The 57,671-nt window shown below is 62.3% G+C and carries 35 protein-coding genes (2 of these 35 running past the window's edge); 8 read left to right on the top strand and 27 right to left on the bottom strand.

The window, feature by feature from the left end:
• Together ACEN9K_RS06605 and ACEN9K_RS06600 are read left to right on the top strand one after the other, a co-directional pair.
• Positions 1–871: the 3' portion of an ArgE/DapE family deacylase gene (locus tag ACEN9K_RS06605; RefSeq protein ID WP_018770460.1), read on the top strand. 422 nt of this gene lie to the left of the window's left edge; the window shows 871 of its 1,293 coding nt (coding positions 423–1,293); its start codon lies off the left edge, out of view; the stop codon is at positions 869–871.
• Between the two features lie 68 nt (positions 872–939).
• Complete coding sequence (locus ACEN9K_RS06600) at positions 940–1,242, top strand: YciI-like protein (RefSeq protein ID WP_018770461.1); 303 nt, start codon at positions 940–942, stop codon at positions 1,240–1,242.
• Here the strand turns inward: ACEN9K_RS06600 and ACEN9K_RS06595 are convergent.
• Positions 1,207–1,713 carry an SRPBCC family protein gene (locus ACEN9K_RS06595; RefSeq protein ID WP_051081402.1) on the bottom strand — a complete coding sequence of 169 codons (507 nt, stop codon included), beginning with the start codon at positions 1,711–1,713 and terminating at the stop codon, positions 1,207–1,209. The two genes, ACEN9K_RS06600 and ACEN9K_RS06595, sit on opposite strands and share 36 nt — an antisense overlap.
• A 66-nt stretch (positions 1,714–1,779) precedes the next feature.
• Between ACEN9K_RS06595 and ACEN9K_RS06590 the strand changes: the two genes are divergently transcribed.
• Positions 1,780–2,010 carry an HNH endonuclease gene (locus ACEN9K_RS06590; RefSeq protein WP_231377438.1) on the top strand — a complete coding sequence of 77 codons (231 nt, stop codon included), beginning with the start codon at positions 1,780–1,782 and terminating at the stop codon, positions 2,008–2,010.
• A gap of 17 nt (positions 2,011–2,027) precedes the next feature.
• On the opposite strand, the gene ACEN9K_RS06585 is transcribed toward ACEN9K_RS06590, so the two are convergent.
• The 11 genes from ACEN9K_RS06585 to ACEN9K_RS06535 form a co-directional block, all read right to left on the bottom strand.
• On the bottom strand, positions 2,028–2,876 hold the full coding sequence (locus ACEN9K_RS06585; protein WP_488314938.1) for a class I SAM-dependent methyltransferase: 849 nt from the start codon (positions 2,874–2,876) through the stop codon (positions 2,028–2,030).
• A 38-nt stretch (positions 2,877–2,914) separates the two neighbouring features.
• Positions 2,915–4,168 carry a S8 family serine peptidase gene (locus ACEN9K_RS06580; RefSeq protein WP_495635416.1) on the bottom strand — a complete coding sequence of 418 codons (1,254 nt, stop codon included), beginning with the start codon at positions 4,166–4,168 and terminating at the stop codon, positions 2,915–2,917.
• Between the two features lie 195 nt (positions 4,169–4,363).
• Positions 4,364–5,602, bottom strand: a complete 1,239-nt coding sequence (locus ACEN9K_RS06575) for a beta-propeller fold lactonase family protein (RefSeq protein WP_495635415.1) — start codon at positions 5,600–5,602, stop codon at positions 4,364–4,366.
• A 250-nt stretch (positions 5,603–5,852) separates the two neighbouring features.
• The gene (locus ACEN9K_RS06570; protein ID WP_495635414.1) at positions 5,853–6,173 is read right to left on the bottom strand and encodes a putative quinol monooxygenase; all 321 of its coding nucleotides are present in this window, start codon (positions 6,171–6,173) and stop codon (positions 5,853–5,855) included.
• A gap of 67 nt (positions 6,174–6,240) precedes the next feature.
• Positions 6,241–7,413: a levoglucosan dehydrogenase gene (locus ACEN9K_RS06565; protein WP_495635413.1), complete on the bottom strand. Its 1,173-nt coding sequence runs from the start codon at positions 7,411–7,413 to the stop codon at positions 6,241–6,243.
• A 65-nt stretch (positions 7,414–7,478) separates the two neighbouring features.
• Positions 7,479–8,300, bottom strand: a complete 822-nt coding sequence (locus tag ACEN9K_RS06560) for a sugar phosphate isomerase/epimerase family protein (protein WP_495635412.1) — start codon at positions 8,298–8,300, stop codon at positions 7,479–7,481.
• Positions 8,297–9,451 carry a Gfo/Idh/MocA family protein gene (locus ACEN9K_RS06555; protein WP_495635411.1) on the bottom strand — a complete coding sequence of 385 codons (1,155 nt, stop codon included), beginning with the start codon at positions 9,449–9,451 and terminating at the stop codon, positions 8,297–8,299. The genes ACEN9K_RS06560 and ACEN9K_RS06555 overlap by 4 nt, the downstream gene beginning before the upstream one ends.
• Positions 9,452–9,456: 5 nt before the next feature.
• Positions 9,457–10,443, bottom strand: coding sequence for an ABC transporter permease (locus ACEN9K_RS06550; RefSeq protein WP_495635410.1), 987 nt, complete (start codon positions 10,441–10,443; stop codon positions 9,457–9,459).
• A 3-nt stretch (positions 10,444–10,446) separates the two neighbouring features.
• On the bottom strand, positions 10,447–11,955 hold the full coding sequence (locus ACEN9K_RS06545) for a sugar ABC transporter ATP-binding protein (protein ID WP_018770471.1): 1,509 nt from the start codon (positions 11,953–11,955) through the stop codon (positions 10,447–10,449).
• Positions 11,956–12,011: 56 nt separating this feature from the next.
• Positions 12,012–13,172, bottom strand: a complete 1,161-nt coding sequence (locus ACEN9K_RS06540) for a substrate-binding domain-containing protein (protein ID WP_018770472.1) — start codon at positions 13,170–13,172, stop codon at positions 12,012–12,014.
• 44 nt (positions 13,173–13,216) lie between these two features.
• A complete protein-coding gene (locus tag ACEN9K_RS06535) occupies positions 13,217–13,699 on the bottom strand; it encodes a hypothetical protein (protein ID WP_495635409.1) in 483 nt (160 codons plus the stop codon).
• A gap of 197 nt (positions 13,700–13,896) precedes the next feature.
• On the opposite strand from ACEN9K_RS06535, the gene ACEN9K_RS06530 reads away from it, so the two are divergent.
• Positions 13,897–14,964 carry a LacI family DNA-binding transcriptional regulator gene (locus tag ACEN9K_RS06530; protein WP_495635408.1) on the top strand — a complete coding sequence of 356 codons (1,068 nt, stop codon included), beginning with the start codon at positions 13,897–13,899 and terminating at the stop codon, positions 14,962–14,964.
• An 84-nt stretch (positions 14,965–15,048) separates the two neighbouring features.
• Here ACEN9K_RS06530 and ACEN9K_RS06525 read toward each other — a convergent pair whose 3' ends face one another.
• Positions 15,049–16,104 carry a 2,3-butanediol dehydrogenase gene (locus ACEN9K_RS06525; RefSeq protein ID WP_495635407.1) on the bottom strand — a complete coding sequence of 352 codons (1,056 nt, stop codon included), beginning with the start codon at positions 16,102–16,104 and terminating at the stop codon, positions 15,049–15,051.
• Between the two features lie 15 nt (positions 16,105–16,119).
• Positions 16,120–17,919, bottom strand: a complete 1,800-nt coding sequence (locus tag ACEN9K_RS06520; RefSeq protein ID WP_495635406.1) for an NAD(P)-binding domain-containing protein — start codon at positions 17,917–17,919, stop codon at positions 16,120–16,122.
• A gap of 81 nt (positions 17,920–18,000) precedes the next feature.
• Between ACEN9K_RS06520 and ACEN9K_RS06515 the strand changes: the two genes are divergently transcribed.
• A complete protein-coding gene (locus ACEN9K_RS06515) occupies positions 18,001–19,374 on the top strand; it encodes a GAF domain-containing protein (RefSeq protein ID WP_347887019.1) in 1,374 nt (457 codons plus the stop codon).
• 1 nt (position 19,375) lies between these two features.
• Here ACEN9K_RS06515 and ACEN9K_RS06510 read toward each other — a convergent pair whose 3' ends face one another.
• Positions 19,376–19,996, bottom strand: a complete 621-nt coding sequence (locus tag ACEN9K_RS06510; protein ID WP_141161293.1) for a DUF4230 domain-containing protein — start codon at positions 19,994–19,996, stop codon at positions 19,376–19,378.
• A gap of 159 nt (positions 19,997–20,155) precedes the next feature.
• Here ACEN9K_RS06510 and ACEN9K_RS06505 point away from each other — a divergent pair, with 159 nt between their 5' ends.
• Both ACEN9K_RS06505 and ACEN9K_RS06500 read left to right on the top strand, forming a co-directional pair.
• A complete protein-coding gene (locus ACEN9K_RS06505) occupies positions 20,156–21,565 on the top strand; it encodes a hypothetical protein (RefSeq protein WP_347887018.1) in 1,410 nt (469 codons plus the stop codon).
• Positions 21,566–21,676: 111 nt separating this feature from the next.
• Complete coding sequence (locus tag ACEN9K_RS06500; protein WP_141161294.1) at positions 21,677–21,871, top strand: hypothetical protein; 195 nt, start codon at positions 21,677–21,679, stop codon at positions 21,869–21,871.
• A 29-nt stretch (positions 21,872–21,900) separates the two neighbouring features.
• On the opposite strand, the gene ACEN9K_RS06495 is transcribed toward ACEN9K_RS06500, so the two are convergent.
• The 10 genes from ACEN9K_RS06495 to ACEN9K_RS06450 all read right to left on the bottom strand — a co-directional run bounded on the left by ACEN9K_RS06495 (position 21,901) and on the right by ACEN9K_RS06450 (position 53,932).
• Positions 21,901–24,516, bottom strand: coding sequence for a DUF4268 domain-containing protein (locus ACEN9K_RS06495; protein WP_495635405.1), 2,616 nt, complete (start codon positions 24,514–24,516; stop codon positions 21,901–21,903).
• Positions 24,517–24,689: 173 nt separating this feature from the next.
• The gene (locus ACEN9K_RS06490; protein ID WP_495635404.1) at positions 24,690–30,146 is read right to left on the bottom strand and encodes a DUF3320 domain-containing protein; all 5,457 of its coding nucleotides are present in this window, start codon (positions 30,144–30,146) and stop codon (positions 24,690–24,692) included.
• Positions 30,147–30,334: 188 nt separating this feature from the next.
• Complete coding sequence (locus ACEN9K_RS06485) at positions 30,335–32,725, bottom strand: HelD family protein (RefSeq protein ID WP_495635403.1); 2,391 nt, start codon at positions 32,723–32,725, stop codon at positions 30,335–30,337.
• 156 nt (positions 32,726–32,881) lie between these two features.
• A complete protein-coding gene (locus tag ACEN9K_RS06480; protein WP_495635402.1) occupies positions 32,882–35,101 on the bottom strand; it encodes a 3'-5' exonuclease in 2,220 nt (739 codons plus the stop codon).
• Positions 35,101–41,160 carry a DEAD/DEAH box helicase gene (locus ACEN9K_RS06475; RefSeq protein ID WP_495635401.1) on the bottom strand — a complete coding sequence of 2,020 codons (6,060 nt, stop codon included), beginning with the start codon at positions 41,158–41,160 and terminating at the stop codon, positions 35,101–35,103. The genes ACEN9K_RS06480 and ACEN9K_RS06475 overlap by 1 nt, the downstream gene beginning before the upstream one ends.
• Positions 41,161–41,462: 302 nt before the next feature.
• A complete protein-coding gene (locus tag ACEN9K_RS06470) occupies positions 41,463–46,052 on the bottom strand; it encodes an Eco57I restriction-modification methylase domain-containing protein (protein WP_495635400.1) in 4,590 nt (1,529 codons plus the stop codon).
• Position 46,053: 1 nt separating this feature from the next.
• Positions 46,054–48,975 (bottom strand): helicase-related protein, encoded by a 2,922-nt coding sequence (locus ACEN9K_RS06465; protein WP_495635399.1) that lies wholly within the window; start codon positions 48,973–48,975, stop codon positions 46,054–46,056.
• A 130-nt stretch (positions 48,976–49,105) separates the two neighbouring features.
• Complete coding sequence (locus ACEN9K_RS06460; protein ID WP_495635398.1) at positions 49,106–52,237, bottom strand: DEAD/DEAH box helicase; 3,132 nt, start codon at positions 52,235–52,237, stop codon at positions 49,106–49,108.
• Positions 52,238–52,326: 89 nt separating this feature from the next.
• The gene (locus tag ACEN9K_RS06455) at positions 52,327–52,866 is read right to left on the bottom strand and encodes a hypothetical protein (protein WP_495635397.1); all 540 of its coding nucleotides are present in this window, start codon (positions 52,864–52,866) and stop codon (positions 52,327–52,329) included.
• On the bottom strand, positions 52,859–53,932 hold the full coding sequence (locus tag ACEN9K_RS06450; RefSeq protein WP_495635396.1) for a hypothetical protein: 1,074 nt from the start codon (positions 53,930–53,932) through the stop codon (positions 52,859–52,861). The genes ACEN9K_RS06455 and ACEN9K_RS06450 overlap by 8 nt, the downstream gene beginning before the upstream one ends.
• A 779-nt stretch (positions 53,933–54,711) precedes the next feature.
• Between ACEN9K_RS06450 and ACEN9K_RS06445 the strand changes: the two genes are divergently transcribed.
• Positions 54,712–55,206 carry a hypothetical protein gene (locus ACEN9K_RS06445; RefSeq protein ID WP_495635395.1) on the top strand — a complete coding sequence of 165 codons (495 nt, stop codon included), beginning with the start codon at positions 54,712–54,714 and terminating at the stop codon, positions 55,204–55,206.
• A 205-nt stretch (positions 55,207–55,411) separates the two neighbouring features.
• On the opposite strand, the gene ACEN9K_RS06440 is transcribed toward ACEN9K_RS06445, so the two are convergent.
• Together ACEN9K_RS06440 and hisC are read right to left on the bottom strand one after the other, a co-directional pair.
• Complete coding sequence (locus ACEN9K_RS06440; protein WP_495635394.1) at positions 55,412–56,824, bottom strand: amino acid permease; 1,413 nt, start codon at positions 56,822–56,824, stop codon at positions 55,412–55,414.
• A 44-nt stretch (positions 56,825–56,868) separates the two neighbouring features.
• A protein-coding gene (hisC, locus tag ACEN9K_RS06435) for a histidinol-phosphate transaminase (RefSeq protein ID WP_495635393.1) crosses the window boundary here: on the bottom strand, positions 56,869–57,671 show its 3' portion. Its footprint extends 289 nt past the window's final position; 803 of the gene's 1,092 nt are visible here — the last part of the coding sequence; its start codon lies beyond the right edge, outside the window; the stop codon is at positions 56,869–56,871.

Raw genomic sequence — 57,671 nt, 5'->3', positions numbered from 1 at the left:
TCTCGCAGCCAACCTCTTCGCCTTCGACGCTGTCCGCGCGGCGGGGTTCGAGCCCGCCGGTCGCATCCACTTCCAGTCCGTCGTCGAGGAGGAATGCACAGGCAACGGCTCCCTGTCCGCACTGATGCGCGGCTATCGTGCCGACGCCGTCATCATCCCCGAACCAGAAGAAGACATGCTGGTGCGCGCCAACGTCGGCGTGCTCTGGTTCAGGGTCAGGGTCACCGGGAATCCGACCCATCCCCGTGAGATGGGCACCGGCTTCAACGCCATCGACGCAGCGTATACGGCAATCTCTGCGCTGCGGGAGGTCGAAGAGAAGTGGAATGCGGACCGCGGACAGCACCGCTACTTCGAAGACCTGGACCACCCCATCAACTTCAACTTCGGCGGCATCCAGGGCGGGGACTGGCCCTCCAGCGTCCCGGCCTGGTGCGAGTTCGACGTGCGCGCGGCAATATATCCCGGCATCCCCGCGGAGCAGGCATGGGCTGAACTTCAGGACTGCCTTGCCTCCCTGGGCCGGGGACCCGACCCGATCAACGCGGTCGGTGTGAAGACAGGCTTCTTCTCCGAGGGCTATGTGCTGGAGCCCGGAAGCGAAGCAGAGGCCATGCTGGAGCGCACCCATGAGCAGGTGTTCGGCAGTGAACTGCAAAGCTTCACCACGCCGGGCTACCTCGACGGCCGGGTCTTCACGCTCTATGCCGATACGCCGGCGCTGGTCTACGGCCCCGTTTCAGAGTCGATCCACGGGTTCGACGAGCGGGTCTCGGTCGAATCCATCCGCCGGATCACCAAGAGCATCGCCCTGTTCATCGCCGGCTGGTGCGGCATCCACGAACAGCCCGGGGTCCATTCGGAGCCCTGAGCAGCGCCAGCCATGGGTACGCTACTTCTACAACGAGCGAAACCACTCAACGAAATGGACGGAACCACATGCACGCCGTGCTCGAATACACCTACGAGGACAACTACCTTCAGACCCGCGGACAATACCGCTCAGACCACCTCAAGGCGGGCTGGGAAGCAGTGGAACGCGGCGAGCTTCTGCTGGGCGGGGCCGTTGGTGACGGACCCTTCACCGGGTTGCTGATCTTCACCGGCGAGAACGCACTCGAGGCGGCAAAGGCCTTTGCAGCCGCCGATCCCTACGTCAAAGCTGGCGTCGTGACGTCCTGGACCGCCCGCCCCTGGACAACGGTGCTAGGAAAAGAGGCGGCCACCCCCGTCCACCCCTGAATCCTCCGCAATCCGCTTGATAGCGGCGAGCGTTTTCGGAATGCCGTCCAGCGCCTGCTGGGTGCGGTCGGCGATCTGGGCGTCAGCCGCCTCACCGTACTTCTCCTTGAACATGGCTATTCCCTCCGGCAGGAATTCCCACGACTCGCTCAGGATGGTTCCGTCGGCTGCGGGGGTGAGCGTGAAGCCCCAGCGGACGAATTTGCCGCCCACCACCCAGGCGAACTCGCGGCCGCGTTCGGCAGCCACCACCTGCGAGCGGGTCTCCCAGGTCCGGTTCGGGAGCTCGTTATGCCCGGTGAACCAGGCGCCGGGTTGGCCAGCGCTGTCCTGGTCGTCCCACCAGCACGACGTGCAGACCGGGCTCCACTCACCGGTGCGGGTGACATCGGAGACCAGGTTGTAGAGGGTCTCGGCTGATGCCTTGATGGTGATGGATTCCTGGAATTGGCGGATGCTGCTCTCATTCATGGGTCCATCCTTACAGACAGTTTCTTCTTCTGACGGCGGCTGCCCCTGATCGGCGAAGTCCCCGGCGTGGCCGCCGTCGTTCTTGGCCCGGCCGAGCACGGCGACCACTTTTACCCGTGGTCCAAGGGCGGTTCCACCAGTCTGCAGAACTTCGTGGCGGCCTGCGCCAGGTGCAACCGGGCCAAGCGTGCGCATATTCCGTCTCCGGGCCAGCAGCGGCGGATGGAACGACGACGGCGTGAGTACCTGCCGCCGTCGTCCTCCGTCAGCGTGGGCGAACGGCAGCCGCTGCCCTGAGGCAGTTGGCGTGCGGGCTACGGCCCGCTCTCCGCAGCCTTGGCGAGCGTGAATATGCCATATCGCATCGCACCGGTGCGGTAGGCCAGGATCAGGCGGGGAATGCCCAGAAACGAGTTGCGGTTGCGTGCGCCAAGGGCGAGGCGGCGTGTCTCGCCGTCGGTGAGCAACAACTTCACGAGCCGGCCGGCGCAGATCGGCCAGGTCCGGGCGACGCGGCTGCTGACATCCTCATAGCCGGCGACCGCAAAGCCCGCCGCCCTTGCCATCGCCTCGTACTCCTCGCGCGTGCCCATCGAGGGCAGGCGCCCTTCGCGGCAGATCGGCTCCAGCAGGTGGCGGACCTTCCACCCGCTGGCATCGGTCTCGGCCAGCCACGCGCAGATGACCAAGCGGCCGCCGGGTGACAGCACGCGGTGCGCCTCGGCGAAGAACCTGGGCTTGTCCACCATGTGCTCGCTCGACTCGATCGCCCAGGCCGCGTCGGCCGAGGCGTCGTCAAGGCCGTTGGCGAGCCAGTCGCGGACCTGGATGTCCACGTCCGGTACACCATGCGCGGCGGCGTAGCGGGCCTGCGCAGCGGACAGCGTGAAGCCGGTGACCCGGACACCTCGTGTCACTGCGAGCCGCCTCGCTGTGGAGCCGTAACCGCAGCCGATGTCGAGGCACGCCTGGCCCGGCATCAGCCCCAGCCGGTCGCCAACTGTTTCGACCAGCGCCTCGACGGCCTCGCCGGGTGTCTCATGGCCGGTCACCCAGAGGCCGTGATGGACATGCTCGCCCCAGACCCGGCGATAGATGGGGTCTAGCTCGTCGTAGTGATCCGCCACCGCCACGGCGTTCTGGGAGATATCGGGGACGATCACGCCACGACCCTACAACGGGCTCCACGCCGCCGGAAGGGTCAACAACCTAGCGCCCCGACCACTCTGCAGGCGTTAACCCGGCCATGGGCCCAGTCCTTCCCGATGTCGCCAACCGCGTCGGTGGTGGATTCGACCTTTGCGCGGATGTCCGAGGTGGTGCCGCCGGGGTTGGCACTGCGGGCGAGCGCGGCCACCGCGGCGACAACAGGCGAGGACATCGAGGTGCCGCTGCCGATGTCATACCCCTGGGAACGGTTGTACTCCCTGGCAAGGGTAAACCGGTGGTTGGGGAAGGTGGAGTAAACGCTGACCCCCGGCGCTGCCACGTCCACCCACGTGCCATAGGTGGAGAATGTCGCCTTCGTGTCGTTGTTGTCGGTTGCGCCCACGGCAATGACGTTGGGGTACGCGGCCGGGTAATTCATGGAGGTGTTCCCACCGTTGCCGGCCGCAGCAACCAGCACCACACCCGCGTTCCAGGCATTATTGACCGCAGTTTCCAGGGTGGTTGACGCGCCGACCGCCAGGCTCATGTTGATGACCTTCGCGCCGTTCTTGACGGCCCAGTTGATGCCGTTCGCCAGGCCTGAGCTTGATCCCATCCCCGTGTCGCTGAGGATTTTCCCGGCCAGGATGCTGCATCCCGGGCACACGCCGGCCACGCCCATGCCGTTGTTGGCGGTGGCGGCAACGATTCCGGCGACGTGGGTTCCGTGGCCGTAGTTGTCGTCGTTGCTCCTGGACGTGGTGAAGTTGGTCCGCGCCACGACCTTCGGGTTGATGTCGGGGTTGTCCATCGCGACGCCGGAATCCAGGACAGCCACCCGGATCCCGGTACCTGTGGTGACGGTCCAGGCCTCCACCGCGTCCACGTCGGCGTCAGCTGTGCCCTTGCCTACACTCACCGTACCGGCGGTGTTCGTGAACGACTGGCCTGTGTTCTGCAGCGCGTACTGGCTGGGGAAGTAGGTGTCGTCCGAAGCCGGAGTGACCACGTAGTCCGGTTCGGCGTACTCCACGGCGGGGTTCCGGCCCAGCGCTTCGACCAGCTGCAGCTCCTTCCCTGCCGGCACGGTGATCAGGTGCGCGCCGGTGCTGCCGACGTCGGGCCCGTCGGTCAGCCCGTGCGATCTGAGGGCGCCCGCGGCGGCGGCATTGTCGCGGAACTTGACCAGGATCTGCCCTGCAGTGATGGCAGGGTCGGCCGCGGCATTGCCGGGGACCACACCGCCCAGATAGGAGCCAATAACCAGGAGAAGGGCGGCGAAGCTCGCCAGCACAAGCTTTTTCATGGGCTTATCTTCCGCGCGCGTGGCCCGGCTGGATAGGGGGAAAGCCCCTTGATATTTTCCCGGCCACCCGGGCTGTGGCCAGCAGGCAGGGCAGGAGGAACGACGGCGGCACATGCGTATCGCCGTCGTCGTTCCTTCCAGCCCTGCGTCCGCCCGCCGGCCTTACGGGCTGTTCGACGACCGTGGCGTGTCCGCTCAGCGGGCCTTCGCCTTGGTCACGGTGATTGTGATGCGGTCCGTGACCGCATGGGGGCTGACACCGTTGGCGGCGGTCACCCTGAACGTGAACTTGCCGGCCTTGGCCGGGGTGCCGGACAGGACACCCGTGGCCGCGTCCAGGCTCAGGCCTGCAGGCAGCGCACCGGAGGACACGTGGAAGGAGGGGGCGGGGGCAGCCGTGGCGGCGAACGTGTAGCTGTAGGCGGTCCGCGTGTTCGCCTTGGTGGGCGGTGTGGCCGCGGTGAACACCGGCGGTGCTGCGTCCACGGTGATGACCGACACCGTGTTGGAAACGGTGTTGACGACGTAGGCGGCCGACCCGTCCGGGGACACGGCAACACCCGTCGGATGCGTCCCGACCGTGACGGCGGAGGTCACCGTCCCCGAGGCCACGTCGATGACGGACACCGTGTCGGCCGCGGAGTTGGTGACGTAGGCCGCCGACCCGTCCGGGGCAATGGCAACGCTGTCCGGGGCAAACCCGACCGGGATGGTGGAGGTCACCGCGGCCGACGCAACGTCGATGACCGACACGGAATCGCCCTCGTTGTTGGCGACGTAGGCTTGTGCCCCGTCCGGGGTGAACGCCACGCCCGTGGGAGATGACCCGACCGGGATCGTGGAGGTCCACGTGCCCGAGGCGACATCAATGACCGACACCATGTTCGAGTCCTGCCCGTTGGTGACGTAGGCCTTGGACCCGTCCGGGGCGAACGCGACGGCATTCGGAAGCGGCCCCACCGGGATCGTGGAAGCCACCGTGCCCGAGGCCACATCGATGACCGACACCGTGCCTGAACCGCTGCCGCCGCTGGTGACATAGGCCGTCGCCCCGTCGGGGGCAAACGCAACGGCGAACGGAGCCGCCCCGACCGGGATCGCGGAAGCCACCGTGCCCGACGCGACATCGATGACCGACACCATGTCGGAATCCGCGCTGGTGACGTAAACAATCGACCCGTCCGGGGCCACCGCAACACCCAGCGGAGACGGCCCGACCGGGATCGTGGAAGCCACCGTGCCCGAGGCTACGTCGATGACCGACACCGTGTTGGACTCCCAGTTGGTGACGTAGGCTTTGGACCCGTCCGGGGTGAACGCAACGTTCCTGGGGCTCGAAGCGACCGGGATGGTGGAGGTCACCGTGGCTGCAGCGGTTGCAGGGATAGTGCCCGCCAGGATGAGGGCCGCCAGGATCGTCCCGATAAGTGCCACACTCCGGCCGCGAAGGCGGGCAGCGGATGAAGGTGAACCCTGGTATCGCCCGGACCCTGTGCTCAGTAGCTGCATCACGTTTCCCCCATTTCGAGAGCAAATCCTGTTGTGGCGCGGGCGTGCAACCCTGACGAAGATCACCTGCTGAGCCGGAGTCTATAGACCGGGCAACCCCACGGTCACCGTTGGCCGGTACCTGTCTTTTGGGCTGCGACTACCTGTTTCGTTGCGCTTGGAGGGCCGTTTAGTGTCAGGTAAGCGGGGTGATGGGGGTTACGGAGAACGGTTCGGCCAGCAGTGACTGCACCCCTTTCACGAATTCCTTTACATGGTCTTCTTCGTTGTGGGCTGCGAGGTCGTCGCGGCGGGCCCATCCCTCAAAAAGGATGAAAGTACCTGGCCTTTGATCATCGGAGAAGACGGTGTATTCCAGGCATCCGGGGTCTTTTCGGCTCGCGGACTGAAGCCCCAGGAGTGCTTCATGAAGCGCGGCTTCGTGCCCTGCTTTTGCGGTGAACACTGGCATTAGCCAGGCTTGCGCTTCTACTTGGCTGACCGTTGTGTGTCCCAATTTTTACCTCCTGGGGTGCTCCTGTGCCGGCAGGAGGGGCGGCATGGCCGCCGCCCCTCCCGTTGGGTCATGCGTCGATCTGCGGAACCTCGACCCACGCTTCTTTTGCAGCGGACTCGACGATTGCGTCATCGATGAGGGCCACCTGGTAGCCGTCGGCGAAGCTCGGGCTGACGCTGCCGCCTTCCGCGATGGCCTTGAAGAAGTCGTGCGCCTCGATGATCTTCGTTTCGCCGTATCCAATGCCGAGGGCAGGGATGGGCCAGAGTCCTTCGCCGTAGGGGTGTGCGGGCCCGGTGTAAACGGTGCGGAATCCCCGGCGGTCACCCGGGTCGGATGCGAAGCAGACCTGCAGTTCATCCCGCCGCTCGTAGTTGAACACGATGCTTCCTTCGGTCCCGTGGATTTCGAAGGTGATGTAGTTGTTCCGTCCGTGGGCATTGCGTGTTGCTTCCACCGAACCCACAGCGCCGTTGGCGAAGCGGATCATGGTCATGACCTCGTCGTCCACATCAACCGGACCGCGCGGGCCTTCTCCGCCGCGGACGGTGCCCAGCGCGTCGGCGCCACCGGTTTGCAGCGGCCGCTCGGGGATCCAGGTGGACAGGAGGGCATTGACGGCGCTGAATTCGCCGACCAGGTAGCGCGCCATGTCAATGACGTGCGTTGCGATGTCGCCGAGTGCGCCGGAACCTGCGATGGATTTCTGGAAGCGCCACGACAGCGGGGAGTTGGGGTCGGCGCTCCAGTCCTGCAGGTAGGTCCCACGGAAGTTGAGGACTTGCCCGATTGCGCCTTCCTCGATGTATTTCTTCGCCAGCGCTACGGCGGGTGTGCGGCGGTAGTTGAAGGCAACCATGTGGACGATGTTCTTGTCCTTGACCGCGTCGTACATGGCCTTGGATTCTTCGCCCGTACGGGCCAGGGGCTTTTCGCAGATGATGTGCTTGCCGGCTTCGGCCGCGGCAATGGCAATCTCGGCGTGGAGGTGGTTGGGCGTTGCAATGTCCACCACGTGGATGTCCGGATCGTCGATGATGCTGCGCCAGTCCGCGGTGGAGTTCTCGAACCCGAAGCGGCGGGCCGCCTCCGCCGCGAGATCCGGGGTGGCTTCCGCAATGACTTTGCGGACGGGCAGTGCCGGTGCAGGCCAGAAGAACATGGGCATGGCGGCGTAAGCGAGCGAATGGGCCTTGCCCATGAAGCCGCCTCCGATGAGGCCGATGTTGAGGTTCTGCATGTGAATCTTGTTCCTTCCGGAGGGCGGGGCAGCTGCCGGCTGTGGCAGTCCCCTGCGGTTGAGAATTAGTGAGTGAGGAGCTTGTCGAGGTACTTCTTGCTGAGGACTGCTGCTTCCCGGGGGTCGCCGTCGTAGTTGTCGAGCTCCACCATGAGCCAGCTGTCATACCCGCTTTCCCGGATGGCGGCGATGATGTCCGGGAAGTCCAGCTCGCCCTGCCCCAGCGGGAGGAAGTTGAAGGGGTCCTGCTGGAAGTCTTTGAGGTGGACGTGCCGGATACGGTCCGGGTATTTGCGGATGACGGCGGCTGGGTCCGCCCCGCCGGCAGCAAGATGGGCCGTGTCCGGGCAGAAGCCGATCCGCGTGAGCGGCATCAGCTTCTCCAGCTCGTCCGGGCTCTCGACGATGGTGCTCAGGTGCGGGTGGTAGCTTGCCGACAGCCCGAAGCTTTCTGCGATGTCCGTCACCTGGTCCAGCGCGTCGCCGAGCCGGCGGTAGTCTTCGTCGGTGGTGCCGGCCGCACGGCGTGCCCCGCCTCCTACGACGAGCCGTTCCGCTCCGAAGTTGGCGGCCAGCTCGGCGGCACGCCGGATCCGGTGCAGCTCGTCGGGAAGTATGTCGGCGTAGATGAAGTTCGCCCCGGTATAGACGCTGGTCAGCTCGATGCTGTTGCCGCTTAAGATCTCCTTAAGTTCTTCAGGCTTCTCGGCGTATTCCGCGAGGTTGCCGTCAAACATTTCAACGCCCTGGTATCCGACTGATGCGATGTCCTGGACGGCGTCCCGCATGGACCCGTGGGTCATGTAGAAGAGGTCCTTCACGCTCGTCACGCCTTGCGGATGGCCGACCACGCCGCCCCAGGTGATGGAACAGTAACCGAGTTTCATTGCTTCTGCCTTTCAGCTGCCGGGGAAGATCTGAGTGATCCGATGAGGTTGTCTGTGTGGGGAACGTCGACCCACCGCTGCTGGGCAGCCGAGGCTACGACCGCCTCGGTAAGGAGTGCTGCGCGTAGTCCGTCGCGGAAGGTGGGCAAGCCAGCGGGTTCCTGACCGTGAACAGCCGCGTAGACGTCTGCGACGAAGGCGTTGAAGCTGTCCTGGTATCCCTGCGGGTGGCCCGGGGGAAGTTTGGCGTACCGCCGGCCGCCCAGGGTGGTGAGTGTTTGCGGGCCGACAGGGATCTCCGAGCGTGAGTCGATGCGGCCCACGTGCAGGGTGTCCGGCTGTTCCTGATTGAAGCTGAATGATGCTTCGGTTCCGTCGAAAGAGAACCAGAGGCGGTTTTTCCTGCCGGGACTGACCTGGCTGACCACCAAAGACCCTGTGGCACCCTTGTCCGTCTCGAACAGGAGCGTGGCGCCGTCCTCGGTAGCCACGGAGGACAACTGCCCGCCGGTTTCCCGTTGGTCGTACGCGCGGCTGGTCCTCGCCACGAGCCTGGTGATTCTGTGCCCGGTGGTGAATTCCATGAGGTCGCACCAGTGGACGCCGATGTCACCGAAAGCCCTGGAGGCTCCTCCGATGGTTGAATCCACCCGCCAGTTGGTGGATTCTGCGCCGGCCAGCCAATCCTGCAGGTACGAGCCGTGCAGGAGCCACAGGTTGCCCGCGTCGCCGCGTCCGATGCGGTCGCGTGCCTCGCGGACAGCCGGATAAAACCGGTACACGAACGGCACACCGGTGACCACGCCGGCCTGGTCTGCGAGGGCCTGCAGCTCCAGGGCATCATCCACGCTGGTGGCCAGGGGTTTTTCACAGATCACTGCTTTTCCTGCCGCAATGGCCTTGCGTGCCAGGTCGGCGTGGGTGGCGTTTGGTGTGCAGATGTGGACCACGTCCACGTCTGCTCGTGCGATCAGCGCTTCCGGGGATTCGGCTGCGAAGCGGGCACCGAGCGCGGATGCCGTGGCTTCGGCAGAAGCCTGGGTGCGTCCGGCGACTGCAATGACGTCACCGCCGGCTGCACGTACAGCGTGGGCGTGGACGGAACCCATGAAGCCTGTTCCGATAATTCCGGCGCGTAGTTGGGAAGCCACGGGTGCTACTTCTTCCGGGCCAGGGCGACGGCCAGGATGATGATTGCGCCGCGGACCACCTGCTGCTGGCTGCTGTCCAGGCCGGCCAGGATCAGTCCGTTGTTGATCAGGCCGATCAGAAGGGCGCCAAAGAGCGTTCCGATGATGGAACCGAATCCGCCGAAGAGGCTGGTACCGCCCAGGATGACGGCGGCGATCGCGGAGAGCTCATCGCCCGATCCCCACTGGAACCGGCCGGACTGGAGGCGGCCGGCGTACAGCATGCCGGCAACGCTGGCCACCATGCCCGAGATGAGGAGCACCTGGAATTTGATGCGCTTGGTGTTGATGCCGGTGAACTCGGCAGCGTTGCGGTTACCGCCCGTTGCGAGGACCTGGCGGCCGAACCTGGTGCGGTTCAGGACGACGGCGCCGATGGCGACGAAGATTGCGCTCCAGACCACCAGGCCGGGCACCGGGCCAAAGTCTCCGGACCCGAACAGCGTGTTGAAGGTGTCGTCCAGGATCGGCTGCGGGGCCGAGGCGGTGATCCACTGCGCCACACCGACGGCGATGCCCAGCATGCCCAGTGTCACCAGGAAGGAGGGGATCCCGAGGAGACTGACCAGCGCACCGTTGACGGAGCCCACCACGAGTCCGACGGCGAGGCCCGCGAGGATGCCGGGGACCAGGCCCCATTGTGCCAGGGCCATGGCCGTGCAGACGCTGGAAAGGCCTGCCACGGAGCCCACGCTCAGGTCGATTTCCGCGCACGAGATGACGTACGTCATTCCGACGGCGATGACCGTGATGGTGGCCGTCTGCCGGAAGATGTTGAGGAGGTTCTGCGGGGACAGGAAGCCCTGGTCCCGCAGCAGGACGGCGAAGAAGATGAAGACGACGACGAAGCCGATGTAGATGACGTAGCGGCGCCAGTCCAGCTCTTTCAGCATGGATCCGAAATTGCGGGTTACCGCGGCCTCGCGCGGGGTGATGGTGTTTGCGTTGCTCACTGGTCAGACTCCCTGGACTGCAAGTTGAAGATATTCCTCGTCAGCGATCTCGCTGCGGGGGATGTCACGGATGACGGAGCCGTCCTTGAGGACGAGGACGCGGTCACTGACCGCGAGTAGTTCGGGGTACTCGGACGAAATGACGATGACGGCTTTGCCGGCACTGGCGAGTTCGCGGATCATGTCCAGGATTTCGCTTTTGGTGCCGATGTCGACGCCGGCCGTCGGTTCATCGAGGATGAGGATGTCCGGGTTGGTGCCCAGCCATTTGGCGATGACCACTTTTTGCTGGTTGCCACCGGAGAGCAGCCGCACAGGACGGTGGGGGTGGGCCACCTTGACCGCGAACTTCTTGATCAGGGACGAGGACAATTCCTTGCCCTTGGCACCGTCCAGCAGGGGTCCGCGCTGAATCTGGCCCAGCAGCGGCAGCAGGAGGTTGTCGCGGACCGAGTGGTCCAGGACAAGGCCCTGCGCCCGCCGGTCCTCGGGGATGAGGGCAATGCCGGCGTCGATGGCCTGCTGCGGTGAGGCTAGGGTGCTTTTCTTCCCCCTGATGAGGATGTCACCGCTGTCACGCCGGTCGATGCCGAACAGTGCGCGCGCAAGTTCGGTTCGCCCGCTTCCCATGAGTCCTGCCAGCCCCAGGATCTCGCCGGGCCGAAGCGTGAAGGAGATGTCCTTCACCCGCCGCCCGACGTTCAGGCCGCGGACCTCCAGCAGGGGTGCTCCCCCATGTGCCACGTCCGCCCGCTCGCGGTAGGCAAGTTGGCCTTCGATTTTCTTGCCAACGATGCCTTCGACGATCTGTTCGGGCGTCACCGCGCTTAATGGTTCGGTCAGGAGCCTGCGGCCGTCACGGAGAATGGTGATCCGGTCCGCGAGCCGGTAGACCTCGTCCATCCGGTGGGAGATGTAGATGATGGAGATCCCGCGCTGCTTGAGCCGGTCAATCAGTTCGAAGAGCGCTTCGGACTCGTGCCGGGCAAGGCTGGCAGTGGGCTCATCCATGATCAGTACCTGGGCATTCTGCGAGAGTGCCTTGGCGATCTCGGTCAACTGCCAGTACGCGGTACCCAGCCGGGAGACCTCGGCCTGGGGGTCTACATCGACCTCCATGTCGGCGAAGATCTCCTTGGCCCGCCGGACCGAGGCCCTGTCGTCAATGAACCCGCCCGCACCGAGTGGCTCGGCGGCAAGGAAAATGTTCTGGGCCACGGTCAGGCTGGGTACCAGGCTGAATTCCTGGAAGACCATGCCGATGCCCGCTGCCTTGGCTTCCTGGATCGAGTTGATGACGGTGGGTTTCCCGCCGATGAGGATCTCACCCGCGTCCATCTGGTAAACGCCCTGGAGGATCTTCATGAGCGTGGATTTTCCGGCGCCGTTACCGCCTGCCAAGGCGTGGACTTCGCCCTTCCGGACGTCAAAGCTGACGTCCTTCAGCACGGAGACGCCATTGAAGCCTTTGGAGATCGAACGCATTTCGACGGCATTGTCTGCGGTGTTCATTGTTGCCCTTTCGGGACCATGCGGGGGCATTGCTGCCCCCGCATGGTCGGCTCTGGCTACTTCTTGTAGGACTCTTGGATGTCCTTGGGGGCGTCCTCGTGGTAGACCTGTTTCCAGGCTTCCAGGACGTTGGAGTGGTCCACCGGCAGTGCGCTCAGCGCCACGTAAGCCGGTGCCTGCTTGCCGATGAGGGCTCCTGCGGCCAGCCGGGCCTCAGTGACACCCTGGTCGAAGGGAACCTGGGCGCCGAGCCCGACGACGAGCTGGTCTTTGGCCAGCGCAATGGCGACGTTCTTGCCGAGGTCCTCGGTGGCGATCTTCAAGTCCGGCCGGCCCGCGGCGCGGGCGGCAGCCATGACACCTTCGGCCGGGACATCCCATACCGCCCAGATGCCGGAGAGGTCGGCGTACTTGCTCAGCATGGCGTTTGCGGCTGCCTGCGCATCACCGGCGAAGTCCGGACCGGCGATCCCCTTCTCTTCGACGATCTGGATCCCGGGGTATTCCTTGGTGATCGTTTCCTTGAAGCCCTGGTAACGCTGCTTGGTCACAAAGAAGTCAGCCTGGTGGAAAACAAGCCCGATTTTGCCCTTGCCGCCGATGGCCTTGGCCATCTGGTGTGCGGAGACGACGCCGTTTCCGTAGTTGTCGGCGGAAACGACCGAAACGTAGTCCTTGCCGGCGGTCAGTCCCTGGGGGATGTTGTCCATGAAGACGAGCTTGGTTCCGGCGGCAGCGGCCTTCTTGTAGGCCGAGGAGGTGGCCACGGGGTCGGTGGGGATGGACACAATGATGTTCGGGTTCTGTGTCATGACGGTCTCGATGTCCGAGACCTGCTTGTCCGGCTTGAAGTTGGCGTCCGTTGTCGCAATCACCTGGATGCCGAGCTTTTCGAACTCGCTCTTGAGGCCGTTGGTCTGGGCGTTGGCCCAGTCGTTGCCGCCGTAGTGCATCACGATGGCGGCTTTGGCATTGAGTGCCTTGATTTTTCCAATCTCTTCGGGCGTCAGGTCCGCAACGGAGGCCGGGGACGGAGTTTCGCCGTTGGGACCCTTGCTCATGACCTGTCCCTTGATCTTGTCTAGGGCCTGCTGGGCCTTCTCGGAAACGCCGGCATCAGGGGCATTGGAGGTGCCCGCTGCTGAACTGCTGCAGGATGCGACGGAAAGGGACAGAGCTGCGGCCAAGGCCACCAGGGGAAGCCTGCGGATCATCATTGTTCTCCAGTGCTTGTTTGGAAGGGGTGGTGTGGTTGTTTGCGTCAGGCCAGCGCTATGGCGAGGGCAGGGGGAACCGGCGACAGGACAAGGCCGCCTGCGGCTGCGGCTGTGCGGACAGCGGCCGCCTTGTCGGCAGCCTTCACGAAGGCTTCCGCGTGGACCTTGTCTACGAAAAGGCCCAATGAACACGGCCCGTGGTGGGTTTGCACCCACCGCACAGCCTCCCCTGCCACCTTTGCCATGCCGCCGGCGGCCTGGACTACTGACCCCTGGATGGTCGTCAGTGACACAGGCGTGCCGGATTGGTCGAGGGAGACAACCAGGCTTGCCCACAGGATGTTGTCATCGAATACGCCGATAACTGCCGAGGAACCGGCGGGGACAAAAGTGCGGACAGCTGCTGCGAGATCATCACGTGCTGTGCCCGTAAGCAGTACCTCAAGATGTGCCCACTGGGCTTCATCGACGTTCCGGAAGCCGGTCCCTGGATTGAGTGAAAGAGCGGCCGCGATTGTGTCGCTCATACCGCTCACTCTCTAGTCCAAGTTTGCCCCGTGAACGTTTACGAAGCTTCCGTGAACGTTTACGGTAACTAGCGTAAACGCTAACGGAGCGCGTGTCAACGGTCACATGGCAGGCTGGTGCGGGGGCAGGGACGTAAGCTTAAGCGGGCTCACAGCTGTCCCAGGCTCAGCTCGCACAGCGCAGGACAAGGAGAGGCATGGCAGGCATGGCAGTCCGCCGGGAGGGCAATGACGGGCCTCTGGCAGCGCCGTCGCGCAGGAAACCCACCATCAACGATGTGGCGCAGATGGCGGGCGTCTCCTTTGGCACTGTCTCGCGGGTCCTGAACGACGCGCCGGACGTCAGCGCCTCAACCCGCGAACGCGTTCTCCAGATCATCAAGGACATCGGCTACCGGCGGAACCGGGCGGCCACTGCGCTGGTTACCAACCGCTCGACGTCCATCGGCATACTCTCCGACGGCTCGCCGCGGTTCGGCCCGGTGGGAACGCTGCTGGCGCTTGAAAACGTTGCGCGGAAGAAGGGCTTCGCCACAACGGTCATCAGCGTTGAGAAGCCCTACGAAGAGTCTGTTCAAGCCGCCCTGGACAGCCTGGACGACAGCGGCGTGGGAGGGATCATCGTCATCGCGCCGGTTGTGGATATGGCGGCAGCCGTCTGGAACGCCACATGCCGTGTACCGGTGGAGATGATCGCCGCGGGAGCCTCCTCGACTCCCAATGTCTTCACCTACTCGGAAAACCAGGAACTCGGAGCGAGGCTTGCCACCCAGCACCTGATAGAGCTGGGTCATACGGACATCGCCCATATTGCCGGTTCAATGGACTGGTTCGATGGACGGGTCCGCAAGCGTGGCTGGGAGGCGGCGCTGCGGGATGCGGGGCTGGAGCCGGGGCTGTGCATCGAGGGTGACTGGAGCCCCAAGTGGGCTTATGAAACGGGCCTCCGGCTGGTACGCGAAGGAACAGTTCCGCAGGCCATTTTCGCCGCCAGTGACCACACTGCGCTGGGGCTGATCCGCGCTTTCACCGAGAACGGCATCCGGGTTCCGGACGATGTCAGCATCGTGGGATTCGACGACGTGGAGGGGTCGGACTATTTCCTGCCTCCCCTGACCACGGTGCGGCAGGACTTCAACGCGCTGGCGCTGATGAGCACCGAGGTGCTCATCGGTGCCATGGAGGGGCGGGACGTGGACCGCACGCCCATCCCGCCCACCCTGGTGGTGCGCAACAGCGCCCGCCAGGCAGCCTCCCGCAAGTAGAAAGCTCGCAAAGGGAAGCACGACGGCGGCACTTGCGTCCCGCCGTCGTCCTTCCTCCCATGCCGGGCGTCCGCCCGCCGGCCCCTACGGGTGCACCAGCACCTTCACCGCCGTGTCCTTGTGGTTGATCAGGGTGTCGAAGCCCTGCTCCACCAGGTCCTCCAGCGCGATCCGGCCGGTGATGAACGGCTTGAGGTCCACCTTGCCCTCCTGCACCATCTTGATGACGGCGGGGTGGTCGCGGACGTAGGCGATGGTGCCGCGCAGGTCGATCTCCTTGAGTACCAGCTTCTGCATGTCGATGGTGGCGGGCGCGCCCCAGATGGACACGTTGACCACCACGGCGCCGGGCCGGACGGCGTCGAGCATGGTGTCCAGCACCGCGTTCACGCCGGCGCATTCGAACGCGACGTCGGCCCCGGTGCCGCCGGTGAGTTCCCGCACCCGCTCCGGCACGTCCTCCTTGCTCGGGTCCAGGACGTGGTCCGCCACACCGCTTGAAGTGGCCTTCTCCTTGCGCGCCTGGGTGAGTTCGCTGATGATCGTGGTCACCCCCATGCCCTTGAGGACCGCGGCGGTGAGCAGGCCGATGGGCCCGGAGCCGCCCACCAGCGCCGTGTCGCCCGCGTTCACGCCGCTGCGCGCCACCGCGTGGTGCGCCACGGACAGCGGCTCGATCAGCGCCGCCTCATCGAGCGGAATGTCCCCGATAGGGTGCACCCACCGCTGGTCCACCACGATCTTCTCGCTCAGCCCTCCCCCGCCGCCGGACAGCCCGATGAAGCCCATCTGCCGGCACAGGTGGTAGCTGCCCGCCTGGCACATGTCGCAGGTGCCGTCCACAAAATAGGGTTCGACGACGACGTTGTCCCCCTTCGCCAGGCCCGTCACCCCTTCGCCCACCTCGGAGACAGTCCCGGAGAATTCGTGCCCCAGGGTCACCGGAGATTCCTCGTGGGAGAGCGGGTGCGGATGCCCGGGTGCCGGGCAGAAGATGGGCCCTTCCAGGTACTCGTGCAGGTCGGTGCCGCAGATGCCGCACCACGCCACGTCGATCTTCACCGCCCCGGCGCGGAGGTCCGGCTCCGGGATGTCCTCGATGCGGATGTCCTTGCGGGCGTGGAATCGTGCTGCCTTCATGATGGGTTCTTCCTTTTAGCGGGTGTGGTGGCTGGGCTGCAGTTCGTAGACGGGCGTCTCCAGCCCTTCCATCCGGGCTTTGAGCTGCAGGGCCAGATAGGACGAGTAGTGCCGGCTCTGGTGCAGGTTGCCGCCGTGGATCCAGAGGTTGGGGACGTTGGTTGGTTTCCACATATTGCGCAGCTCCCCCTCCCAGGGGCCAGGGTCTTTTGGCGTGTCCGAGCCGTAGCCCCAGCATTTGCCCACGCGGTCCGCGATTTCGGGCGAGACCAGGTCCGCCAGCCAGCCGTTCATGGAGCCGTAGCCGGTGGCGTAGACGATGAGGTCGGCCTCCAGCTCGGTGCCGTCGTCCATGACCACGGCGTTGCCGGTGATCTTGGCAACCTGGCCTGACTTCAGCTTCACCCTGCCGTCGATGATCAGCTGGGAGGCGCCGACGTCGATGTAGTAGCCGGAGCCGCGCCGCAGGTACTTCACGAACAGGCCCGATCCGTCCACGCCCAAGTCCAGGTCGAACCCGGCGGCCGCCAGCTGGGAGTAGAACTCGGCATCCCGCTCAGCCATTGCCTGGTACACCGGCACCTGTGCCTCGGGCAGGATCCGGTACGGCAGGGACGCGAACAGCAGGTCGGCCTTCTCGGTGGTGACGCCGTTGGCCAGCGCCTTTTCCGAGTACAGGTCCCCCAGCGCCAGGTCCATCAGCGATTCGCTGCGGGCGATGTGGGTGGAGGAACGCTGCACCATGGTGACGTCGGCGCCGTGCTCCCAGAGGTCGGCGCAGATATCGTGCGCTGAGTTGTTGGAGCCGATCACCACGGCCTTCTTTCCGGTCCAGTCCCCGCCGCCGGGGTGCTGGGAGGAGTGCCGCTGCTCCCCCAGGAAGCTCTCGGCGCCGTCAAAGGCGGGGATGTTCGGGTAGCCGGAAACGCCCAGGGCGAAGACCAACTGCTTGGGCCGGAGGGTCACCGGTTCGCCGTTGCGGAGGACGCTGACCGCCCATTCCTGGGTGCCGTCTTCGTACTCCGCTCCCACGCACTCGGTGCTGGACCAATAGTTCAGCTCCATGATGCGGGTGTAGTGCTCCAGCCAGTCGCCGATCTTGTCCTTGGCGGCGAAGACCGGCCAGTCGTCCGGGAACTTCAGGTACGGCAGGTGGTCGTACCAGACGGGGTCGTGCAGGTGCAGGGACTTGTAGCGGTTGCGCCAGGAGTCACCCGGGTTCTGGTTCTTCTCGATCACGAGGGTGGGCACGCCCAACCGCTTGAGCCGCGCTGCGAGGCCGATGCCGCCCTGCCCGCCGCCGATGATCACGCAGTAGGGCTGCTCCTCGTAGCCCAGCCGGGCTTCCTGCTCCTCCTTGAGTTCCTTCCAGGAGCGGCGGCCACGGATGATCTGGTGGGCCACGCCCTGCTCGCGTCGGGGGCCCTTCTTCTCTTCGAAGCCCTTCAGCTCCTGCATGGTGGTGAGCAGCGTCCAGCATTTGCCGTTGCGCAGCCGGAGGTGGCCGTAGCCGCGGGCGGCGCCGGTTTCGAACGTGATCCAGGCTTCCACGGTGCCGTCCGGGCCGGCGCTGCCTGTGGCGTCCTCGGCGAGCGCCCAGTTGGCAGGCTGGACGTGGTCCAGCGTGGCCTGGAGCATGCGGCGGATGTCCGTCTTGCCTTCCAGGGTTTTCAGGTTCCAGGTGAACGCCACGAAGTCGCGCCAGTAGCTCTCGTCCTCGAAGAGGTCCAGCGCGGCGTCCACGTCGCGGCGCTGCAGCGCGCCGTCCAGGCTGGCCAGCCAGGCCTGCGCGGCGGCGGTGGGTGTTTCGGTCATCTCCACTCCTTTGTGTGCGGTCCCTCAGGTGGTCCGGGCGGCCCCCTCCCGCCGGTGTCCCTGCGGTATGCTGGGGCGGGCGTGAGCTGCATCACTATTGGAACGCGGCGGGGGTTACAAGCGCGTTACACGGGCACTGCCGGCAAGGACGCCGGCGGTGAGGAGGAGACGGTGGACTACGGCTTGAGGTTTTCGGACCCGGCGAAGTACGCGCGTGCCCTGCGCCGGGCGCACGAGCTGGTCATTGCCGGTGTCCCGCGCCCGGAGATCCCCGTGCCGCTGGCGGAGTCGTGGCGGCGGTCCATGGCGCTGGGCATCAGCCCGGACCAGCACAGCCCGCGGCACCTGCACGATCCGTCCGAGGTGGTTCAGCTGCGGCGGGAGCACCGGCTGCAGCAGGTGATGCCTGCGCTGCAGGACCTGCTGGCCGACGATTCCAGTTCCGGCCGGCACCTGCTGGTGCTCACCGACGCCGGTGGCGAGATCCTGTGGCGGGTGGGCAGCCGGGAGGCGCTGCGGCGGGCGGACCGGCTGGAGTTCTCCGAAGGGGCGGACTGGTCCGAGGCGGGGATCGGCACTAACGCCATCAGCGAGGCGCTAGTCACCGGCGGTCCGGTGCAGCTGTTCTCCGCCGAGCACCTGGTCCGCACCCACCACGAGTGGGCCTGCACGGCGGCCCCCATCAGAGACCCTTTGACGGGCGCGTTGCTGGGCGTGCTGGACGTCTCCGGTCCGCTGGACACGATCAGCGCCGATACGCTGCGGATGGTGCGGTGCGCGGTCCGGGTGGCGGAGTCGCTGCTGGGAACGTCCGACGGCGGTGCCTCCCAGGATACTTCGTCTTCCGCGGGTGCGTCCCGGCCGAGTCCGCGGCCAGATATTGCGGTGGCTTCGTTGGAACTGCTGGGCGACAAGCCTGCCGCGGTGCTTGCCGACGGCAGCCGGGTGCCACTGACGCTGCGCCGGGCGGAGATCCTGGCGCTGCTGGATTCGAGGTCGCAGGGCTGGAGCGCCGAGGAGCTGGCGTACGAGCTGCACGGGGATGCGGGCACGCCGCAAGCCATCCGGACCGAGATGTTCCGGGTGCGGTCCATGCTGGGTGGTGCGGTGGAGTCGAACCCGTACCGGCTGGCCGCCGGGCTTGTTGGTTGTTCGGATTCGGGGCGGGTGCTGCGGCTCTTGCGCGCCGGGCGGGTGGCCGAGGCGCTGGAGGCGTACACCGCTCCGCTGCTCAGCCGGTCCGGCGTCCTGGCGGTGCAGCTGCTGCGGGACCAACTGGATTTTGCTGTTGGTTCGGCCGTGCGGGCCAATGGGGATGCCGGGCTGCTGATGCGGTGGTTGTCCATGGACATGGGTGCTAGGGATTTCGAGGCAGTGGAAGCGCTGGGACGGCGGACGGGTCGCGGAGATGCGCGGTACTTATCGTTCCTCGCTTCGCCCGCTCTCGGCCGTTGATCTAGCCTGCTGTATCCCTCTCAAAGGAGACCTCGTACCCGAGCGACCCGAACAGACCAGTCAGCATGCTCTTGGTATTTTCACCCGCTCGCTGCCGCAGCTCAGACTTCTCGGCAGCGTTAGCCATATCCGATTCGGCGAGGAGATAGAGCTCTGCCTGCTGAGGTGCCGTGAACGCATCTACAACCCGGTCAGCGATGCCACGGTCCTGGCTGTAGACATAGGACCGTTCGTGGTCGATGTTGGGCTTATCGAGCTGCGGCTCGGGTAGTCGCAGCGTCACCGACTTGCCATCGGCAGACACCGTGAGGTCCTCTTTGGTGAGACCTGATAAGTCGACATAGGCATTGACAGTGCCAGCGGCCACAAAGAGCGTACGTCGTCCTGCGATAAAACCAGGCAGTCCGCCAGTGTCTTCCCTCTCGTCCAATAAGAGCTGAAAATCGCCGACCGCCGCGTGGTATTGGCTTACGTTTCTAACGGACTTCAGAAGAACGCTTCGCTCGCTCTTGCTCGCTAACGGACCGAATCCAAGCATGGTTGCCACGAGCAGCGCAGCGAGAAGCAAAGCTACCGCAGATGCAACGACCGCGACCGGTTTGAATGATCTGGCTTTGGACATTGGACCCCTTTTGCCGTGAAACGGCCTAGGTTCCGTTCCTCTTGGTTGCCTTCCAGATTGCTGTCTGGCTTATTCAGCCTCAGTGTAGTGGGACTCACCCATCAGGACGGTGGCGACACTTTCAGGAAACCCGCTCTCAATGTGGGACGATAACGACCGATGACATTTGAGCAAGGACCACGTTCTCGGATCCTCGGCACCGATGCTATCGCCGTCCAGGGCGGCTTCACTTTCAGGAGGGGACAAAAAGTGACTACTGACTGCAAAACACTCGTGCCGGTATGGACACTCGCTACAGAAGCAGTGGGCGTTTCTGACGTGCTGGGCAATGAAGGCCTAACGCCGGCTCGTCTGGCCGAGCTGAGAACGGTTCTGGCAACCCTGGCGAATTCCCCCATCGCAACGCTCGAGATGCATGCAATGCCGGAGACCCGCGACCGCAAGGGCGGCCTACCGCTTGACGTTGCAAGTCCGCTCGCAAAGCAACTGGCGCAGCTCGTAACGCAAACCGCAAAATCCGCTCCCCCCAAGGTGAACGTGGCCGAAACGGGAGAGGTACTTTACCGGTTGGTGGTGCCCGCCAAGCTTGCCGCCCAGGCCGGGCAAGGACTCGTTCGTCCTATGGCCGCCAAAGGAGTTGCAGGGGCTATTCATGGTTCCCTCGTGAACTCGACCGGAATCGTGGGTGCCGCTACATTCGTCCCTGTCGCAAGCGGAGCCGCAGCTGCAGGCACCGCCGGTGCGGCAACTGGTGCGGCAGCTACAGCCGGCGTGGCGGTTGCCAGTGCTGGAGCCCTGACGGTAGCCGCGCCACTTGTGCTGATGGCCGTAGCCGTTAGCGTCAGCGCACATGCCGAGCACCAGCGCCAGGAAGCGATTGAGCGAATCACTGTCCTCTTGGAGCAGTTGCACGAGGACAACCTCGATAAGGAGCGCAACGAGTTGGACGGTTGCCGTGAAGCGATCGACAAAGCGACCTCGATCCTCCTTGACCAGGGCCGGATCGGTTTTTCGCTCGGTCTAGATTCTTCCGTGCATGGTATCAACACCGCTATTGCGGCTACCCGTAGGCGGCTAAAGAAGTGGGAAGCTGCACTGGATGCCCTGCCCGGCGGCGCAGTCGAAGTTGGCGAACTAAAGAAGTCATTTCCCGGCATCACCGAGGAAGGCGGCACCTTCCGGGCGCAGTTGGAAATTGCCCGGCTAGCCGTCGCTCTTAAACGCCGGGTGCTTGTGCTTCAAGCAGTCGAACACGCCCAGCAGGACAAAGGCAATTCGTTCAAAAATTTCATCGGGGCGCTTCATGCCGACGGACGCAGCACCGACGAGTTGGAGTCGGGCATCAACCAGCTTCTGCTTCGACTGTCTGCCCTCGAGGTGAAGCGGGACGGCGGTTTCCGGCTTCCCGCATTTACGCCCGGCGAGGTAGACCAGCTGCTGCAGGCCGCATATCGACTTCGTGCTTTGGGAGACGGTCTCCAGGTAAATGACCACCGGGACGACGTCGCAATTGAGATTGAGCGGAACAGCGACGGGTCGCTCGTAGTTTTCCCTGCGGTCCCCGCCTAAGGTGTCGGTGCGCAGAGCGCTCATCGGTTTTGTGCACGTTTACCTGATAAGAACAGCCATCGCAGATATGGAGCAGACCATGGCCGGCAAGCAGACAAAGCCGCAGCCGCGATGAAGGACGTCGGACAAAAGGCTAAAGCCGCCACTACCAGACTTTACGTTCTCGCCAAGGACCCGGAGATGCAGGCCAAGGCCGAGAAGCTGCTTGTGGACGGGAAGAGAATTTATCGTGCAGCAACAAGCCCTGAAGCCAAAGAGACCTACCGCAAGGTAGCGGCAGTAATAGACAAGATGCGGAAGGAGTAGCAACGGGCACGAGCCCTGCTAGTTCATGATCAACCTTCCGGGGACTGTTGCGCCAGGTCCGGTTCCCACTCCAAGACGAGTTGCTCTTCCCCGACCCCTTGCAGGTCTCGGTTTTGCAGGTACTTTGCCAATACCTGTGCAAACTTGTCGGCCCTCGTCACGAGCCATTCCACAAGCTCCTGAGACTGTGCTTCATCAAGGAAATCACCGGGCCGCCTGCTGACAAGCTTGGAGGCCTTGCGGTCGGGCTTGTCGTCCCACTCCACCTCAAACCCTAGAGCGGCTTCGATAGCGGTGCGCTGGGCAAGTAACTCCCCGTAAAGACCCTTGTCGTTATTGATCCAGAATTGCGCGGTTACGAGCTTGCTCTGCGAGTTAACCGAAAGCGAGATGACAGCACGGGAATCCCCCAGGCTCACGTCGTACCAGTTTTGTGGTGATGGTTTACGCCACGTCCTGATGTTGATTGCATTAGCGAGCCCGAAGTTTCGTACTCGCTCGAAGAAGTCCAGCTGTGCGTTCTTCAGCGCCACGTTGTTTCCCGCGCGAGCCTGACCGGTCACCCTATTGCGTCGTGCAGAAATCACATTCTCGTCGACGTCTAGACCTGCCGCGTTAGCAAGCTCCTCTGCACCCATAAATTGGTCGCGATCCGCGCGTCCTTCAGCATCGAATCGAATTCCTTCCTCCTCGAGAACCGCCCGTGGGTCATCATTGCGGCCGTGCTCGAGCCAGCGGAAACCAGGCGAGATGGTTCCGCCACTTTGCAGGACTCGCCAGGCGTTCGCTATCGGATAGCTCGCAAGTATTCCGGCCAGTGGTTGTGGCCAGGTGTTCGCCACGATGGCGACATCCCCATAGGAGCTCCATCGGCCGGCCGGGATCTCCGCTACGACCGCAGCAATTTGGCTCCGCAGAGCTGACGGCTCCTCGCCCACAGCAATAATGCTTTCGTCAGGGCCTGGCCATAAATCGATGATCTTCTCTGCCAATTCGGAGCTGCGCGCGTTGATCTCCTTGGCACCCCATGTTGCGTGCGTGGCAATCGCTTGATTCATCGAAACGCCGCTCTTAGCCAGCAACTCCCGCTTCTCGTGGAACGGCTTGTTGCTGAGCTCGCTATTGTACCCACTGAGAGTCAGGTTGCCAAGGGTGTGTACGACGCGCTCATGCTCGTAATCAATGTCTGCGTCTGCGTCGAAACCCTCTGCGAACGCTTCCCGTACGGGCTCAGTCATAGTCTGGGGCAAGACATGCTCGATGGTCAGGTGCCTTGGGTCAAGGTCGACGATCTCCTTCGGGCGGTAGGCTTCTTCAAGCCACTGCAGGATCAGCTTTTTCTGTGTCCCACGGCCCTGCCAGTAGAAGGCGACAGCCCGGGCAGCCTCTCGGACCTGCTGATCGGTTGCAAAGTATTTTCGACCCTGGGACAGGTAGTCGCGTAGTGCCTTGTCGATGTCCTCGGCACCACTGATCGCACCAACAGCTTGGAGCAGTGTCCGGTTCAGGTTGGCGGTAGCGCGTCCGATGATGATCCGCCGCACGAAGTAGGACTCGAGATAAGTCAACGCGCGAACCACTTGGTCATTGGCAGCGGTGCCGGCGGCGCGTCGGGCGAGGATCTGCATGACCACGGGATACGCAGTGGTCGAACCCCACGCCTTGATTCTGGTGAGGCGCCTGCGAATCTCGGTATGTCTCTCCTCCGCAGGGTTGAGAATCGTAGCGAGCACGTCGCCCAATCGGGCTATACGAACTACCTCAGCCTCTACCTCGTCGATGGTCTTGAGTTTCTCGAGCCGCTTTTGCTGTCCTACGTATGTATCAGACTGTTTTGCCCGTTCGTCGCGTTGAGCGAGATCGAGCCAAAACAACAACTCGAGGTTTTCAGAGTCAAGCTTTTTCTCTAGTGGAAGCCAAATATTGTCATAGACGGTTTCTGCGCGGTCACCGAGCCTCATAAACAGGTAGTTCTTGAGCAAGTCACTTTGTGTCAGGCGAAGACCGGTATTGTTCAGGGACTCGAAGATGCGGTGTGCGTTGTCTGACGGTTCGGCGGTAACGACGACGAGCGCGAGTCCGCGGACGACGGCGGCCTCGAGCAGATAGAGGTCGTGTGGATCGTCTGGGTCGTCAGCGGCCGCGATCTTCGAGCGGAAGAATCGGTAGGCGTCGCCGATGGTATCCTCACCGCCGGCCTGAGGAGCACGGTTGAGAACAGCCATATAGGCGGGCCGGTCTGTCTGCGTCGGCATCACCTTGAGTGGCTTGCCCTTGTCGTAAACGTTGATGAGGTATTGGGCATCGATGCCGCCAGCTCGGTCAGTTTCCCCGGTTTCGATCAAGTGGTCCCGAAGTGCAGCCAGGAGAAGAGTCAGAGTGGTCAGGCGCTGCTGGCCGTCAACGACAAGAAACTTATTGACGCCGATAGCCCCGAAATCAGGGCTGCTCGCCAGGACGAGGGACCCGATGAAATGAGAGGCCTTCGGGTCGTCGACAAGGGTCCGCTCCAGCTCCACGACGTCTGACCACAACTGGTCGAGCTGCTTCTTCCCCCACGAGTACACCCGCTGATACAGAGGAACCTGGTACTGCTTCTTGCCTTCTAGAACGCCCGCCAGCGTCCCATTTTCCGCTCGAACCACAAGCGTCTCCTTAGAGTCTTAGTGCTTAGGGATGAGAATACATCGATCGAGTATTCACACCCCGCCCTGTGCGTCTTGAGGAAGGCTCGATGTGCTTGATTTGCTCACCCCTGCCAAATCATGAGCATGAAGCGCCCGCCAAGATGGCGCCGGGCGGGCGCTTTAAACGCACCTTATTGCGCAGTCTCGTATGAGCCGTCTGGCCGGCGCAGGCAGTAACCCTTCTTTACGGCTCTCCGAAGGCTCCGCTGAAGTGCATTCTGGATATCGGGGCCTCGTCGTGCCCAGCCGAAGACATTACGGATGGCGACGAGTAACTCTTCTTCTGTAATGACTATTGAGTCAGCAACTACGAGACGTACGGCCTCATCGAACTCTTCAGGCGGGATTGCACCCGCTTTACGAATGTCACTTTGTCCCGTTGGTCGTCGGACGTTTACTGCGTTTGCGCCATCGACTCGGATAAAGCCTTCTTTATCGAGCTTCACTTTCATGCCGCTAACTTTGGCAAGTGATAATGCTCTTTCAATGTTGATTTTGGCGCGCGGACCAATGGCGCCGGCTCCCCAGTGCTCCCGCAACCGAGTGTGAAAGGTATCTACGTGCAGCGGTGCTTCGACGCTAACGACGTGGGCCGCATACTGGATGAGGTCTGTAAGTGCGTCGGCATCTCCCGGCTGGTACCAATACCGGTGCGCAGGCTTTGAGGCGGAGGTGTATGGCACCGTCCAGGCGGGCGGGGCGGACAGGTCTATCTCTTCATACTCCATGGGCCCGGTACTTTCCGCCGCCTGAGCAATAGCCGGAACGCCGTGGTTCCCACTCACAGCGTCCTCAATTGCCTGCTTCAGAGCGATCTCCTGTGTGGACCGGTCTCTGTACCAGCTCAAACCCCAGATCCGATAGATATCCCACCCGAGCCCCCGCAGCACAGATTCCCTCAGGCGGTCTCTGTCACGCGCGCTCTTTGCCGAATGATAAGCAGCTCCGTCGCACTCGATGCCCAGCATGAAGCTCCCGGGCTTGTCAGGATGACGAACCCCTATATCTATCCTGTAGCCACCAGCCCCAACCTGAGACACGGCGTCGTAACCCCATGCCCTGATTACGCGAAGGACTTCCTCTTCAAAGGGGCTCTCGGCATCCCCCACAGATCCGGATATGTCAGAGGCTAAGGCCGCTCGGCCCCGGGCAGCAAAGTCCAGATAATTCTTCAGGTGACGATTTCCTGCTGACGCGCCGTCAGACATGTCTCCAGCATGGAATGAGCTGACTACTTCGACCCTTCGGCGTGCGCGCGTGATTGCCACGTTTAGTCTCCGTTCGCCGCCTTTCCGAGTCAGGGGTCCGAAGTTCATTGCCAGCTTTCCCGCTTCATCGGGCCCGTAGCCAATACTGAAGATGATGATGTCTCGCTCGTCGCCCTGGACGGACTCGAGATTCTTCACAAAGAACCCGCGGAGTCGATCATGGTCTTCCATGAGACCCGTAAGCAGCGGCTCTAGTTCTGCGCGACGTTCAATAGCTTCGGAAACAGCCTCGGCTTGTTGTGTAGAGAACGTTACGACTCCGAGCGAGAGGTCCGGGTTAACGCGGCGGTGTTCAAGGACACGGTCCACGACGCGCTCTGCTTCAATGGGATTCTTGCTACCAGCTCCTCGCTGATAGATACCCTGAACGAATTCGTGATGTACCCCGAGGTCGTCAGCTTCCTGGGTGGCGCCAGGGAATGTATTGAGTTTCCCCTCGTAAATCCGGTAGTTCGAATAGGTAATGAGATCTTCATGAAGGCTGCGGTAGTGCCATGAGAGCGGCAGGGACACCATAGCCCCCGAAGCCTTACATAGGTCCAAGACGCTATCGAAGTTGTCCGGTTCATCTTCGTCGTCGCTTTCAATATCTGCAGCCGAGAAGAAGGACGTTGGCGGGAGCTGTCGCTGGTCCCCAGCCACGATCAGCTGTTTGCCCCTGTAGATGCAATTGACGGAATCCGCGGGCATGACCTGAGAGGCCTCATCGAAGATAACGACATCGAAGACGAACCCTGCGGGGAGATACTGCGATACGGAAAGAGGACTCATCATGAAGCAGGGCTTCAGCCCCTGGACTACAGAGCCGGTTTCTTCCAACAAGCGCCTAATGGGTTTGTGACGTGACTTCTTGTTGGCCTCGTGGGCGATCACTGCCGCGGGCCCGGCCATGCTGCGTGGACGTCGGGCAACACAGGCCGTTACGACGTCGGCGTAAGCATTGACGATTAGGTTTCCGTCCAATTCCTTGAACTGTTTCAGCAGGCTTTCGCGGCCGGACGCACGGTGCTCTGACAACCTGTCATCGTCTTCAATGATGCTTTCTGCCCAAGGTTCCAGTGCAGCCCTTTCAATTGCCGGCACTACTTGGTCCGCTGGCGCATGGCTATCTCGCAGGGCTGTCAGCGTCTCGGGCAATCCGGCATCGGAAAGAGCCCCAAAAAGCCTTTTGTACTCAAACCAAACATCGATATCAGCAGCCGGATTAGAACCGAGGGCGGCAAGGAGCTCCTCTGCATATTCAAGGTCCTGGTTCAGTTCCGCGCTGAGCTCGGTCGAGCGCTCGGCATCGAAGAAGCCGACCAGCTTGTCTCTGGCTTCCAACCAGGAAGAATGGCCTTCGGCCAAATCGAGGTCGGAGGCGTCGAAATCCTCGATGAACCGGACATCATCATTCTCGATTGGTCCTCCGACGATTCTGCGCAGGGCTGCGATCCAGTCGTAGTCGGCTCGGACCGCTGCCCAGTCTGTTTTCCGTGGACTGTATCGCTTGCCCAATACCTCGGAATCGTGCCGCGAACGTTCGGCGGTTTTCTCGTCCATCTCGTCCAAGACCTCGATCTGGCGGAGAACTGCATTTGCGGCAAGCGGTGTTGCCGTCTCGCCCAGCATCTCCGAAAGCCGGTGCCGCAAAGGTTGCGCGGTCGAAAAGTTTTCTTGGGCTGCCTTGAGTATTCCCAAAATGTGAGTCAATGGCAGATCACTGACCTGTTCGTGGAAGACAGTGCTGAAGAGTGCATGCGTGTCGGCCCGGAAGCGCTCCACCATGGTGGCAACGTCTCTTGCCAGGGGAATCAGCTCGGCGTCTGGCGTGTTGGCTTTGCTCAACTGCCTGGCCAGCGCGGAGGATGCTATGTCGTCGCCGGCCAGCTTCAGGGCCGTTCGGGCCACCTCAAGTGCCTGAGCGATCCTTGCAAAGTCGGTTGCAGTGCCTCGGTAGTAACTACCGAGCCGAGGCCCGTATTCGGGCTCGCTTTCAGCGAGATTCTCCTGTGCTGTCTGCCAAGAGATGGCATCGCCAAGCATCGCAATTATCTCTTTGTTGACGACTCCGGCAACGGTTACCTCGCGAAGCGTTTTCTTATCCGCCCGGGCTTGTTTACTCCAGGCTTTAAGTCCTCGGTGCTGCAATTCAAAGCGAGCCTTCAGGCCTTTGAGATCAAGTGCGAGGATTTCAGGGCTGAAGGTTGACTCCATTGCCGACTGACGGTCGCGAACGATGGCAGCCAGCTCCCCGAGGATCCGCGCGCTTTCATCCAAGGCTCCTTGGACACTCGGGTTGATCCAATGTGGTTCCGGCAGGCTGCCTTGCTGGCTGAGCTCTGCGAGTGATGAGAGCGCTAGGCATTTTTTTAGCGTCAGTGTTTGCGGTTCAACATCGAAAAGCACGCCTAGTTGCTGGGCTTTGTCGAGTAGAGATTCGAGCAAGGAGGCAGCCCCAGAAGTTCCCAGTTCAATGCCGCTTAGCTGGCCGAACGGAAATTGGTTCAGGGGACGACAGAAAATCGCCGGATCGTGCTCGAGGAAAGTTTCAAGCGGAGCTATAAGGCTCTTGTCGTTCTTGTCCCATCTGTCCCCGCAAGTACTGTCAATTTCAGATTTTTTGGCTTGGTATTCAACGTCGTCTGCCTGAAGGCTTTCGATCCTTCGAAGAACATCAGTGAATTTTGACTCGGAATACCAGTGTCGGGGAACGTTCCTTCTTGAACAGAGATGGGCGGAAAGATCCGCTCGAGAACGAACGCCGGCAATGTCCACGGCAACAGGCCAGAATGGAATCTGTGCGTCAAAGAGCCTGACTGTCCGTAGGAGGCGTTCTGTCACCAAGGCCAGAGCGTCAACACACTTTTCGACCTCCTTGACTTGTGCTTGTGTGAGGCTCGATCCGGCGAGACCTCGCCATGAGAAAGATTCTCCTTCCGCAGCCGGGCGCCACACTTTCGACAGTGATGTGGCGGCAAGCAAGATGTCTGCAAGTGCGTCCGCGGAAAGCGAGCCAAGTTTGCTGAGGTCTCCAGAAGGGTATTCGCCAACGTTTGCCAGCTGGGCAAGCCGTCCCAAGACATCGAAGAGGCTGCGCCCTAACGGGCTTCGGACCTCGTTCATTGCATCAGCATGGTCGCTTAGCCTGGTCCGGCTTTTGATGAGTTGAGATCGGTCCGTTTCCGAAAAAGAGCTCTTTACGACCGGGCGGCGGGTCAGCTCAGCGTGAAGCGTCTGGACCACTTGCTTGCGGGTCGCCTTGTGGCTATGCAGTTCAAGCAGGAATGGATCCAATTGCCTGCTTGTCAGCCGATCCCTCACTACGTCCAGGGCCGCGGCTTTTTCACTGACGAACAGCACAGTTTTCCCTGTTGCGATGAGCTCAGCGATGATGTTGGCGATCGTCTGACTTTTGCCGGTGCCTGGGGGCCCGTCCATGATAAAGCTACGACCTTCTCTTGCCGCAAGAATGCACTTTCGTTGACTTCCATCGGCGTCAAGAATGCTGTGGAGCTTTTCAGGCGGCAGGCGGAAGTCCAGCTCTTCGTCAGAAACAGGGTTAAAGGCGAACGCCTCCGACTTCGGCGCCTCGGGGCCCAGTGCCATGAGTTGAATCATGCTATTGGCGACAATCTTGGCTTCGTTCTGCTCAAGGTCACGGTACATAGCTTCCTTATGGAAGCTGAAGATGGACATCACAACCCGCTCGTCAACAGTCCAGTCTGGGTACTGGGCGATGGCCGTGCGCACGGCGGGCAGTACCGTCGCAACATTCAGGTCGTCTACGTCGAACTCTGGGAGATCCAGGCCGAAGTCCCTGCTGAGCTTGAGGCCAAGGGCCGTGTTCAGCGCCGGTTCATCTTCCGTTCGCCTCAGCACATACTGCTTTCCCTCCTTGGCCAGACGGACGGGCACCAGCAGCAACGGACTTGAGATTTTCTTTCCGTCAGCGGGATCTATCCAATTGAGCATGCCGTGGCCCAGATAAAGGGTCCACACCCCACGGTCCGCATATTCTTGTTCCGAGCGTTGATGCAGCCGCTTTGACGTACTCAGGATTTGGGCAGCGGTTTTGCCAGTGACGCTTAGGGTTCGTGAACCTTTCGTGGGAAGCCTCAGGGCTTGTGCCGATTCACCCGATACCTCGTCTGCAGGTTCACTGCTGACGAGCATGACGTCGCCCTCCCCCACCAGGGCTTCTACCCCTGAGCAGCCAGGTTCAAGGATTTCGAAAGTCCCACTCTTGGGGTGCTGGAAATAGACAAGCCTCTGACGTCTGTCGATCGACAACAGGTCGTCCCGCCAGCGTTGCATCTGCAGCGCGAGCTTCTTGTCCAAGACACCATTGCCTGTCGACACGGTTCTCCTACCTTTCCGCCCCATGCGGAGAATTGATGCATTTCACTCAACGTCTCGGTCTTTTCGAGCGGATCGTCCAATGAAGGATATCTGTCTAATTGGTCTGCTGAGTTTCCAGTCCAAACTACGGCTGCAGCCTCAATTTTGAGTCAAGTTCTGCCGAGTTATCACTTTTCCGAAGCAAGCCGGGCCAGCTCTTCGACGACAGCTGGAACCAACTTGGGAGGCACGTTATCCCGCAGCTGGGACGCGAAAAACTTGGCCCAATGCTCAGCCATCGCCTGCTGCATTCCATCCAGGCGGGACAGCTCCGTGCCCGCAAAACTATCCGGGGCACCGACAACTGCCAAGGATGGGACGACGTCGGAAACTGGGTTATCTACCGGCGTGACACTAGATGCGACATCAGGGAAAGCTGAGTCGGCTCCGGGAGCTGGATCGCCAAATGTGGTTAAGTCGGATTCTGATGGCTGTCGCGGTTGTTCAGGGTCAAGCGCTCTTGGCGACTGAGGTTCGTCGGGTCCACCAAGAATCGGCGGCAACGAGCCGGCGGGATAGATCACGTCCAGATGAGTAGTTGTTCGGGTCAGTGCGATGTACAGCATGCGTTCGCCATGCGGCATTGCCAGGATTCCCGCCGGATCAACCACCAGGACGGCGTCAAACTCGAGCCCCTTGGCATCCTCAGGCGTAACAAGATTGATGGCGGTGGACAGCTCACCTTCGGTTGATTCGCTCCACTGCAAATCATCACTTCGGAACGCGGCTCTAAGCTCAGGCCATAAGTATGTCGGGGCGATCACACCCACAAAGCGGCCCCGTCCACTGTGGGTGAATACGCAGCGCGATACCTCGTGGGCCAGGTCCTCCCGATAGGCCCCAACGAAGCGCGGCTCGTAGTCAACGTCCCTCAAGATCCGCGGAGGAGTTATGGAAGGGGCGGCTGACTGGAGAACCGGCAGGGCGATGTCAAAGACCTGCTTCGGTACCCGATAGCCGTGCTCAAGCTCCACCACGCGGGTGCCCGTGCTGTCTGCTGTGGCCTCACTGAGAATCTGCACTACGTCGTCCCAGGAGTCGCGTGAATACGGCCCGGTCGATTGGGCTATGTCACCGACTACAGTCATCGATCCGTTTTTGGAACGTCTTCGGATGGCGCGAAGCTGCATCTTGGACAGGTCTTGTGCTTCGTCCACCACAATATGTCCGTATGTGCGTGGTGACTCGCGCATTAGGGCCTGCGCCTCATCGAGCAGGGCAAGATCGGCGATGGTCCAAGGCTCATCTCCTACTTTGTCTGATTGCTGCCTGTACAACAGCTCGATCTCTTCCGACGTCAGGTGACCGTAGGCAGCCCGCTTCAGCCGTTCCTTAGAACCAAGGAGTTCCCGCAGGTACTGCTGCGGGGTGATCTGTGGCCAAATCTTTTCGACTTCCGCTTCAAGAGCTCGGATGTCGAGAAATTGTTCCGGAGCCACCTGACGGATGTTGCCAAGCAAAGGGGCGCACAGCTCGACGAGCCGCTGCCTGAAGCGCCGCCGGCCATCAGCAAATGTCTCGAATTGCATGTTATTCAAGACGTCGACGACGGAGTTTGCAGGAATGGAGACAGTAAGGACGGTATTTCTTCGCTGAATTCGCACATCCGCGGCCGGAACTCGGATGCGTTGCTTCAGCCCGCTTTTTAAGACCTGGCTCATACGTGCCGAGCCTTTAACCTTCGCCGTCTCAGTTGAGTCTTCCCCGCTGACACGCACGTCGTTGGACAAGAGGTTCTGCAGTGCCTGCTGGACGACATCGTCGTCTCCAAGATCGGGCAAAACCCTTCGGATGTACTTGGTGAAAGTCGGGTTGGGTCCGACGACCAAGACATCCTCTGGCGGCAAGTCGTCCTGATAGTTGAAGAGGAGCCAGGAGACACGATGAAGGGCCACAGCCGTCTTGCCAGTGCCAGGGCCGCCCTGTATGACAAGGAGCTGGTCCGGGTCCGCGCGCACGAGCTTGTCTTGAGCCGCCTGGATCGTCTTGACGATATCCGTCATCTCTGAGCCGCGCTTGCGGCTTAACGCCTGCAGGAGGGCATCCCCCGTATAGGTGTGCTCGTCGAGCTCGCTAACGGCTTCAGCCAATGCTTTGAAGACTATGTCTTCGAAATCGAGAATCTTGTTGGCTGGCGCGTCGAAGACCCGCTTGCTGCGCAGCCCCATGGGATCTTGTATAGAGGCCTGGTTAGCTACCGCCGCGGCTGGGGCCTGCCAGTTGACGACCAGGAGATTCTTGTCCTCATCGAAGATGGCAACCTTACCGATATACAGTTTGTCGCCGTCTTCAAAGTCAATGCGCGAAAGTGCAATCGGGTCATCAGGGGAGGCAACCCTGCGTTTCTCCATGGCTTGCTTATAGGCGCGCCGTTCAACGGCTGAACCCGCCGAAGCCGTAGACAGGGACCACGCTGCGTCCTGGCTGTCACGGTATTGCTTCGCCCGATCGAAGTAGGATTGCTCCCGTTGAAGTTCAGCTGCCTTAGAGAGAGATCCGACGCCGGCGTCTACACCCACTATTGCCCCCAGTTTTGTCGGCCCCAATGGGCCGTTCTTGCTCAGTCACAATAATGTAGCTGGAGCGGGCGACAATTGTAGAAAGCCATGCGTTGTGAGCAGGTAAATTCGCAACGTAAACGCCCCACGCTGGCCCCCGGTTCAGTAGCGTCCCGGCTAGTAACTAACTCCGAGCAGTCCCGACGGTTTCCCGTTCCACGAGACCACCAGTTCATCCCGCGCCCGCGTCGCCGCCACGTACAACAATGACCGCTCCTGCAACAGCGCATCCGATTTCTCGGCGTCACCGAGATCCTTCAGCGCCCATTGCAGAGGCATGTTCGCCTCCCCCACGCCGAAGAGGATGATCTTGGAAAACTCCATGCCCTTTGCCCGGTGCATGGTCATCACGACCGGTTCGCCAGAATGGGCCTCTTTGTCACCGGAGACTTTCTGGGCAGAGACTCCACGCTCAAGCAGTCCGCTGACGACGAAGTCCACCTGCTTGCCTGAGCGCACGAGTACGCCGATAGTCTCCGGGGCGAATTCTGGATCGGCTGTCCACGCCTTGACCCAATCAGCGGCGTTATCGAGCTCCTTGGAGAGCGACTCCTTACCCTCGAGCTGGGGGTGCGGCCCGCTTCTAGCGGACCGGTAGTCTGAGGATTGCTCCGCGGTGTCCTCAATGTCAGTGAACGGAATCCCGGAGAGGAGGCCGACGGCGAAAGCAAGGTTCTGGGCCGTCGTCCGGTAGTTGAGCGTCAGACGCCGTGAGCGCCCCACGATTTGGATGCCGAATCGGCTGAGGGGCACCTTCTGCCCATAGATCCGCTGGTGGGAGTCCTCCGCAATGAACAAGTCGTTGGCACCAGGCGCCACCAGTGCACGCAGCAGGAGCCAGTGGCCGCCGTGAAAATCTTGAGCCTCATCAACAATGACGTGGTCGAAGGGGCGGTCGCCTCCCCCAGCGGCCCGGTGATCAAGGACCGCAGCGGCCAGTGCTGCGAGTTCGGGGTAGCTCACGGCTCCCTTGCTCCGGCAGATCCGGCGATAAGCCTCAATGACCTTCCAAACCTCGATCCGTTTCATCCGGTTCAAGGCCGTCCCGCGACCTCCTCGCGGAACGGTCAGGTACCCGTCCCTGCCAGTCACTGAATTCGCAAGGACGATGGACAGGTACTCCTGCGCGAGGAATGTGGGGTTCGCCAGAGCGGGCTCGAGCTTGTGCTCCACTTGCTCAAGGGCCTCGCCCCAGTCCTTGTCACTGGAGCGGCTCGTCGCCGCGGCATCAGGAGTCCCAAGCACCGCGCTAAATGCGCTGGCTTGTTCCTCGGGCGACGCCTTTGACCAGACCTGGGCAGCGACAGAGTCGATGCCGGCTACAGTCACCGGGGCTTCACCCAGCTTGTCGCTCTGCTTCAGCCCTGGATCCAGACGCCCCACGTTTTGAGCAAGGCTATCGGCCAGCGTCTTCGTAAAGGTGGTCAAAAGGATGCGCGAGTCCGGGTACTGGTCTGCCAAGTGTTTGGCGCGATGGATCGCCACCACAGTTTTGCCCGTACCCGCCCCGCCGGAAAGCCGGAAGGCCCCGTTGCGGTCCTTGACCGCGTACTGGGCCTGGGCCGGGTGCAGGAATACCAGCCAGTCCTGAAAACTCTCGTTGTTGATGACGTACTCGAGGTCTTCGAACCCCTCGGCATACGTGAATTCAAGCTTCGAGGCAGGGTGCTTGAGCGCCTCGGCAAGCTTCTCATCATCGGACTTCGTGGGGTCATCGATGTAGTCGCCAATCCCCAGGCCTTCTTTGACTTCCTGGAGGGACTTCCCTGCCTCAAGGTCAATAAGGGCAAGACCCTGCCATTCTGGGACTGCGTCGTCCGTGACCACCAGTTCGAACGCTTCCACAGAAGCTGCGCCAATCGCAGCTGCACCTGTCCGTTCGGGGATGCCCAGCTCCTCGAAAAGGTACGACGGCGTGTACCCGGCCTTTTGGAGGCCGTTCTCATATGCGGGACCCGTCGCTGCAGGGGGAACAACGGCGGCCGGCTGAGGGGGCGCTGAGCCCTCAGCAGGTGCGCTGATGAGTTCCGCGATGCCACTAACAGGGTTGACGGTCAGAATGCTCGTCTGCGCCTTCTTGATCGCCTCGTCGTGGTTAAAAGTGCCCGCATAGACGTAATGCGGTTCAGTCCCGGCATTCAGCTTAAAAAGCACCGCCCGGAACTGCTGGTCAACGCGGCCTGTGCGCGCCCGGGAGTCCTTGTAGGTCTTCATCGGCTCGATGTGGAGGCCAGGCGAAGTGTCGTCTTCCTGAAGCTTGTAGAGGAAGTCCAGGACCTTGCCCTTGAGCGACCCGTCGACCTTGTTGGCCCCCTTCATCAGGGTTACCGATGCCATCAGTCGTTCTCCTTCAACTTAAATGCTTTCAAAACTTGTGCAGCATCGCCGGCCATAAGTGTCCAGCCTTCATACTCGCCCGCTGGATCGAAGACGACAGCCAGTTTGTGCTCCGGCCATGCAATGTCCAGCGGTGTCCCATCGTCAAGCTCGTAACCGAGCTCCGGCAGCGGCAACTCGTCGACTTCGGCGAGCACACCCAACAGTTTGTGCTCTGCAGGCGTCGCCATGTCGATGAGGTCCTGCCATTCCGGCCGGAGGTACTTACCCAGTGCTCCAGGTTCCACAATGACCGGGACCGAGGGCATAGCCAGAGTAACCGCGCCGATAGCCGGGGCTGTCCGCCTGAATCCGAGCAGGTTGCTCAGGCGCAGCCATTCGCGCCACACCTTTTTGTATCCCGGCTGCGCTACTGCTTCATCCCGTCCATCAAGGACGAGCACGACGTCGGCGCTCACCATGAGCGGCGAGGTCAGGTTTGCGGCACACCGGAGAGGACCTTCCGCATACATCCATGCGCGCCCCTCCCCCAGCTCAGGCGCCGCGTCCGGGTCATCCAGGGTGGCCTGCACGAAGGCCGGAAGGTCCACAATGGATTTCTTAAACGGGCTGCACTTGCCCAGCATGAGCATGGGGATGGCATCGGACAGGTCCGCCCAGGCGTCCCTGTTTGGCTCCCGGATCCACTGCCACAGCTGGCTCATGGCATCGGACTTGACGGCGGCAAGCAGCGCGGGCTGAAGCGGCGTCGTCCCGTTTTGCACCATGCTCGCAGCCTTGTCAGTGAACCACGGGGGCACCGACTGCCCGTCGCCGGAAAAGGTATCGATATCCTCCCAAGTGACCGCCCATGGGACAACACCAACCGCCCTAAGAGCCTCCCGTTTGGCCGCATCGTCGGCCACCCTATTGTGCTCAGGCGACGCGTGGAATATGTAGCCGTCGGTGTAGATAGCCATCTTTGGGATGTTCGGGTCCGCCGTGGAGAGGACGAAGTCAGGTCGCGTGCCGTGAATGTCGACCTGGGGTTCGAGCCACCAGATGTGTTTGGCGCCCGGTAGGCGGAACTCCACCTTGTCGGCGCGAAGACCGGGGGTGACCTTAACGTTGGCACCGACGGCGGACAGCCTGTCCACGAGTGCCTTACGGAACTTGACCTCGAGGTGTGACTCCAGTGCTGGCGCAGGCGGGGGAACCTTGGTCACGGTCCAGCCGTCGAAGGTGGGATCACCGTCGTCGAGGACCCCGTCGTGCCCGGCCAGGATGCTGCGCAGGAGACGCTCCGCGGTCACGCGGGCCACCTTATCCACGTTCCAAGGGGACGCGAAGGGAAGGAGGCAGCGGTGGCACGCGAGGCGCTCCTCGTCGCGGCAATCGCAGTTCCGCACCACATCCCATGCGGCCCGCAGAAGGTTCCATACCTTCTCCGGTTTGGCGAATTCGGCGAGGTAGCCAGTCCCGCCGGGGACTTTGTCATGCAACAGCAGAGAGACGGTGGTGCCCCCGTCGGCAGGCTCGTTGATTGGCACTGCGGCGATGTGGTCCGGGGAGCCACCGATCACTTCACGGAGGCCGAGGAGTAACGCAGCGGTCAGGCTGGGGAGGGCAAAATCATCCCCCAGGACGCGACCCGCCGGGAGGCGAAGTGCAACCCCTTGCGTCGCGAGGACACGTGCGAGCGCCACCTCTGCCACGTGCTCGTCGCCGGACTTCCGGTACTTGCACCAGAAGCGGTGCTCATCAGGGTTGTTTGCACGCCCGGCGGAGTCCAGCTTGCCGCAGTACGAACAGACCCGAAACAGCGGCGCCTTGGACTCGTTGCCAGCGATAATCCGGGGCGCGGCGTTGGCAGAGGCGCGTCCCAGGTTGAGCCACCTGAGCTGTACCCGGTTCGCGTATTTGGCGCCGAACTCAAAGTCCTCGAGGAACCATTCCTCGGTGAGGTGCTCGGGATCGATGTCCGCTGCGAGGAGCGTATTGAAGCGTTCCTTGACACGTTGGTCAGAGCGATCACCGATGGCCACCTCGTCCCGGCGCACCTCTGCTGAGACGTTCTTCATGACCACAACGTCGAATTGCTGGCTTACGTCGGCGATACCGCCGAGATGGCACCGGCCACACGACTTAACCGGACCTGCGGCGTCCACCTCGGTGTGTATCCACCCGCACTCCGGGCATGCCTGCCAGCGCTGGATGTGGCTCTGCTGTGGGCCGAGGTCCACGGCGTCGATCTTTACCTCGAGGCCACGCGAGTAGAAAGTCGCACCCGGGGCAAGCTCATTGATCGCTATAGCAGCGCCGCGCTGCAGCGAGATCGTCTCGGTGACGTAGTCCTGCGTTTCAACCTCCTGCCAGGTCACGCCGATGTCAAGGTTCACCGAGTCGTCGAGGAGCGTGTAGTTCGGCAGTAGACCGTACTTCTCGAGCACGGAGATCCAATATTCGTCACGCAGGGCGAAGAGCTGTCCCCGCAGCATTCGTTGTGTTGCCTCGGCGGACTTGGGCGCCCGTTTGTCTTCGTCCGTGGCGGCGTTAGACTCCGCCATGGCCTTGAGCTCCGGCATCGCCTTCTCGATATCGTCGATGCGGGCCTTGAGTTCGTCGCAGTCGTCGGCCCACAGCCTGGCGGCCCGCACCACGTGCTCGGCGAGCTCACTCGACCCGTCAGCCCGGGGGGCAGCCCATTCCCGGAGCCTAGCGGCGCTATCGGGAGCGAGAAGATCCCCGAACTGGCCGAGGAACTCGCTGATATATTCCTCCGCATTGGAGTGAGCGGTCTCGATCAAATCTCCCAGAAAGGTTCCAGGTCCGTCGCCGGCGAGTGCGCCGGCGGCCTTCCGCGGATGAGGACGGCCGGCGTCGCGCGCGAACGTGTCCACCAGGTGGGCGAGGTACTGCCTTTGCAGGATCTCCTCGGCGTCAAGAAATGTGGCAGGCGGGCGGACTTGCCCGTTGATCACAGACAGCGGGTCGTGAAGCTTGGGCAGGTGCTCTCCGCGGCCGCGCGCGTAGGCAAGGACAAGTGAGTTCCCTGTCAGGCGGCCGGCGCGCCCCACTCGCTGCAAGTAGGAAGCAACGGACGTGGGGAGGGAGGCGAGCATGACGCAGGAAAGGTCACCGATATCGATGCCCATCTCCAGAGTGGGTGTCGCGACCAGTACGTTGGGTGCCTGCGGCGTCTGGACTGAGGCTTTGAACTCATTCTCGGCGCGCACCCGCTCCTCATCAGGCAGCAGTGACGTGTGCTCCTTGGCGACGACGCGCTTCGGCTCCCGCGCTCCGTACAGCTTGAGATAGAAGTTTTCCTCCTCGGGCTGCCGTGCGAGCCGGCCGGGACATCGAACATATAGACAGTGCGCACCGTCGAGCTGGTCCACCACAGTCGCGGAACCCGGTGTAACCGCGCGGCACACGGAGCACGCGAGGAAGTGGCGGCCGGCGCCGAGGCCCTCGCCGGTGGGTGCCTGCAGGAGGATCCGGTCGGTGGGAAGTGCAAAGATCGTGGCGCCGTCCTTGGCCTGCACGGTCTCGAGCACGCCTTGGCAAGCGAGCTGACTGAAGAGGGCCTTGGCCACAAAGGGGGCGTCCGCCTTCGGGATGTTGAGGCACAGCGAGGTCCAGCGCGTGTACCAGCTTTGGGCTTGGGCTATCGGGTCCATGTAGCCGGGGTCTCCGCCGCCGAGCCGCGGGAAGGCTGGCTTGGACCGCCCGGCAGGGAAGGCGGGCATACCCTCGCTGCGGCGCCGGCCGCCCCACACCTTCCAGCGCTGGGCCTTCTCCCCCGCCTCGACCATGTAGTCGTTGAGCCACCGGTGGCGGATGCCGCCCTGGGTACGGACACGTTCGACGACGCCGCGCACCCAAGCGAGCAGCGCACCGTCGTCGGTGAGCTGGTCTTCGAGACCAAGGGTGCCGGGCACCGCCTCGAGCGCAGTACGCGCGGCCGCGAGCATCGCGGGGGCTGTCCCGGCATCGGTTTCGGCGACAATGCTGCCGGTGAGCTCGAGGGTGCGGCCGAGGCGGGACTGGAGGCCGAACTCAAGGGAGGCGTCGAAAAGGACGCGCTTCTCCGCGTTGCGGGTCGCGTTCCGCTTCTCCTGGGCGTTGACCTCCGGATCCCAGTAGGCGCGGAACTGCGGCCTGTCGGCGTAGTCGGGGGCGATGAGCTGGTACTTGCGGACGGGAGTGGCGGCGTCCGCAAGTGCCCTGTCGACCAGCTGCTTGAGGGTGACGACTCCCCCGTCCGGTGCAACAGCCTCGAGCGCATTGCGGAAGGCGGCTCGCAGGGTGAGGATGTGCGAACGGGCTTGAACGAAGCCGGCACGGTGGGCGGCGTCCTGGACACTGTCGGTAAAGACGAGGGCCTTCTTCTCCCCCGAATCGAGGCCATCGGCGCCGAAGAGGTTTGAGATGCTCACGGAGAGCATGGTGGCGATGGCGCTGCCCAGGAAGCGGATGCCGTCCGCCGTTTGGCAGGCAGGGCAGACCTCGCGCTTGGAGTCGTCGTCCGCGTCCTGGCCCCGGAGCATGAGGACTGGGACGATGTGGCCCTCGTGGGCCTCGGCGGTGTCCTCGGCGGGCGGCTCGTGCAGGATGCCGCGGTTGACCGTATCGAGCCAGACGAGGCTGTCGGCGATCTCGCCTTTCTCGGCGCGGAGGGCGTCCTCGTTGGGGGCGTGGATTAGCGCGCGGAATCGCGGGTTGCCGGTGGCCTGCTCGCGGCGGATCTTCGAGTCGTCGTTCTCGAGGTCCGTTCCTGTGGGGCCAAGGACGGCGCCCCAGCCGGAGCGGCCGCAGTGGCGGCAGAAGACTGCAGGAAGGTAGAGGGTCCGGTCGGTGTGGGGGCCGTCGTCGCCCCAGCGGTAATGGTGCTCACCGTCCACCGACTTGTCGAGGCGGGACAGCTCACGCACCCAGAGGTGCGTCTCAACGGAGATGGCGTTGCGGTTGGGTTCGGGGACCGCGCGGGCATGGCTCAGGAGGGCGAGGAAGTGGGCCATGAACTCGGCGTGCCGCTCGGCGAGAGTAGCGCGGCGGCGGGGCCCGCCTGAGGAGTTGAACTCGCCGAAGACGCTCTCGGCCAGGTCGGAGAGGACGACGGCGTCGGTCGCCTCGTGGAGCACTGCGCGGGTGAGCGGATGCTTGCGGATGGCGCCGAGGAGGTCCGCTGGCTGTTCGCCGAAGAGGAGCTGGGAGACATGCTCGATGATCACGGCGTTAGTGTCTTCGGCTCCTGCGCCGAGGACCGCCTCGATGGCCTTGCCGGTGTCCTCAATACCTTCGGCAACACGGGCCATCTCAGCGGCAGGATCACCGGCCCAGGCCTCGCACCAAGCATCGATGCTGAGCCGGGACTCGGTAACGACCGCGTCGTCAGGGAAGGTTTCTCCGAAGACAGTCTGGGCAAAGCGGAGCATGGGCTCGGACTCGCCCTTTGCGCCGAGTGTCGCAGAGGTCGCGACGGGTGTTATGCGGCCCAGCGGACGGGCCCGGTCCTCCTCAGTCGGGCCGTGCGGAACTGTGCTGAGGTCCTTGGGCCAATGGCTCTTGAGGGCGAGGCCGAGGCGGCGCAGGAGCATTGCGACGTCGGTGCCCTGGGCGCCGTCGTAGGTGTGGAACTCATCGAGGACCACGTATTGCAGGGAGACTGCGGACTGCTCCCAGATCGACGCGTCCTCGCTGCGGAGCAGGAGCATATCCAGCATTTTGTAGTTGGTCAGGAGGATATCCGGTGCTTCGCTGCGGAAGATCTCGCGGGTGTTGATGAGCCCGGCGGCGGAAACCTTCGTGTGCTTCTGGCCGTCCTTCTGACCCGTGTAGATGCCGGCCGTGATGCCGCCGAGTTCAGGGTTCTCGGTGAGCAGGGCGGCGAGGCGCTGCGCCTGGTCGTTTGCGAGGGCGTTCATCGGGTAGAGGATGAGCGCCTTCATGCCTGTTATGCCCGCAGCCTTGGCCCGAAGTACGTGGTCAATGATCGGGTAGAGGAATGACTCTGTTTTGCCGGAACCTGTGCCGGTAGTGACCAAAGTTGGTTCCGGACGGCGGAATGCGCTGCTCACGGTGGTTGAGTCTGTCGACACATCTGGCATAGATGTCAGTCTCTGAAATGCCAGCGCCTGATGTCCATAAGGCGCAAAGCCCTTGTACCAGTCGAGGCAATCCCGCCACCCTTCGGCAGCAGGTTCGAAGGGCAGCCTGAGCCGCACGAACGGACCCTTGAATATCCCGTCTTGTGGATCCTCGAGGAATCCCTGCAGGCCGTTGCGAGCATCCCGATCGGTAAGGGCGAATGTAGTGGACAGGTAGTCGATCAGCCCGACCTGAAGTTCCTCGACTTGATGTGTTGGCAGGAGGACTGCCATCAGCTCTTCTCCGCCAAGAGCTTCTCGAAGTGGGAGTAGGCCTTGCGCATATCCTTTTCACGGTCGAAGGAGACAAATGGGAACTCGAAGACGTACTCCGTCTGGCTCTGTGGATGCGTCCATGTCCGCTCCTCGAGCGTCAGTTCCTCACCGTGCGTCAGAAACTGACGAGCGATTCCCCCCGGGACCTTACGACCGTTTGCGTCATACAGATCCTTACGCTCGTATCCTCGTAAGACTGGGAACTGAGACCCGTAGATGACGCACAGTTCATCAATGGTTATCCCATATACAATCGCCAGCGCGGCGTCCAGCTCGATCGACAGAAGTCGACGATTAGAGGCACTACGCACAGGACTTGAGAGCGACCACGGATCAGGCATTACTGAGTTCCACAGCGCGGCATAAGAGGAAGTCAGGCACGTGAGCCGAGCAGTGCGTTCGACAATTTCCATGTAGAGCGGGTGCTCCATTGGGACGACAGGGACTTGTCCGACGGCCGTGGCGCTAATCTCAGAGCCGACGGAAGAGCGGATCTGCAAGTCGGCGCCGATAAAGTTCAAGGACGCAATGACGCTCAACAGCCGCGACTCGTTTTCAGCAGCAAACGCCGCAGCGCGAACCGCGTGTACGTGAGCAGTTCCCGGCGGGACCACTGCGGCGCGAAGTGTCCGTTCGCTCACTGTATTTGCCATCGATCGCCAGACGACTCTATATGTCGATCTAACGCTCACGAGCTCATTGTCACCCCGCGCCCAGAATCCGTAGTCAGAGTTGTAGCGGGTCCGATCGTCATCAGGCTGGAAACTGGTGCGAGGGATGAAGTCCTCGGGGAGGGCTTCCAGGTCGATCTCAGTCCAGTCGAGGTTGTTTTTCATCGTTGGGTTGGGCTGCTTCGCGAACGGGTTGGCCACTGTGAAGTGCGGCCCCTGCAGGATCACATCGTCCCAAGAATCGGGCACGGCAGATCCGACCTCGAAATAGCCCTTCTTGCGATCGATCGACTCATCCCAGCCGCGCGAATACTGGAGGCCCAGCTCGCGAACACGCGGAGCCCTACTGAGCTTTAGGAGAACCTGGGAGCTGCCGCGGTTCACGGGGTAAACCATACGCGCTTGAACCGGTGGCGTCCCCGGCTCGTCGAGGATGTCCGCCCACACTGCGAGGATCGACTCGTCGACGTCGAGGATGCGTTCGGGATGGGGCCGAAGGTCCCAGTTGCCCTCGTCGTCCTTTAGCCCGGGTACCGGTCCTTGGCCGTCATGCGCGAGCGAACGCACAACCGTATCCGGATGATAGAGGGATGCCGCCATCTTGAACCGTGGGCTGTCTCGACGGGGGCCGTAGACATGAACCCCATACGAGACCAAGTGGTGGATCTCGAACAGTGACAGCTCGTTAATGAATTGCCAGTGGCGCCGCAGCCGCCGATATGTCTCTGCCCGGAGGGAGGCCGCTTTCTTTTCAGTGAAATGCGATTCCGGGTGCAACAAGGCGGCCGCGCCCTTATGTGAGGCTGACTTCCAAACCCGCTCCATGAACACGCGGTAAAGATCCGGCTGAAGCCCCGCTAGGAGCGGATACACAGTCGGGGCACCGAGGAACTCGGCCACCTGAGGGGTGACGACCGCGGTGTCGACGAAGTACTCACGCATTCCATCAAGGGACAGTGTTGCCTCACGCCTCGCACGAATCTGAGCCTGTGTAGGCTTCTCAGCAAGCTGCCACCATGGATCGCCTTCTGCAAGGAGCGCGGCCTCGTCAGAACGCGGCCTGACCCACGGCGGATTTCCCACCTGCAGATCAAAACCGCCGCGTCCGAAGACGGAGGCGAAGTCCAGCTCCCAGTGGAAGAATCCCTGGTCTCGAGCCACGCGGTCGCATACGGACAACCACTGATGCTCTGAGCGCAGATCCTCCACGTCCCTCGCCAATGCGAGCTGGAGATCGGCGTGCTCGGCATCGTTCAGCTCATCCCAGTTTGCCCCCGCGCTGAGGGCCCGCTGGCCCACCATCCGGGATTCCTTACCGGTTCGTCCGAGCAGGGCTTCTAGAGCGTCGAGCCATTGGTCGAGGCTCGGCGGGACGGCTCCCTTTGTGGCTTGCTGGGTCAGCGGCCAGAACCATAATGCGTTCCAGGCGTCCATCACGCAACGGATTCGCTGGTAGGCGCCGTTTGGGTCGTTGATTGCCTCTTCAATCTCGGCTCGGGTCACGGCACGTGTCGTTTCAACAGGCTTAGGCGCCGTCGGTTTGCCGAAGTAGTCGATCTCCCGGCGCGCTTCCTGATCTGCGATCTCAAAGCGGCGCAGCGTGAGCTTCCACAGAGACTCGACCCGTCGGGAAAGATTGAGCAGGCGGTCGACCTGCTGCTTTGTCGGCTTGGCGCGCAGAGACTTGCGCCACGCCCCGAGGGCCTTCTGCGCGTCGCCGGCGAGGTCCTTGACCTCCTTGGCGTCGGACGCTGCGCCCCACCCCTGAGCGGGGAGGAGAAAGTGGTGGATCCGTCCGACCACGGCGGGATCGTCTTCGTCCGTCCCCAGCCCGGCAACCAGCCCGCTCACGGGGGCGTCCTGCGGAGACGAGGTGAGCCAGGACTTGTCCCTGACCTGACCCGCAGAGTATGTCGCGCGGCGGGCCCCAATAAGCGAGTTGCCGCGGCGAAGCCGGAGGCCGAACCACGGCGCCTGCAAACCTGCCACCATTGTGTCCAGCCACAGGGAGACCTCGGCGAGCTCGACCGCCGTCGCGTTGAGGTCCACTCCGTGCACTTGGTGCAGGGCGATTTGCGCCTTCACCTTCTGCAGCTCGAGCGGGTACTCGTCGGCGGGGATGCGGACGTCGAGCTCTTTCTGCTTGCGCTCGAGGTACTGTGCAGCGAGCTGGCGCACGGCCTCGATGGCGAAGGCGCCCGACCCGAGGGCGGGCTCGCAGACAGTGAGCGTGAGGATGTCGTCCGCACGTGTAGTCACACCGTCCTGGTCGAGCAACTCTTCGAGGGCCTGGGAGACGACGAACCTGGTCAGTACCTCCGGCGTGTAGTACGAGGCCGACTGCTGCCGTTCGCGCCCGGCAAGCCGGAAGACGAAGGTGCCTTTCTGGTGGAGGACCGGCTTGGGCTGTCCGGTGATCTCGTCCTGCGTCATGACGAAATGCTTGGCGTCGATCTCCGCGGAGCGAGTCACGGGAACAACCCATGAGCCCTTCGACGAGTCGCCGTCCTTGGCGACCTCGTGGAGGTCCTCCTGCGCAATGAAGCCTGTGTAGGACATGAGTCCCTCGTATACAGCCCCGAGCTGGTTGACGCCGAGCTCGGCGTAGGAGATGAAGCCCCGGTCCCTGCCGCGGGCCTCCTTGCTCAGCAGGAGGTGCTCGAGGACTTTCTGGAGCGGGGCGTTGCCGAGCTTGACCCCGTCGATGTCCGCCGTTCGGGACGGTGAAAAGAGATCAGCTTCGAGGTTCTCGAAGGTGAGCGCGTCATCTGCCTGCGTTGGCCGGTGTCCCGTGTTCACCAAGGTGAAGAGGAGGTTGAGGGAGTCGTAAAGGTGGGTTCCGCGTTTGGACTTTTCCGAGGTGATCGGGTTGAGGACGAGCTCGCGGATTCGGTCCAGGCCGTAGCCCTGGTCGTACTGCTCGTCGCCGACGGGGATGACTCCCATCTCCGGGGAGGCTTCAGCGTAGAGCAGGAACAGGATCCGGTAGAGGAAGCGCAGGGACTGACGTGCAAGCGACTGTCCGTCGACGTCGTCGTTCGACATCCCGGCTGCGGCGCGGCGCGTAAGGACGTCGTTGGCGATGATTTCGATGGAGAGCCGGATGCCTTCACGGAGGTCCTTCGAGACGCCTACGGTGTGCTTGACCGAGGACTCGATGACGCTGTTCCACCAGATCTGCGCGTTCGCATCCGGGTGGAGCGAGTCGCGCTCGAAGACGGCGAGGAAGCGGTCCAGTTCGCCTCCGCGTTTAGTGTCGTTCCGTTCGACGGCGAGCAGGGCGTCAGCGGCGAGGTACCGGCCTTCGGGCCACCGCTCGCGCTCGGTCAGGATGAGCCAGCGGCCGGCCATAAGGACGATGAACTGCGGGGCCTCGTCGGTCTGGTAGAGCTCGGAGATGAGCTTGCTGGCCGAGTAGTTGGCTTCCTTGTCGTCCACGAGCGGCTTCTGGAGGAGGTCGCCGCGGTCCTTGGCGAGGGCGTCTTCCAGGGAGTCGGCCGGCTGGGCTTCAACGAAGAGGACGTCGTTGTTCGGGGTAGACCAGACGTTGTGCGCCAGGAGTTCGGCACCGCTTCGTTCGGCCTTGAACGTGGTGCTCGTGCCTTGGAAGCCGAGCGCTTGGCGTAGGTCCCGGTAGACGCGAGAGGCGTTGCCCTGCTCCTCGGCGAGGGTGCCAAGGTCAATCTGGAGTTGGCCGCGAGCCTTTCGGAATCGGTCCAGCGGGGACTCGTGGCCTTCTTTGGACGTGTCGTCCCATTGCTTGCGGAGCCTGAGGACCTCGGATTGGAAGGACTCGCCGGCCTTGGTGGTGTCCGTGGTGAAGAAGTGCTCACTGACGAAGTCCTCACCGACGACGAAGGAATCGAACGAGGGCATCTCAGTGCTCTCCTTCCGCTGGGGTGTTGAGGGGCACGACGACGAGCAGCGGACGTACGAGTCGGCGGTCCGGGGCAAGAGAGGCGACGATCTCCTGTTCCTGCTCGACGCGTGCTTTGTTCTCTTTGAGGCGCCGCGTGCTCATGCCGGGGAGCTGCGCCTGCCCGTGAATTTCGCTCCACGCGTCCGCTCGGCCGTGCCATTCATCGAGCCGATAATCGGCGGCCTTGGCGGCGGCCTCGAACGTTATGTCGAGCGAGCCGGTGGTGTTTTTGACGGCCCGGGCGATGTAAGGCTGGTACGCCCCGGCGTCTGCGACGGGCCCGGTGTTGATCGACTTGTCGGTGAGGCCGATGCCACGGAGGTACTCGGCGAGACTGCCGATCTGCTCGGGGATGCACAGCTTGCCGCCCTGAGTGGCGAAGAACGCTTGGGAAATGACCTGTCCTCGGCGGTTCATCAGTGTGCCCATGAGGAGAATGCTCGGCTCCTCGACGTCGGCGCGGACCACGGGAACCTCGTTGCCGGCCATGGACGCGAGGGCTCGGTCGCTGGCCCATTCGAGGACTGGGTGTAGCGGGCCGAGGAAGTGGGCCTCTGGCCACGTGGTGGACTTCTCACCCTTCGCCGGAATGGCCTTCTTGGCCGCGTCGAGCTCGTTCTGGCCCTTGTCCAGGGTTGTGGCCAGTTTGAGCTTTTCCGTGACCTTGCGGTCGGCGAGGTAGCCATGCGGCAGGTGGGCGAGCCGCTGCTGGAGGTCGCGGGGCGGTTCGAGTTCTGCGACCTGGTGATGGGCATGGATCCTCCAGTTCACCCCTCCCCCGGCACCGTTGGCGGGTGGCTCCTCCGGGTTACCGAAGGCCTCGTGGAGGGCGTCGTCGAGGTATTCCAGCTCACTCGAATAGAGCCCTACGCCGGTGTCCGTCGGCACCCGAGGCGAGCCGCCGCCGTCGTCCGCGCTGAGCTGCTCGAAGAAGCTGTCGAAATCGTCGAACGCATCGTCGTCGGTGTGGGCCGGGTCAAGGACGTCCTCGACGGTCCGCACGACCTGGTCCTCCGACTTCTTGCCTGCGAGGACGGCGAGGATAGCGTCTTCCTCGGCCTTAACGCTGTGCTCGCCCATGAGAGAGCCGACATCGTTGAGGGCGCCATGGGCTTCGTACTCGCGCTCCATGAGGCGGGTGATGACCTTGAGGTCTCCGGCAAACTTCTCGTGATTCGGGTGCAGGAGGAGCGTCGTGATCTGGGGATTCTTCTTCTGGCCGTACCGGTCGATACGGCCGTTGCGCTGCTCAATGCGAATAAGCGACCACGGGATGTCAAAGTGGATGAGGTGATGGCACTGGCTGTGCAGGTTCACGCCTTCGGAGGCGACGTCTCCTGTGACAAGCACGCGGATGGGTGAGGACTCCTGCTTGAAGCTTTCGACAATCTCCTGCTGTTCAACGTCGCTGAGGCCGCCGTGCAGGATCCGGACATTTTCCGGCTTGAGGCCGAGGTCCTTGGGCAGGTGGCGCTCGAGCCACATGAGCGTGGGGACCCGCTCGGCAAAGACGACGGCGCGCATGCCCGATTTTGGACCGACGCCGATTCCCTTCAGGTACTGCGCGAGCTCCTGGTACTTGGCTGAAGGCTTCTTGAGCGACTCCTCGGCGAGGGCCCTGAGGTGTTCAAGAGCTTCGTGCTCCCGGTGCTCTGCTGGCAGCTTCGGGTCCGCGACCTTGCGGAGGCGCTCCTTGACCGTTTCGAGAAGCGCTGCCGGGCTTGAGAGGAAGGCTTTAGCGAGCGTCCAGGGGAAGAGGGAGCTGTTCGCGCCGGAGTAGGGGCTGGAGCCGTTTTGGGGATAGAGCCAGGTATCTGCGATTTCCTGGGCGACGGCGTTTTCGGCAGGGCTTGCCGCGATCAGGCGGTTGTCTGGTTCGAGGCGCTCCATCCAGTTGGCGCCAACCTCGGCGGCTACCTCGGGACTGTGGCGGTGACGCCGGATGATGAGGCGCTGAATATCGTTTCCGTCGAAGGTGCCGTCCGGACGGATGGCGGTTGGGTCAAGGAGGCGGATCAGCTCGGCGAAGGATTCCTGCTTGCCGTTGTGAGGGGTTGCCGAGGCGAGGATAAGGGCCTCGGTATTGGGGGCGAGGATCCTCGCGAGTTCGTTGTTGAGCGTACCTGCGTTGGTGAGGTTGTGGGATTCGTCGATGACGACGGCGTCCCATCGGATCTTCTGCAGGTGCGCCTTGTAGCGGGCTGACTTCAGGGTGTCGATCGAGATGATGGCGCGCTTGAAATACGTAAATGGGTTGCGCGTAGCCGGAAGGGTCTGGCGGACCTTTTGGATGCCAGCAGAGTCGAGGCGGACGAACGGGAGGGCGAAGCGGCACCAGAGCTCGTGCTGCATCTGTTCCAGGACGTGCCTGGGCGTGACGACCAGGACTCGTTCTGCCCTTCCGCGCCGGGCCAGCTCGCTCAGAATCATGCCGATTTCAAGGGTCTTGCCGAGGCCGACGGCGTCTGCGATGAGAATTCTGGGACGGACGTTCTGAGGGTCCAGGGCACGGGCGACGGCGATGCGCTGGTATTCGAGCTTGTCAGCGAGCATGCGCGTGGAGACGGTGAGGCCCTCATGGTCCTGCGGAATGGGTGTCTTGCGGAGTGTGGACTCAAGCCACAGACGGGCACGGCGGTAGTTGGGGCTCGCGTCAGCGACCGGGATGGCTTCGGCGGGGTCGACGACTTCGATGTCGTCCAAGCTCTTATAGAAGGCCGCGGTGGTGTCCCGAACAAGCTCGCTGAGTCCGCGGACTCTTATGAGGAGGCCGTCGCCCGTTTGCTCCACGCCTGTAACGAGCCACTCCTCGTCTCGAACGTGAACGACGGAACCTGGTGCGACGTTGAGCTCGACCTGCTCGTTGACTGGAGCTGACACTGATCCTTGCTTTCTTCTGTCCCCATAGCTGCCGGGTAAGGCATAGGCAGCGTTGACCCAAGGGTCAAGACACATCTAACCATCTACATGTGCAAAGGGGAGAAAGCGGGCCATGTCCCTCGCGTTTCAGTTATTGCGCAACGGCAGCGGCTGTGGCATACACATCGGCGGGCATCGGTCGGTGCAGCTTCCAGGTGATGGCAATCGGCCTCTCGCCCGAGTGCTGCACATAGTCCACCTGACCAAGGCAGGTGTAGGGAACAGTCAGTCCGGTCTCGTCGTCCGCTGTGTCCCTGGTGAAGATCAGAACCTTCGAACCATGCGAAGTCCGGTCAAGGTAGCGGCGTCCTGTGGGACTGCTGGGTGAGGTCGCGTTCTGCGACTCCCAGTGGAACAGCTCGGGGCTAATGGCATAGTCCTTGTACATCGTGGTCGCTGAATGCTTCTTGTCGTCCTTGTTCAGGGTGACAAAGAAGGCGTCCGTGGAGGTTGCAGGACACCATGCAACGCCCTCCCGATGCTGGACGTTCTTGCCCTGCTCCAGCGAGCCGTACTGCAATGCCGCCAGGACCTCCTCGCGCCGATATGTGGCATGCGACAGCAGCGGAATGTGCTGCAACCCAGCTCCGAGGCTCTTCGCTGCATGTTTTGACGCGGCCACCCCCAGCTTCACCACCTGGTTTATCTCGCGGCAGACGAACTGGTACCCGCGCAGGTGGTCCAGGCCGTCGTCGTACGTTGTAAACCCGCCGCCGTCATCCCACAGCGTGAAAAAAAGCATGCGCGCGAAAGCTTGCTCGCGCATGCCAAGATCCGCGTAGCGGGGTGCGTCGGGGGCAACCAGCATGGAATAGGCGGCGGCGCGTTCCGGATCGTCCACGTGAATCAGCGCGGCCATACGGCCCAGCAGCTTCCTTTCCTCCGCGTTCGACAGCTCCTCAATCTTCCCGCGGAGTACGGTCTCCAGGGGAGAGAACCCTTCGATCAGCCCTGCCTGGCGGAGGTAGCCGGTCCACGAGTCCCTGGTGGAACGGTAGATCGTCTTCACGTCATTCCCCGACCGCTCCAGATAGGCCTCCAGCTCGGTCTCAGCGTACGAGGCGATGTCCCGGACCAGCTGTGCCCGGTTGAACCGCAGCTGTGCCTTGATGTTGTCCAGCACCACCTTCTGCGCCACCCGGTCCAGCACGATCTGCGAGCCGGACGGCAGGTACGGGAACTCGTCCTCGACAGCCTTCTCCAGTTCTTTTCGGCCGTAACCCGTCAGCGCCCGGTAGCGCAGATCAAAGCGGAACTCACGGCGTTGTTGGCCGATGAAGTCCAGGACCGTCAGCACCGCTTTGCCCTCGGCACGGCGCAGCCCGCGTCCCAGCTGCTGGAGGAAGACCGTGGCACTCTGCGTGGGCCGGAGCAGCAGGATGGTGTCCACCTGCGGCAGGTCCAGCCCTTCGTTGAAGAGGTCGACGGCGAAGATGCAGTTGATCTCCCGCTGCCCCAGGCGCCGCAGGGCTTCCTCGCGGTCAGCATTGTCCGTGGTGCCGTCGACGGCGGTGGACGCAATGCCGGCCCGGTTGAACACCTCGGCCATGTAGCGGGCGTGCTGGACGGAGACGCAGAAGCCGATGGCCCGCATCTGGTCGGTGCTGGTGACCTTGTCCCTGAGTTCGCGGATTACCTTGGCGGCACGCGCATCATTGCCGGTGTATAGGGCGCTGAGCTGGGTGGTGTCGTAGTTGCCGCGCTTCCAGTCCAACTGGCTGAGATCGACGTCGTCAGAGACGCCGAAGTAGTGAAACGGCACCAGCAGGTCGGCGTCCAGGGCGTCCCAGAGGCGCAGTTCACTGGCTGTGCGTCCGTCGAAGAACTGCTTGGCGACGTCGACGCCGTCGCCGCGTTCCGGAGTCGCCGTAAGTCCGAGAAGCTGCTGAGGTTTCAGATGGTTCAGCAGGCGGCGGTACGTGGGCGCCATGGCGTGGTGGAACTCATCGATGACGACGACGTCGAAGAAGTCCGGCTCCAGCTGCTCGATGCCGAGGGATGACAGCGACTGGACGGACGCGAAGATGTGCTTCCACTCCCGCGGCTTGTGCTCCCCCACATAGAGCTCACCGAAGGCGCCGTCCTGCATGACGTCACGGTAGGTGCGCATCGCCTGCTTGAGAATCTCCTGCCTGTGAGCGACGAAGAGCAGTTTTAGGTCTCCGCCGGCAGCTTCGCTTAGCCGTTTGTAGTCCAGCGCTGCGATGACTGTTTTGCCGGTTCCGGTGGCAGCGACCAGGAGATTGTGGTTGAAGCCCTTGAGGCGCTCTGCTTCCAGATCCTCCAGCATCTCCTCCTGATGGAGGAACGGCTGAACCTCAAGGCCGGTGGCAGCATCCGGGGCGGCGGTTCGTCGGCCACCGTTGCGTTCCAATGCGGCGTCCAGCTTTTCACCGTCGTGCTCCGGGTCGTAGCTCTGGAAAGCCCGCTGCTCCCAGTAGCTGTCGAAGGTGACCTCGAACTTCTGCAGGAGGGCGGGTGTTGCGACGGAACTGAGGCGGACGTTCCATTCAAGCCCGTCCAGGAGTGCGGCCTGGCTCAGGTTGGAGCTGCCGACGTAGGCCGTGTCGAAACCCGTGTTGCGGCGGAACAGCCACGCTTTGGCATGCAACCGAGTTGCCTGCGTTTCATAGCTGATCTTTACCTCTGCCCCGTACCGGTTGACGAGCTCGTCAATGGCGCGGCGTTCGGTGGCACCCATATATGTTGTGGTGATGACCCGGAGCTTGGTGCCGCGCTCCTTGAGCTGCTCAAGGGCAGGCTCCAAGAGCCGCAGGCCCGTCCAGCGGACGAAGGCGCAGAGAAGGTCCACCGTATTGGCGGACTCAATCTCGGCCCGGAGTTCCGCGGCCAGGTTGGGTTCGTCCTTGCTGTTAGTGAGAAGCGCGGAGTCGGACAACCTGGTAGTGGGCCGGCGGAGTTGCCGGCGCTTGAGAGTGTCCGGGCGGTAGAGGGATTGAAGCTGCGCGGGCCCGCTGTCTATTAGCTCGGAAACGTCCAGATCCCGCAATATTTTGTTTGCGAGACGGACCCTGTCGGCCGGCTTGATAGCGGTGAGGGAATGCCGGACGGCATTTGCGATGTGGCGGGCGAGGATGTCCGGGACTTCCTCCTCGCCTATTTCCGCAAATTCCGCCTGGAGCTCGCTCCTGTGATCCAACGCGTTACGAAGAGAACTCGTACTGAGGACCTCATATAGACCCTCATACAGCCTATCGCTCATCTAGCCGCCCCCTCCCTACAGTAGTCATGGCATTTAGGTGTAATCTCCAGTGTCCAGGGACTGCTTGGTGAGTGACGGGCGGGAGTCCACTAAGAAGCGATATCCTCCGAAAGCTGGTGGTTTTTGCGATCACGGTTCCAGGCGACGCCATCTGCATCCACAAAGCAGATGCTCACCGAGCATTCACCTTTTTCGAAAACATACTCAGAAATTTCCATTTCGCGAAATCCTTCGAGGGGCGGCAATAGGGACTGAGGCCATCGCACTAAAATTTCGCCCTCTTCCGAGTACACGTCGATTTCAACCGAAAAAACGGGTGTCCCCGATGGATTCACGACGCGGAGCATTTTTCGCTGCGAACCGCTACCGAAAGAGCTGCCTGTAAAGGGGGCAGTACTCTCGATACTTTCAATCCATGCAACGATTTGAGAGGCTTGCCGACGTCGGTCGAAGGTATTCCGCTTACGCGTTTCCCGCTGTTGAGACCGCAGTGTTTTGAGAGCGAGGAGAGCGGCGGCACCGGCAAAAGCGGCACCTATTCCTGTTGGCCAATCGCCCGGCGTCAGACTGCTGATGAGCGCCGCAACCGACCCCAGCCATTCCAGAAAGATCCCGATGAAATCAGGCATGTGCCACACCAGCGCCAACTTCATCGAACCAAGAACGACTTGCAGAAGCTTTCAAAGCATAGGTATCGAAAGATTCAGCGTTGAAAGCAAGAGCATTGCTGATATAGGAACGCTCAGAGAGCATGTCAAAAAGTTCATTCACGAGATATTCGGACGAAAGCAAGTCCCACAAATGCATATTTGTTACGCTGGCATTCAAGACAGCACTTGGATGACGGCACCAGGGTTGTATCCTACTCAAAATGAAGTCCGCACCTAACTGGTGGTCGACGCGAAGACCGATAAAGTTCACCAAATATGCCCGATAAATCTGCGCTAAGGATGCCAGGTGAGTCGCGCTCTTCAACGTCTTTGTTCTAGCACGCTTATTGGCTTTCGACCTAACCGGCGCCGATAACATCAGTATTCCTTGTTTATCGACCAACAAGTACTCTTCCGAAGACTTGTAGTTGAACTGCTCGGACTTCATGAAGAGCTTTTGGACTAACTCGTCGCGAACGGCACCAGAACTCATGCTCCGGATCAATATCTTGGTAAGCGGCTGTCTAAACTGTTCTTGCCATGAGGGAAAATGCTCTGACTCAATATCTTGTATGTCGAGGATAGGGAAATGATCGTACTTCAGGCTGCCGGCCTGCATACTTTCACCACCAGTCAGTAAACTGACTACCTGGATCAACAGCTCGTTCAGCATTGTGTTATCTCGGAAGTTTAAGATCTCCGGGTTGGCGGCCAGCTCTCGAAGGGAGTGAGGTATGGGCCCCACGGTCTTGAACGAAAAGCTTATGATTCTGGGCTGGAATACCAGTACCGAGAACATGATCTGCATCCGCGACCCGTCGGCCATCACAATGTTATATGGAAACCTGGGGTTATTTCCGACGAGCTTTAAGTCGGAAAATCTTCTCTTGATCTCTACATGCAATTTTTGGGTCGGGTTGAGCCTTGTACCGATGTAGCACAGCAGCGATGGGACTTTTAGCGATGTATAAGGCGAGCCTGTGATCTCAGGCTTGAAATACGTTGAGTGGCCTATATCCAGGTCAGCATCGTGCGCGTATACCACTGACCAACTTAGATACGTTTTCAACTTCCGCCCCACTCTTTAGGTATGGAGTGCGGGCATTGAACCCGCCCGCCGGCAAGCCGGGGTGCCCTCTGCCCACGGGCATCGGCGAACTCCATGTGAGGATCGTACCAATCGAACTGGAGGACTCGGTGGAATTCGAGCGTGTCACCAGTATCACAAAGCGTGCATCCTTCATCGATTGCCTCTGGCACTACGGCGGGGTGCGGTATTGGGGCCTTCCCCGCGGCAGGGAGTCGAAAGATCTCGAACAACGCGGACTCCTTGCCCGCAACGAGCGCCCCTTAGCCGCACTCCAATCTAACCAGCAGAGCCGGCGCAACCTTGGCCGTTTGAGCCGGTTGCCACAGCTTCAGGAAAATGACGACATTAAGTTGCCGGCCGTAGAGGTACTGCAGCTATGCACCAACAGCTTTTTCATTCGACCTTGTCTTCATCCAGGACGGACCGGCGTAACCCATCTGGACCAATCACCACGTCACCGTGAGCAAGTTCCATACAACGCGAAAAATGTTCGCCGAGGGCCTTGACCACCTTTGAGGACAACGGAGGGATATCGGCTTGAACACCACCAGGCAGTTTCCCATGAGTCCATACGAAGGGTTGACCAAACGTTCCATCGGGTCGAGAGTGGGAGGAGCCACTCGAGGTCGCACAATTGGCGGTGGCTTCCTTACACCATTTAGCATTTGGGGGTTTTGATGGTTAATGTTTCGTCCAAGAGGGACTTTGACTACCTAGGGGAGCTCCTCCAGGGAATGGAAGCGCAGTATCCAAGAACCGAGGTCTGGGAGGGCAGCCCATTTAAGTGGGTTCTCACCCAGCCTCCAGCAACGAAGGGCTCTATCGCGCGCCAACTGATTTCTTCTTGGGCAGCCTTATACGGGGCGTTCACACGGCAGGTCTCAGTAGACAACCAAATTTATCTGGAATTGGATGGCGCCCTTATACAGGTCAAATTCTCCATGCTGTGGGACACAGGCTATTACCGCTTCCAGCAGATAAGGAAAGGCGACTACGACTATTGCCTGTGCTTCGGCCTGGCACCCTTTGATATGCACGCTTGGCTGATTCCGAAAGATGTTTTGGACACACACGTCATAGGGACTAAGGGGCAACACACAGGAGCAGGTTCGGGTGAGACATGGTGGCTCGAAGTGCGACCCGGCGGCGGGGATCCTTGGCTTTGGGACTGCGGCGGCCAACTAAGCGACGTCGCGCGGCAGTTGAAGTTTATGGCTGGACGAAATTGAGGCCGGTGCTTCAATAGGGGGACCACACTACGAGACAAATGATGGCCGCTTCCTGAGCGTGGCTTCGCTGTCAGGATAAAAGACCGCTCGGCGTTACCGGTCTCGGGTTGTTGACTACACGCTTCAAGAATTGAGGGGCAGCATGGCCAAAGCCAGGCGGCCCCTCAACATGAACGAAACCGATAAGCAGTCAAAGCCGCCTGAATTAGCCGATGAGCGCCGGCTGCTTGTCGCCGTCCAAAGATTCAACACCCGGCCGAGCATCCCGCTTACGGTGGTTCAACCAGCACCCCACTGCAAGAACCGCCACGAGACCGAAAGTGCTCAGCAGCTGCGGACGGGAATCCTCGCCGATGAAGCCGACCGTGAAGATCGCCGCCAGGATGACCAAGCCAAGGGAAGTCAGCCAAGGGAAGCCGGGCATCCGCAGCGGAAGCTGCGTTCCGTCCCGGTCGGCACGGAGACGCAGGGCGAGCTGGGCAAGGATCGCGGACGTCCACACCAGCAGGCAGGTCGAGCCAACAATGTTGAGCAGGACGGGCAGAACCTTCTCCGGGAAGGCCAGTTCCAGCACCACCGTGACAACGCCGAAGGCAACGCTGGCCAGGACCGCAACCACCGGAACGCGGGCCTTGGACACAGAAGCGAGCCAACGCGGCGCTTCACCGCGTTCCGCCAGGGAGTACGCCATTCGTGAGGCTCCATAAAGGTTGGCGTTGAGCGCGGAGAGGAGTGCCGCCACAGCTACCAGCGTGATGGCAGTCGCCGCGCCGGGCATGCCGGCGGCATCCAGCACCGCGGCGAACGGGCTCTTCAGCCCCGCCGAACCGACAGGAACCACAGCAGCGATCACGAAGATGGCGCCGATGTAGAACACCAGGATCCGCCACAGCACTGTCCGGACTGCCTTCTTCACGCTGCGGGCAGGCTCGGCGGTCTCAGCTGCCGCCACGGACACAATTTCCGTGCCGCCAAACGCAAACGCCACCACGAACAGCGCCGTGGCAATGCCGCCAAAGCCACTGGGGGCGAAGCCCGCCCCCATGAAGTTGCCCAGGCCCGGCGACTGCACGCCCGGCAGCCAGCCGAACAGCAGGGCAAAGCCCACCAGCAGGAACCCGACGATCGCCGCCACCTTGAGCAGGGCGAACCAGAACTCGAACTCGCCGAAGTTCTTGACGCTGGTCAGGTTCACGGCGGTGAGCACCACGATGAACACGAACGCCATCAGCCACACCGGCAGGGCCGGGAAGATGGTGGCCAGGAGGCCTGCCGCACCGAGCGCTTCGGCGGCGATGACCACCACCAGCTGCAGCCACCACAGCCATCCGACGGTGGCGCCGGCCACCGGCCCGTAGGCCTTGGCGGTGTAGACCGAGAAGGCGCCGCTGTCCGGGTTGGCCGCAGCCATCTCTCCTAGCGCCCACATCACCAGGATGATGAGGGTGCCGGCCACGAGATAGGAGATCAGCACCGCCGGGCCGGCGGCCTGGATGCCCGCGCCGGAGCCGATGAACAGGCCCGCGCCGATGGCACTGCCCAGGCCCATCATGGTGAGCTGGCGGGGTTTGAGGGCTGCGCCGAGTGGGCGGGCAGACGTCTTTGTCTGTTGTTCCATGGGGATTCCTCTTAGTTGTAGGTCGAACTGTTGGGGATAAAACTTCAGGCCGCGTGGGCTTCGAGGAGCCGGAGCACGCGGTTGTTGGAGTCGGGATCAGCAACGGTGATCCGCACGCCGTCGCCCTGGTAGGCGCGGACCAGGATGCCCGCGTGGTCGAAGGCGTCCACCAGCTTCGCCAGGAGCTGGCCGTCGGCGCGGATCCACAGGAAATTGCCCTGGCTCGGCTGCAGCCTCCAACCCTGGGCTGCCAGCTCCTTAGCCATCCGGGCGCGCTCCTGCCTGACGGCGGCCACCCGGGTTTCCATCTCCTCCCCCGCGTCCAGCGACGCGATGGCCGCCTTCTGCGCCAGCGCGCTCACCGAGAACGGCAGGGCGGTGCGGCGCAACCCCTCGGCGATTGCCGCCGTCGCAATGGCGTACCCGACGCGCAGTCCGGCGAGCCCGTAGGCCTTGGAGAAGGTGCGCAGGATGCAGACGTTCGGGTACCGGCGGTAGAGCGCCAGGGAGTCGGGGCCGGCGTCGGCGTACTCCACGTAGGCCTCGTCGATCACTACCAGGACGCTGGAGGGCACGGACTGCAGGAAGGCCTCGAGGCGGTCGTGGCTGATCGGCACTCCGGTGGGGTTGTTGGGGGTGCAAAGCAGGATCAACTTGGTGCGGTCGGTGACGGCGGCGGCCATGGCGTCCAGGTCGTGGCCCTCGGCGTCGTCCAGCGGGATGCGGACCGCACGGGCGCCGGCCAGCTCCACCAGGATGGGGTACGCCTCGAAGGAGCGCCACGCGAACACCACCTCATCCCCGGCGTCGCACAGTCCGGTGATGATCTGCTGCAGGACGCCCACGC

The organism is Pseudarthrobacter sp. Pseusp20 (assembly GCF_059492155.1).
This window is presented reverse-complemented; position numbering and strand designations above follow the sequence as displayed.

Bases quoted from the DNA above. Each gene is read 5' to 3' on its own strand.
- ACEN9K_RS06580 (WP_495635416.1), bottom strand. From the start codon at position 4,168: ATGAAAAAGCTTGTGCTGGCGAGCTTCGCCGCCCTTCTCCTGGTTATT.
- ACEN9K_RS06500 (WP_141161294.1), top strand. From the start codon at position 21,677: ATGAAGGACGTCGGACAAAAGGCTAAAGCCGCCACTACCAGACTTTAC.
- ACEN9K_RS06545 (WP_018770471.1), bottom strand. From the start codon at position 11,955: ATGAACACCGCAGACAATGCCGTCGAAATGCGTTCGATCTCCAAAGGC.
- ACEN9K_RS06535 (WP_495635409.1), bottom strand. From the start codon at position 13,699: ATGAGCGACACAATCGCGGCCGCTCTTTCACTCAATCCAGGGACCGGC.
- ACEN9K_RS06480 (WP_495635402.1), bottom strand. From the start codon at position 35,101: ATGGCATCGGTAACCCTGATGAAGGGGGCCAACAAGGTCGACGGGTCG.
- ACEN9K_RS06445 (WP_495635395.1), top strand. From the start codon at position 54,712: ATGGAAGCGCAGTATCCAAGAACCGAGGTCTGGGAGGGCAGCCCATTT.
- ACEN9K_RS06510 (WP_141161293.1), bottom strand. From the start codon at position 19,996: ATGTCCAAAGCCAGATCATTCAAACCGGTCGCGGTCGTTGCATCTGCG.
- ACEN9K_RS06530 (WP_495635408.1), top strand. From the start codon at position 13,897: ATGGCAGGCATGGCAGTCCGCCGGGAGGGCAATGACGGGCCTCTGGCA.
- ACEN9K_RS06560 (WP_495635412.1), bottom strand. From the start codon at position 8,300: ATGAAACTCGGTTACTGTTCCATCACCTGGGGCGGCGTGGTCGGCCAT.
- ACEN9K_RS06540 (WP_018770472.1), bottom strand. From the start codon at position 13,172: ATGATGATCCGCAGGCTTCCCCTGGTGGCCTTGGCCGCAGCTCTGTCC.
- ACEN9K_RS06525 (WP_495635407.1), bottom strand. From the start codon at position 16,104: ATGAAGGCAGCACGATTCCACGCCCGCAAGGACATCCGCATCGAGGAC.
- ACEN9K_RS06505 (WP_347887018.1), top strand. From the start codon at position 20,156: ATGACATTTGAGCAAGGACCACGTTCTCGGATCCTCGGCACCGATGCT.
- ACEN9K_RS06595 (WP_051081402.1), bottom strand. From the start codon at position 1,713: ATGAATGAGAGCAGCATCCGCCAATTCCAGGAATCCATCACCATCAAG.
- ACEN9K_RS06460 (WP_495635398.1), bottom strand. From the start codon at position 52,237: ATGAGCGATAGGCTGTATGAGGGTCTATATGAGGTCCTCAGTACGAGT.
- ACEN9K_RS06565 (WP_495635413.1), bottom strand. From the start codon at position 7,413: ATGCAGAACCTCAACATCGGCCTCATCGGAGGCGGCTTCATGGGCAAG.
- ACEN9K_RS06470 (WP_495635400.1), bottom strand. From the start codon at position 46,052: ATGCCCTCGTTCGATTCCTTCGTCGTCGGTGAGGACTTCGTCAGTGAG.
- ACEN9K_RS06600 (WP_018770461.1), top strand. From the start codon at position 940: ATGCACGCCGTGCTCGAATACACCTACGAGGACAACTACCTTCAGACC.
- ACEN9K_RS06455 (WP_495635397.1), bottom strand. From the start codon at position 52,866: ATGCCTGATTTCATCGGGATCTTTCTGGAATGGCTGGGGTCGGTTGCG.
- ACEN9K_RS06440 (WP_495635394.1), bottom strand. From the start codon at position 56,824: ATGGAACAACAGACAAAGACGTCTGCCCGCCCACTCGGCGCAGCCCTC.
- ACEN9K_RS06520 (WP_495635406.1), bottom strand. From the start codon at position 17,919: ATGACCGAAACACCCACCGCCGCCGCGCAGGCCTGGCTGGCCAGCCTG.